The organism is Mesorhizobium sp. WSM4313, from assembly GCF_002294725.1.
In the GTDB taxonomy this organism is placed as follows: domain Bacteria; phylum Pseudomonadota; class Alphaproteobacteria; order Rhizobiales; family Rhizobiaceae; genus Mesorhizobium.
Window position 1 is genome coordinate 335,385 of sequence record NZ_NSFT01000001.1, and the last position, 54,957, is coordinate 390,341.

The 54,957-nt window shown below is 62.8% G+C and carries 56 protein-coding genes, 2 tRNA genes and 1 pseudogene (1 of these 59 cut by a window edge); 29 read left to right on the forward strand and 30 right to left on the reverse strand.

Going from position 1 to position 54,957, the window contains the following annotated elements:
* Window positions 1-352: 352 nt before the first annotated feature.
* Complete coding sequence (locus CK219_RS01700; protein WP_071031998.1) at window positions 353-493, reverse strand: DUF1127 domain-containing protein; 141 nt, start codon at window positions 491-493, stop codon at window positions 353-355.
* 51 nt (window positions 494-544) lie between these two features.
* Complete coding sequence (locus CK219_RS01705) at window positions 545-685, reverse strand: DUF1127 domain-containing protein (protein WP_095765031.1); 141 nt, start codon at window positions 683-685, stop codon at window positions 545-547.
* A 234-nt stretch (window positions 686-919) separates the two neighbouring features.
* On the opposite strand from CK219_RS01705, the gene CK219_RS01710 reads away from it, so the two are divergent.
* Together CK219_RS01710 and CK219_RS01715 are read left to right on the forward strand one after the other, a co-directional pair.
* A complete protein-coding gene (locus CK219_RS01710; protein ID WP_095765032.1) occupies window positions 920-2,038 on the forward strand; it encodes a DUF2157 domain-containing protein in 1,119 nt (372 codons plus the stop codon).
* A complete protein-coding gene (locus tag CK219_RS01715; protein ID WP_095765033.1) occupies window positions 2,035-2,616 on the forward strand; it encodes a GDYXXLXY domain-containing protein in 582 nt (193 codons plus the stop codon). The genes CK219_RS01710 and CK219_RS01715 overlap by 4 nt, the downstream gene beginning before the upstream one ends.
* A gap of 46 nt (window positions 2,617-2,662) precedes the next feature.
* Here CK219_RS01715 and CK219_RS01720 read toward each other — a convergent pair whose 3' ends face one another.
* Entirely contained in the window at window positions 2,663-3,595 is a 933-nt protein-coding gene (locus CK219_RS01720) for a hypothetical protein (protein ID WP_095765034.1), read from the reverse strand.
* 327 nt (window positions 3,596-3,922) lie between these two features.
* A tRNA-Leu gene (locus CK219_RS01725) sits at window positions 3,923-4,007 on the reverse strand.
* 444 nt (window positions 4,008-4,451) lie between these two features.
* Between CK219_RS01725 and tig the strand changes: the two genes are divergently transcribed.
* From tig to CK219_RS01740, 3 genes are all read left to right on the forward strand, one after another.
* Complete coding sequence (gene tig / locus CK219_RS01730) at window positions 4,452-5,966, forward strand: trigger factor (RefSeq protein ID WP_095765035.1); 1,515 nt, start codon at window positions 4,452-4,454, stop codon at window positions 5,964-5,966.
* 177 nt (window positions 5,967-6,143) lie between these two features.
* A complete protein-coding gene (locus CK219_RS01735) occupies window positions 6,144-6,671 on the forward strand; it encodes a hypothetical protein (protein ID WP_348628325.1) in 528 nt (175 codons plus the stop codon).
* 214 nt (window positions 6,672-6,885) lie between these two features.
* A complete protein-coding gene (locus CK219_RS01740; protein ID WP_095765037.1) occupies window positions 6,886-7,266 on the forward strand; it encodes a cytochrome c family protein in 381 nt (126 codons plus the stop codon).
* 339 nt (window positions 7,267-7,605) lie between these two features.
* On the opposite strand, the gene CK219_RS01745 is transcribed toward CK219_RS01740, so the two are convergent.
* The 8 genes from CK219_RS01745 to map all read right to left on the reverse strand — a co-directional run bounded on the left by CK219_RS01745 (window position 7,606) and on the right by map (window position 14,507).
* A complete protein-coding gene (locus CK219_RS01745; protein WP_095765573.1) occupies window positions 7,606-8,079 on the reverse strand; it encodes an aminoacyl-tRNA deacylase in 474 nt (157 codons plus the stop codon).
* A gap of 129 nt (window positions 8,080-8,208) precedes the next feature.
* Complete coding sequence (locus CK219_RS01750; protein WP_095765038.1) at window positions 8,209-8,601, reverse strand: cytochrome C oxidase subunit IV family protein; 393 nt, start codon at window positions 8,599-8,601, stop codon at window positions 8,209-8,211.
* A 26-nt stretch (window positions 8,602-8,627) separates the two neighbouring features.
* On the reverse strand, window positions 8,628-9,347 hold the full coding sequence (locus CK219_RS01755; RefSeq protein ID WP_095765039.1) for a heme-copper oxidase subunit III family protein: 720 nt from the start codon (window positions 9,345-9,347) through the stop codon (window positions 8,628-8,630).
* Between the two features lie 10 nt (window positions 9,348-9,357).
* Window positions 9,358-10,062 carry a cytochrome c oxidase subunit 3 gene (locus tag CK219_RS01760; protein ID WP_095765040.1) on the reverse strand — a complete coding sequence of 235 codons (705 nt, stop codon included), beginning with the start codon at window positions 10,060-10,062 and terminating at the stop codon, window positions 9,358-9,360.
* The gene (gene ctaD / locus CK219_RS01765; RefSeq protein ID WP_095765041.1) at window positions 10,059-11,828 is read right to left on the reverse strand and encodes a cytochrome c oxidase subunit I; all 1,770 of its coding nucleotides are present in this window, start codon (window positions 11,826-11,828) and stop codon (window positions 10,059-10,061) included. Before ctaD ends, CK219_RS01760 begins: the two co-directional genes overlap by 4 nt.
* Before the next feature lie 21 nt (window positions 11,829-11,849).
* Entirely contained in the window at window positions 11,850-12,734 is an 885-nt protein-coding gene (locus tag CK219_RS01770) for a cytochrome c oxidase subunit II (protein WP_095765042.1), read from the reverse strand.
* 148 nt (window positions 12,735-12,882) lie between these two features.
* The gene (radC, locus tag CK219_RS01775; protein WP_095765043.1) at window positions 12,883-13,644 is read right to left on the reverse strand and encodes a DNA repair protein RadC; all 762 of its coding nucleotides are present in this window, start codon (window positions 13,642-13,644) and stop codon (window positions 12,883-12,885) included.
* A 35-nt stretch (window positions 13,645-13,679) separates the two neighbouring features.
* Entirely contained in the window at window positions 13,680-14,507 is an 828-nt protein-coding gene (map, locus tag CK219_RS01780) for a type I methionyl aminopeptidase (protein ID WP_095765044.1), read from the reverse strand.
* Window positions 14,508-14,704: 197 nt separating this feature from the next.
* On the opposite strand from map, the gene CK219_RS01785 reads away from it, so the two are divergent.
* The 3 genes from CK219_RS01785 to CK219_RS01795 all read left to right on the forward strand — a co-directional run bounded on the left by CK219_RS01785 (window position 14,705) and on the right by CK219_RS01795 (window position 15,952).
* Window positions 14,705-15,073, forward strand: coding sequence for a hypothetical protein (locus CK219_RS01785; protein ID WP_095765045.1), 369 nt, complete (start codon window positions 14,705-14,707; stop codon window positions 15,071-15,073).
* 111 nt (window positions 15,074-15,184) lie between these two features.
* The gene (locus CK219_RS01790) at window positions 15,185-15,421 is read left to right on the forward strand and encodes a hypothetical protein (RefSeq protein ID WP_095765046.1); all 237 of its coding nucleotides are present in this window, start codon (window positions 15,185-15,187) and stop codon (window positions 15,419-15,421) included.
* A gap of 225 nt (window positions 15,422-15,646) precedes the next feature.
* Window positions 15,647-15,952, forward strand: coding sequence for a DUF982 domain-containing protein (locus CK219_RS01795; protein ID WP_095765047.1), 306 nt, complete (start codon window positions 15,647-15,649; stop codon window positions 15,950-15,952).
* A gap of 12 nt (window positions 15,953-15,964) precedes the next feature.
* Here CK219_RS01795 and CK219_RS01800 read toward each other — a convergent pair whose 3' ends face one another.
* The 3 genes from CK219_RS01800 to CK219_RS01805 all read right to left on the reverse strand — a co-directional run bounded on the left by CK219_RS01800 (window position 15,965) and on the right by CK219_RS01805 (window position 18,354).
* Window positions 15,965-16,651 (reverse strand): aspartyl/asparaginyl beta-hydroxylase domain-containing protein, encoded by a 687-nt coding sequence (locus CK219_RS01800; RefSeq protein ID WP_095765048.1) that lies wholly within the window; start codon window positions 16,649-16,651, stop codon window positions 15,965-15,967.
* A gap of 326 nt (window positions 16,652-16,977) precedes the next feature.
* Window positions 16,978-17,241, reverse strand: coding sequence for a hypothetical protein (locus tag CK219_RS31020; RefSeq protein ID WP_141245281.1), 264 nt, complete (start codon window positions 17,239-17,241; stop codon window positions 16,978-16,980).
* Between the two features lie 141 nt (window positions 17,242-17,382).
* Complete coding sequence (locus CK219_RS01805; RefSeq protein ID WP_095765049.1) at window positions 17,383-18,354, reverse strand: LysR family transcriptional regulator; 972 nt, start codon at window positions 18,352-18,354, stop codon at window positions 17,383-17,385.
* 99 nt (window positions 18,355-18,453) lie between these two features.
* On the opposite strand from CK219_RS01805, the gene CK219_RS01810 reads away from it, so the two are divergent.
* Both CK219_RS01810 and CK219_RS01815 read left to right on the forward strand, forming a co-directional pair.
* The gene (locus tag CK219_RS01810) at window positions 18,454-18,900 is read left to right on the forward strand and encodes a cupin domain-containing protein (protein WP_245340367.1); all 447 of its coding nucleotides are present in this window, start codon (window positions 18,454-18,456) and stop codon (window positions 18,898-18,900) included.
* 37 nt (window positions 18,901-18,937) lie between these two features.
* Window positions 18,938-19,160 (forward strand): annotated as a pseudogene (locus CK219_RS01815) (two-component sensor histidine kinase); the annotation flags it as partial.
* Between the two features lie 363 nt (window positions 19,161-19,523).
* Here the strand turns inward: CK219_RS01815 and CK219_RS01820 are convergent.
* Together CK219_RS01820 and CK219_RS01825 are read right to left on the reverse strand one after the other, a co-directional pair.
* The gene (locus CK219_RS01820; protein WP_095765051.1) at window positions 19,524-19,952 is read right to left on the reverse strand and encodes a hypothetical protein; all 429 of its coding nucleotides are present in this window, start codon (window positions 19,950-19,952) and stop codon (window positions 19,524-19,526) included.
* A 2-nt stretch (window positions 19,953-19,954) separates the two neighbouring features.
* Window positions 19,955-20,272 carry a hypothetical protein gene (locus CK219_RS01825; RefSeq protein ID WP_141245282.1) on the reverse strand — a complete coding sequence of 106 codons (318 nt, stop codon included), beginning with the start codon at window positions 20,270-20,272 and terminating at the stop codon, window positions 19,955-19,957.
* Between the two features lie 485 nt (window positions 20,273-20,757).
* On the opposite strand from CK219_RS01825, the gene CK219_RS31025 reads away from it, so the two are divergent.
* A complete protein-coding gene (locus CK219_RS31025; RefSeq protein ID WP_141245283.1) occupies window positions 20,758-20,943 on the forward strand; it encodes a hypothetical protein in 186 nt (61 codons plus the stop codon).
* Window positions 20,944-21,407: 464 nt separating this feature from the next.
* Here the strand turns inward: CK219_RS31025 and CK219_RS01830 are convergent.
* From CK219_RS01830 to phaC, 3 genes are all read right to left on the reverse strand, one after another.
* Window positions 21,408-21,482: transfer RNA gene (locus CK219_RS01830), tRNA-Glu, on the reverse strand.
* Between the two features lie 196 nt (window positions 21,483-21,678).
* On the reverse strand, window positions 21,679-22,839 hold the full coding sequence (locus tag CK219_RS01835) for a YcbK family protein (protein WP_245340368.1): 1,161 nt from the start codon (window positions 22,837-22,839) through the stop codon (window positions 21,679-21,681).
* Between the two features lie 326 nt (window positions 22,840-23,165).
* Window positions 23,166-25,001, reverse strand: coding sequence for a class I poly(R)-hydroxyalkanoic acid synthase (gene phaC / locus CK219_RS01840; protein ID WP_095765054.1), 1,836 nt, complete (start codon window positions 24,999-25,001; stop codon window positions 23,166-23,168).
* A 97-nt stretch (window positions 25,002-25,098) separates the two neighbouring features.
* On the opposite strand from phaC, the gene CK219_RS01845 reads away from it, so the two are divergent.
* The 5 genes from CK219_RS01845 (at window position 25,099) to recJ (ending at window position 31,181) form a co-directional block, all read left to right on the forward strand.
* Window positions 25,099-25,503: a hypothetical protein gene (locus CK219_RS01845; protein WP_176476904.1), complete on the forward strand. Its 405-nt coding sequence runs from the start codon at window positions 25,099-25,101 to the stop codon at window positions 25,501-25,503.
* Between the two features lie 41 nt (window positions 25,504-25,544).
* Entirely contained in the window at window positions 25,545-26,762 is a 1,218-nt protein-coding gene (locus tag CK219_RS01850; RefSeq protein WP_095765055.1) for an LL-diaminopimelate aminotransferase, read from the forward strand.
* 57 nt (window positions 26,763-26,819) lie between these two features.
* On the forward strand, window positions 26,820-28,133 hold the full coding sequence (locus tag CK219_RS01855) for a homoserine dehydrogenase (RefSeq protein WP_095765056.1): 1,314 nt from the start codon (window positions 26,820-26,822) through the stop codon (window positions 28,131-28,133).
* A gap of 142 nt (window positions 28,134-28,275) precedes the next feature.
* Window positions 28,276-29,259 carry a class II fructose-bisphosphatase gene (glpX, locus tag CK219_RS01860; RefSeq protein WP_095765057.1) on the forward strand — a complete coding sequence of 328 codons (984 nt, stop codon included), beginning with the start codon at window positions 28,276-28,278 and terminating at the stop codon, window positions 29,257-29,259.
* 137 nt (window positions 29,260-29,396) lie between these two features.
* Window positions 29,397-31,181, forward strand: coding sequence for a single-stranded-DNA-specific exonuclease RecJ (gene recJ / locus CK219_RS01865; protein WP_095765058.1), 1,785 nt, complete (start codon window positions 29,397-29,399; stop codon window positions 31,179-31,181).
* Between the two features lie 404 nt (window positions 31,182-31,585).
* On the opposite strand, the gene CK219_RS01870 is transcribed toward recJ, so the two are convergent.
* The 3 genes from CK219_RS01870 to folE all read right to left on the reverse strand — a co-directional run bounded on the left by CK219_RS01870 (window position 31,586) and on the right by folE (window position 33,770).
* Complete coding sequence (locus tag CK219_RS01870; protein WP_095765574.1) at window positions 31,586-32,551, reverse strand: patatin family protein; 966 nt, start codon at window positions 32,549-32,551, stop codon at window positions 31,586-31,588.
* Between the two features lie 84 nt (window positions 32,552-32,635).
* Entirely contained in the window at window positions 32,636-33,094 is a 459-nt protein-coding gene (gene hisI / locus CK219_RS01875) for a phosphoribosyl-AMP cyclohydrolase (protein ID WP_095765059.1), read from the reverse strand.
* 43 nt (window positions 33,095-33,137) lie between these two features.
* Window positions 33,138-33,770, reverse strand: coding sequence for a GTP cyclohydrolase I FolE (gene folE / locus CK219_RS01880; protein WP_095765060.1), 633 nt, complete (start codon window positions 33,768-33,770; stop codon window positions 33,138-33,140).
* Window positions 33,771-34,007: 237 nt separating this feature from the next.
* Here folE and CK219_RS01885 point away from each other — a divergent pair, with 237 nt between their 5' ends.
* Window positions 34,008-34,454: an iron-sulfur cluster assembly scaffold protein gene (locus tag CK219_RS01885; RefSeq protein ID WP_095765061.1), complete on the forward strand. Its 447-nt coding sequence runs from the start codon at window positions 34,008-34,010 to the stop codon at window positions 34,452-34,454.
* Window positions 34,455-34,463: 9 nt separating this feature from the next.
* Here the strand turns inward: CK219_RS01885 and CK219_RS01890 are convergent, their stop codons facing one another.
* Complete coding sequence (locus CK219_RS01890) at window positions 34,464-35,369, reverse strand: LysR substrate-binding domain-containing protein (protein ID WP_095765062.1); 906 nt, start codon at window positions 35,367-35,369, stop codon at window positions 34,464-34,466.
* 321 nt (window positions 35,370-35,690) lie between these two features.
* On the opposite strand from CK219_RS01890, the gene yidD reads away from it, so the two are divergent.
* The 4 genes from yidD to CK219_RS01910 all read left to right on the forward strand — a co-directional run bounded on the left by yidD (window position 35,691) and on the right by CK219_RS01910 (window position 40,170).
* Window positions 35,691-36,065, forward strand: a complete 375-nt coding sequence (gene yidD / locus CK219_RS01895) for a membrane protein insertion efficiency factor YidD (protein WP_095765063.1) — start codon at window positions 35,691-35,693, stop codon at window positions 36,063-36,065.
* A gap of 145 nt (window positions 36,066-36,210) precedes the next feature.
* Complete coding sequence (gene blaOXA / locus CK219_RS01900) at window positions 36,211-37,023, forward strand: class D beta-lactamase (RefSeq protein WP_095765064.1); 813 nt, start codon at window positions 36,211-36,213, stop codon at window positions 37,021-37,023.
* Window positions 37,024-37,171: 148 nt separating this feature from the next.
* Window positions 37,172-39,145, forward strand: a complete 1,974-nt coding sequence (thrS, locus tag CK219_RS01905; protein WP_095765065.1) for a threonine--tRNA ligase — start codon at window positions 37,172-37,174, stop codon at window positions 39,143-39,145.
* Window positions 39,146-39,228: 83 nt separating this feature from the next.
* On the forward strand, window positions 39,229-40,170 hold the full coding sequence (locus CK219_RS01910; RefSeq protein ID WP_095765066.1) for a GNAT family N-acetyltransferase: 942 nt from the start codon (window positions 39,229-39,231) through the stop codon (window positions 40,168-40,170).
* Window positions 40,171-40,179: 9 nt separating this feature from the next.
* Here CK219_RS01910 and CK219_RS01915 read toward each other — a convergent pair whose 3' ends face one another.
* The gene (locus CK219_RS01915) at window positions 40,180-41,145 is read right to left on the reverse strand and encodes a hypothetical protein (protein WP_095765067.1); all 966 of its coding nucleotides are present in this window, start codon (window positions 41,143-41,145) and stop codon (window positions 40,180-40,182) included.
* A gap of 162 nt (window positions 41,146-41,307) precedes the next feature.
* Between CK219_RS01915 and CK219_RS01920 the strand changes: the two genes are divergently transcribed.
* Both CK219_RS01920 and CK219_RS01925 read left to right on the forward strand, forming a co-directional pair.
* Window positions 41,308-41,892 carry a nitroreductase gene (locus CK219_RS01920; RefSeq protein ID WP_095765068.1) on the forward strand — a complete coding sequence of 195 codons (585 nt, stop codon included), beginning with the start codon at window positions 41,308-41,310 and terminating at the stop codon, window positions 41,890-41,892.
* Window positions 41,893-41,968: 76 nt separating this feature from the next.
* Window positions 41,969-42,652 (forward strand): isoprenylcysteine carboxylmethyltransferase family protein, encoded by a 684-nt coding sequence (locus tag CK219_RS01925; protein ID WP_095765069.1) that lies wholly within the window; start codon window positions 41,969-41,971, stop codon window positions 42,650-42,652.
* Window positions 42,653-42,654: 2 nt separating this feature from the next.
* Here CK219_RS01925 and CK219_RS01930 read toward each other — a convergent pair whose 3' ends face one another.
* Window positions 42,655-43,536, reverse strand: coding sequence for a CoA ester lyase (locus tag CK219_RS01930; RefSeq protein WP_095765575.1), 882 nt, complete (start codon window positions 43,534-43,536; stop codon window positions 42,655-42,657).
* Entirely contained in the window at window positions 43,536-43,988 is a 453-nt protein-coding gene (locus CK219_RS01935; RefSeq protein ID WP_095765070.1) for a MaoC family dehydratase, read from the reverse strand. The genes CK219_RS01930 and CK219_RS01935 overlap by 1 nt, the downstream gene beginning before the upstream one ends.
* Window positions 43,989-44,140: 152 nt before the next feature.
* Between CK219_RS01935 and CK219_RS01940 the strand changes: the two genes are divergently transcribed.
* Window positions 44,141-45,262: a DUF2336 domain-containing protein gene (locus CK219_RS01940; RefSeq protein ID WP_095765071.1), complete on the forward strand. Its 1,122-nt coding sequence runs from the start codon at window positions 44,141-44,143 to the stop codon at window positions 45,260-45,262.
* Between the two features lie 18 nt (window positions 45,263-45,280).
* Here the strand turns inward: CK219_RS01940 and CK219_RS01945 are convergent, their stop codons facing one another.
* The 3 genes from CK219_RS01945 to parE all read right to left on the reverse strand — a co-directional run bounded on the left by CK219_RS01945 (window position 45,281) and on the right by parE (window position 49,977).
* Entirely contained in the window at window positions 45,281-45,718 is a 438-nt protein-coding gene (locus tag CK219_RS01945) for a VOC family protein (RefSeq protein WP_095765072.1), read from the reverse strand.
* Between the two features lie 80 nt (window positions 45,719-45,798).
* On the reverse strand, window positions 45,799-47,880 hold the full coding sequence (locus tag CK219_RS01950) for an FUSC family protein (RefSeq protein ID WP_095765073.1): 2,082 nt from the start codon (window positions 47,878-47,880) through the stop codon (window positions 45,799-45,801).
* 42 nt (window positions 47,881-47,922) lie between these two features.
* Window positions 47,923-49,977 carry a DNA topoisomerase IV subunit B gene (parE, locus tag CK219_RS01955; RefSeq protein ID WP_095765074.1) on the reverse strand — a complete coding sequence of 685 codons (2,055 nt, stop codon included), beginning with the start codon at window positions 49,975-49,977 and terminating at the stop codon, window positions 47,923-47,925.
* Window positions 49,978-50,210: 233 nt separating this feature from the next.
* Between parE and cpaB the strand changes: the two genes are divergently transcribed.
* The 5 genes in view from cpaB to CK219_RS01980 are tightly spaced (at most 29 nt apart) and all read left to right on the forward strand, a layout consistent with a single transcriptional unit that may run on beyond the window.
* A complete protein-coding gene (gene cpaB, locus CK219_RS01960) occupies window positions 50,211-51,146 on the forward strand; it encodes a Flp pilus assembly protein CpaB (protein WP_245340369.1) in 936 nt (311 codons plus the stop codon).
* Between the two features lie 29 nt (window positions 51,147-51,175).
* Complete coding sequence (locus tag CK219_RS01965; RefSeq protein WP_095765076.1) at window positions 51,176-52,615, forward strand: type II and III secretion system protein family protein; 1,440 nt, start codon at window positions 51,176-51,178, stop codon at window positions 52,613-52,615.
* 3 nt (window positions 52,616-52,618) lie between these two features.
* Window positions 52,619-52,891 (forward strand): hypothetical protein, encoded by a 273-nt coding sequence (locus CK219_RS01970; protein WP_095765077.1) that lies wholly within the window; start codon window positions 52,619-52,621, stop codon window positions 52,889-52,891.
* Window positions 52,892-52,904: 13 nt separating this feature from the next.
* Window positions 52,905-54,119: a response regulator/pilus assembly protein gene (locus CK219_RS01975; RefSeq protein WP_095765078.1), complete on the forward strand. Its 1,215-nt coding sequence runs from the start codon at window positions 52,905-52,907 to the stop codon at window positions 54,117-54,119.
* Window positions 54,116-54,957 carry the 5' portion of a CpaF family protein gene (locus CK219_RS01980; RefSeq protein ID WP_095765079.1) on the forward strand. It continues 580 nt past the right edge of the window, so only the first 842 of its 1,422 coding nucleotides appear in the window; it begins with the start codon at window positions 54,116-54,118; its stop codon lies off the right edge, out of view. Before CK219_RS01975 ends, CK219_RS01980 begins: the two co-directional genes overlap by 4 nt.

Below are 54,957 nucleotides of genomic sequence, written 5' to 3' on the forward strand. Positions count from 1 at the left end.
CGAGGCCGGTGCCTGCGCCAGAAACAACAACACCCGCCGGGGGAGGAGGTCCGGCGGGTGTCGTTTTTGGGGTCGATCCTCGGGAGGAGGTGAAGATCGACCTTCATTCGTCATTGCCGGGGAGGAGGTCGGCTTTGACGAAATTCCTTATCGCCCTTGAGGACGAAAATTCTTTTCGCCTTTGAGAAGGGGCGAAGCCTTCGAAGACGAACTGCGTTCGCTTCGGGAACAACGCCCGCCGGGGGAGGAGGTCCGGCGGGCGCCGTTTTGGTGGTCAACCCTCGGGAGGAGGTGAGGGTTGGCCGTATCCGTCAGGGTCGGGGAGGAGGTCGACCCTGGCGAAATGCCTTGCTTAGATCGCCTTGCGGGCGACCATCTTGATCTCGTCGCGAACGATGCCGAGATCGTGGAGCTGGCGGTTCGAAAGCCGACCCAGCTCAGCAACGGTGTCGCGATAGACGCGCCAGTTACGATAGCTGCGGATCAGGTTCATTGTCTTAACTCTCTTCAAAACTGGTTCGGACCATTTGCGGTCCGAAGCGGATTAGACCGCCTTGCGGGCGACGTAGTGGATGTCGCTGCGGCTGATGCCGAGGTCGGTCAGTTCACGGTTCGACAGGCGGTTCAGCTCGGAGACGGTGTCCCGGTAGCGGCGCCAGTTGCGGTAGTTGCGGATCAGGTTCATGGTAGTTCTCGTTTCGTCTTTACTTCGGATCATTCCGTTTGTGTACGAACAGAAAGTAGGTGGGATCATATCGGTTTAAAAGTGCCGTTGGCGCATGGCAGCAATGCAAATTGTGCAATGCAACATTAACGGCCGTTCACGCCTGCGTCGCAAAGAAGGCCGAATCGGAAAGTGCCGCCGCGTCAACGGTTTGGCTGCCCCGGTTGAGGAAATGACCAGGCTTTGGGGGAAAGCATGGCGAGCTATACGACACGGCTAAGGGCGGATATCGCCCGCTGGCGGGAGAGAGGGCTGATCGATCCCGCCACGGCGGAGGCATTGACGCGCGACGTCGCTGCCAACGAGCGCGCGTCGCTGAGTTTCGGCTCGATCCTGGCGATGATGGCGGCGCTTCTGCTCGGCGCAGCGATCCTGATTTTCGTCGCCGCCAACTGGGAGGCCATTCCGCGTGTCGTTCGTGTGGCGGCGCTTTTCGCCGTCATCCTGGCCGGCTATGTCGGCGGCGCGGTGCTGAAGACGCGCGACCATGCCGCGATCGGCGAGGCGCTGTGGATCGTTGCAGCCGCCGCCTTCGGCGGATCGATCGCGCTGATCGGCCAGATGTACCATCTTTCGGGCGACGAGGCCTCGGCGCTGGTGACATGGTGTGCCGGCACGGCGCTGGCGGCAGTAGCGCTGCGTTCGAACCCGCTGACGGTGGCTGCAGTCGGCATTGCCGATGCCTGGCTGGTCCTCAAGGGGTTCGGCTTCTACTGGCGCGCGGAAATTCCTCATCTCTTCATCGTCATGGCGATGGTCCTGTTCGCCATTTCGTCCTGGACGCGCAGCCGGGCAGCGCGCCACCTCATCGTCCTGTCTGTCATTCTGTATCTGATCTTGCTGGCGACGGATCACGACGCGCTGCCGGTGGCGATGTCGCTGGCCATCGCGTCAGTGCTGCTCTTTGCCGCCTCGGTCTTTGCCGGCGATCCGATCGACAGGATCCTGCAGCTGGGCGGCCGGCTGTCCTTGCACGCCTTGCTCGGCTTCCTGACCGGCATGGCGATGATCCAGTTCGAGCTGGCGGATGAAAGCACCTATAACAGCGGTTTCGCCCTCGCCTCGATCATAGCGCTTGCCGGCATCGTGGTGGCGATCATGTTGGCCGGCCGCGAGAGCAGGGGCCTGCGCTGGCTGGCCTATGCCGGCTTCGCCTTCGAACTCGCAATTATCTATAGCGTCACCTTGCTTTCGATGCTGGATACGGCCGGCTTCTTCCTGGCGGCTGCCGTGCTGCTCGGCGTACTGGCGCTGATCATCATCCGTATCGAGAAGCGCATGAGAGCGCCCGCCGAGACAGGAGCAGCAGCATGACCGGCAAGAAGCTCATCATCTCGGCGTTGGTGCTGGCGCTCGTCCAGATCGGCTTTCTCAGCTGGATCATAGCCGGCCGGGCCGCGATCCTGCGCAACGGCAAGGAAGTCCTCTTGAAAGTCCAACCCGTCGATCCGCGCGACCTCCTGCGAGGTGACTATATCTCGCTCAACAACAACATTTCGCGCATCCCGGTGAAGCTGATCGTCAACCTTCCGCAAGGCAAGTTCTCCAGCGACGACACAGCGATCGTGGTGCGGCTGAAGAAGGGCTCCGACGGCTATTGGCAGCCGACCGCGGCGTGGTTCGGCAAAGCGCCGGTCCCGGCCGGCGCGGACGAAGCAGACATTGCCGGCCATGTCGGGGGAGGCTGGGGCCTCAGCGATCCGGAAGCGACGATCGCGCCCGACTACGGGATCGACCGCTTCTATCTGCCGGAAGGCGAAGGAATGGCGATCCAGGACGACATGCGCGTGCGGCCGTTCGGCATCAAGCTCGCGCTCGCCTCCGACGGCACGGCACAGATCAAGGCGCTGATGGACGGCGACAAGACGCTGTTCGAGGAGCCGCTTTATTGAGCGTATAGGTGCTTGACGTCTGTGTCCGCGCTAACGGTGGTCCCGCTTATCGCTGGACACTCCCTGTCTCTGCGATAATTTTGGGATAGGGACCGATCGAAATCGTGTAGCTAAAGTTTGCCACGCCTTTTTCCTGCTTGTGTATCGAGGGACTGCGCACAACCCAGTCGTAGACGCCCGAGACCATGCAGCGATCGTTGGTGCAGTTGACCACGATGCTGTCATTGCGGACGCTATATCCGCGTTCAGGCCATCGCCGGTAATAGTTTCTCTTGTCCTGAATGATCGACCTCAACTTCGTCAGCTTGCCATAATAATCGACCTTGGGAGCGTAGGATGCCTGAACTTGGGCAAGAGCGAAATCGTCGTTGTCGCCATGATGCTCGATGAGATCCCTGACGAAGGCGACCGCAATGCTTTCCGGCAGTTGCCTGGCGTCGAGTGCAGGAGCGGACACGGGCGCAGGATTTGGCCTCGTTAACACCTGTGAAATATCTGCCGGCGATTGGTTCGCTGCGGCATTGGTCACATGCAAGTCAGCCATTTCGCTGGCCGATAGATATCTTATGTCATGCTTGCCATAGCTCGAAGCCAATTCTATCAGCTTGGGGTCCACTCCCATCTCGACCACATAAGACGTGATTGCAGCCGTTCCGAGCTGGACGCGGGCCTTCGCTTCTTCGGTGGACATCCCGTCAGCCGGTTTGAGAAACGCCCGGTGAATGCCGATGGAACTTGGTTCGGCAACACGGTGGATGCCACCCAGGAAGGCCAGTGAGCAGGCTGAAGCGCACTGCAATTGGCCAACCTGAAGCGTATCCAACCCTGCTGCGCGGATCATACGCCCCAACCGAATAGCACCGCCGACATTGCCACCAGGGGAGTTGAATACAATCACCTTGGCCCCGCTGCTCGCAACCGCGCGGCTGAAGCCGTTCAAGGACTCATTGGCGCTAAACTCACCGGAGACAATGAGCATTGGCAGCTGACCCGGAAGAGAAGCCGGAGTGTACTCCAAAGCCTCAACCTGAGACGCCGCCGCGAGAGCTGACCCAAGCCCCAGAACTAGAGAAGTTACACGCACAATCTGACAGAGCCCCGACCCGCCTGTTGCAAGTAAGAACCTGTTAAAGGGCTATTTCAAGTGCATCGGATGCGCAAAGCGGGATGGTCTCCGAGAGCGTGAGGGCCTTGCTTGCGCCGCCAGGAGATAGCTGCGGTCCTCCTTCGCCAAGACTTCGGAGACACCTTCGGCTCTTCGAGCCTCAGGTGGTGGTCCTGCCGTCCGAAGCTCAAAGAGCGAAGATGGTGCGGATGAAGGGACTCGAACCCCCACGCCTTTCGGCACTGGAACCTAAATCCAGGGCGTCTACCAATTCCGCCACATCCGCTTTCCCCGGCAATCCCATGTAGCCATCATTCTGTCAATGTCGAGGCTCAAGTCATGCTTATCCGGCTAAAGCGCGTCATGTCGAAACGGCTCGGGTGACGCGCTTCAGGCCTAGTCTTGATGCATGCCGTTCTCCCAAAACCGCTGCGCACTTTTGGGCGGCATGCATTGGAGCGAAGATAGTTGAAAATTAGCCTAGCCTGTGACAAAAGGCGTGTCGAATGTGACGGAAAGTGAGTTTCCGCTTCTGCAAGATGTCAAAAGTCGTAGGAAAAACAAAGACTTATTCGCATCCGGCAAGGCGCAGTTCAGGAGAATTTGAGCCGCATTCGCGGTCAAATCGCCAGGTTCCGTCCCAAAAGCCATTTCCGGCAAGATCATACCGGCAGGCTGTAAACGGCTAAAACCGTTCGGCAGTCTCATTGTTGAAAACAAAGGTTCTAGGATGCAGGTCACCGAAACGCTCAACTCCGGTCTCAAGCGCGAGATCAAGATCACCGTGCCGGCCGGTGACATGGAAGCCAAGCTGATGGCGCGGCTGACCGATGCCCGCGGCAAGGTGCGCATCAACGGCTTCCGCCCGGGCAAAGTGCCGGTGCAGCACCTGCGCAAGGTGTACGGCAAGTCGTTCATGGCCGAGGTCGTCAACGAGATCCTTAATGACTCGACCCGTTCGATCATCTCGGGGCGCGGCGAAAAAGCCGCCATGCAGCCCGAAGTGATCATGACCGAGGACGAGAAGGAGGCCGAGAAGATCCTGGCCGGCGGCGCCGATTTCGAATTCAGCCTCAATTACGAAGTCATCCCGCCGATCGAGATCAAGGATTTCTCCGACATCAAGGTGACGCGCCAGGTCTATGACGTGCCGGACGCGGAAGTCGAGGATCAGGTCAAACGCGTCGCTGAATCGGCGCGCAGCTACGAGCCGAAGACCGGCGAGGCCGCCGAGGGCGACCGTGTGACCATCGACTATGTCGGCAAGATCGGCGGCGAGGCCTTCGCCGGCGGCGCCGGCACCGACCAGCCGCTGGTGCTCGGCTCCAAAGAGTTCATCCCGGGCTTCGAGGAGCAGCTGATCGGAACGAAGGCCGGCGACGAGAAGCAGGTCACCGTCACTTTCCCCGAAAACTACCAGGCGGCGCATCTGGCCGGCAAGGAAGCCACCTTCGACGTCACCGTCAAGGAAGTGTCGGCGCCCGGCGCGCTCGAGATCAATGACGAGACGGCCAAGAATCTCGGCCTGGAGTCGCTCGAGCGCCTGCGCGAGATCGTGCGCGGCCAGATCGAGAACCAGTTCGGCTCCATGACCCGCCAGAAGGTGAAGCGCCAGTTGCTCGACCAGCTCGACGCATCCTACTCCTTCGAGGCGCCGTCGAAGCTCGTCGAGGCCGAGTTCAACAACATCTGGGGCCAGGTCAACCGCGACCTGGAAGCCGCCGGCCGCACTTTCGCCGACGAAGAGACGACGGAAGAAGAAGCGCGTGCCGAATATATGCGCCTTGCCGAGCGCCGCGTGCGCCTCGGTCTGGTCCTGGCCGAGATCGGCGAGAAGGCCGGCGTCACCGTGTCGGACGAGGAACTGCAGCGCGGCCTGTTCGAGCAGGTGCGCCGCTTCCCGGCCAACCAGCAGCAGGAAGCCTTCGAGTATTATCGCAGCAACCCGGAAGCCATCAACGCGCTGCGCGCGCCGATGTTCGAGGAGAAGGTGGTCGACTATCTGCTTGGCCAGATCTCGGTCAACGACGTCAAGGTCGGCAAGGACGAGCTGATGGCCGACGACGAAGAGGCCGAAACCGCGACTAAGGCGAAGCCGGCCAAGAAGGCTTCCTCGAAGAAGGCCGAAGCCAAGGCAAGCGACGCAAAGGCTGGCGAAGCAAAGGCAGGCGAAGCCACCGACGAGGCGGAAGAGCCGAAGAAGAAGGCCGCGCCAAAGAAAAAAGCCGCCAAGGAAGCCGAGTAATAGGTTTCAACACCGCGATTTGGAAAGGCCGCCTCCGGGCGGCCTTTTTCATTAGGAGCTACTTTATTGTGGCGGCGCGGCAACACAGACAACTTGTCTTGAAGGCCTGCCGCTGGCGATACCAACGGTTGAACATTATCTGCGCTTCATCGCATTCGCGGGTGTTTGGAGGCATTGGTGAGGCTGGGATTCACGATGAGAGACGTGGTCGTCGCCGCGGCGCTCATGTTTGCTGCAGCCGCCGGTGTCGCCCGGGCCGAGCCGGCTCTCGGCAACTGGAGCGTTGGCGCCGGCAATGATGGTCAGATCACGGCGTCGCTCCACGCCAGCAACAAGCTGATCACCGGCGGCGGAGCGTTGGGCTACAGCCCTGTGCTGATATTGGCTTGCCGGCGCGACGGCGAACCACGCTGGAGCGAGTGGCTCCAGCTCAACGATGCTGTCTCCGCCAGCCGCAAGATCACCATCTCCGTCGCGGTCGACGGCGGCGGCAAAACCGATGAAAGCTGGTCGGTCGGCCCGCGCGGCAGAACACTGGTCAGGGATGGAGACGACGGCATCAAGCGTCTGGCTTCAGCGAACCGGCTGACGCTGTCGTGGCGCTTCGGCCTTTTGTCGGGACGCGGCGAGGCCGATTTCGAGCTTGCGGGCCTTTCGGACGTGATCGGGCAGATCGCGGCAAGCTGCAAGACCGACCCGCCCTGATCGTCGCCGTTCAGAAGGCTTGGACCGCTTTTTGGGCAGTTAGTCCTCGGCGCATGGCCTAAGCCTTCGCAGGCCGGCAATTTTTGCCCATTGGTTCGATTCTGTGGTATGTAGGTGCCGCAATTCCACTGAAGAGACGCGGTCGCCCGCCATGCGGGATACGCCAGCGTGGCGCAGGCCGTCCGACGTAAATGACGATCAGGGAGGAAGTGCCATGCGCGTAACCGCGCTTTTCATCGTCTTGTCAGCTACGACCTTCTTTGCAAGTCCGTCGCAGGCGCAAGACGCCGCCGCAGGCGAGAAGGTGTTCACCAAGTGCAAGGTCTGCCACATTGTCGACCAGGACCAGAATAAGGTCGGCCCGTCTCTGCACGGCGTCATCGGGCGCACCGCGGGCACGCATCCCGGTTTCACCTATTCCACGGCCATGATCGAGGCCGGAAAATCCGGCATCAAATGGGACGAGCCTACGCTGACAAAATATCTTCACGACCCCAAGGCGATGGTCAAAGGGACGAAGATGGCGTTTCCCGGCCTCAAGAACGATCAGGACATAGCCAACGTCATCGCCTACCTGAAGCAGTTTTCCAAATAAACACCGCCGTCCAGACTCTTTTGATGGTCGCCTGCTTATCCGGAAGGAAGACGCCGGCAGTTGCGCAGATGAATATCGCGCCCAGCACCGTCACGCCGGGAGCGCAAAAAAACCCAATAGCAGCAGAATAGCTATGCCAAGGCCGAGTATGAGAAGCGTCCGCGTGTCCATGACGTTCACCTTCGCATCTTGAGAATCCCGAAAAAGCAGCCCTGGACGACTGGCGGTCGTGCTCCTCGACCCTGGCATGTTTGCCGCAAGGTCGTAGAGCCGCCGGCTGCCCCAGACCGTCGAAGCAATCAGGCCCTGCCGTGACGCAGCGGCGGGAGCCTCGGTGCGTCAGAAGGCCGGATAGCTGAACCGCGCCTGGCGCGCGTCCGTCGTCAGGTTGCGGAAATCCTTGCCGCTGACATGCACAAGCGTCTTGTGGTCGCCGCCCTCGAAATAGATATCGGCGGCATCACGCAGGCTTTCGTCCAGAATGACCGGCACATCATAAGCCGCACCGATCGGCGGTATGGCGCCGACGTCGCAATCGTCAAAGAGCGATACCACTTCGTCTTCGGAAGCGAGGCCGAGGCGTTTGTCCATGACGTCCTGCAGCTTGCCGAGTTCGATTCTGTGGGTGCTTGGCACCACGGCTAGCGCATAACCGAGTTCGTGGTGAACGACCACGGACTTCGCCATGATGCTGCCGGGCACGTGCGCGGCAATGGCGGCCTGCCTGCTGGTGGCAGTTCGATGATGCCCCACGGTATCGTAGGAGATGCCCTTGCGGTCGATAAAGTTTCTCAGTCTGTTCGCTATCGTCATTGTCCGCGTCCTTTGCTTGAGTTCACGGCGCATACGCCAAACCAAAATGGGCCGGCGGCCTGTTGTTTCAAGGCATCGGAACCGGCCGTCCCCGGCCCGTCATGCTGCGGCTGGACCCCGCATCGGGTGTCAGGGGCCAGGCCCGAAAAACGCGATACGAGTCAGCAGCGTATAGTCGGCCTCGAAGACCATCATCGCCACGAAAACCAGCACCAGTATCGGGGGCAGGATGATTGCATACATCATCGCCAGCCGCTCCCAGGCCATGTGCATGAAGACGGCGACGATCAGTCCTGCCTTGAGCATCATGAAGATCAGGATCAGCGACCACCTGAGATAGCCGTGGAGGCCGAAATAGTCGACCAGATAGGAGCAGGTGCTGAGAATGAACAACCACGCCCAGACGACCAGATAGAGCTTGATCGGGTGCTCCTGATGCGTCTCCGCCTTGGCGACGATCGCCGCATCATGGGCGGGATGCAGTGCGTGTTGTCCGAGACCGTTTGCGGTTGCTTCAGCCATGTCTTCCTCTCAACAGAACCTGCCTCTCACCACAGATAGAAGAAGGCGAAAATGAACACCCAGACCAGGTCGACGAAGTGCCAATAGAGCCCCATGATCTCGACGTTCTCGTAGCGGCCCCTGCGGCTGGTGAAAAAGCCGGGCCGGCCGGTGTCGAAGTCACCACGCCAGACTTTTCTCGCCACGATGATCAGGAAGATCACCCCGATCGTGACGTGCGTGCCGTGGAAGCCGGTGATCATGAAAAAGCACGAGCCGAATTGCGCGGCTCCCCAGGGATTGCCCCACGGCCGGACCCCTTCGGTGATCAGCTTGGTCCATTCGAAGGCCTGCATGCCGACGAAGGTCGCGCCGAGCGCGGCGGTCAAAAGCATCAGGATCGCGGTTTTGCGCCGATCGCGGCGATAGCCGAAATTGACCGCCATGGCCATGGTTCCGCTGCTCGAGATGAGAACGAATGTCATGATGGCGATCAGGATCAGCGGGATCTCCGAGCCGCCGATGCGCAAGGCGAAGACCTCGCTTGGATTCGGCCACGGCACGCGCGTGGAGATCCGCGCCGTCATATAGGAAAGCAGGAAGCAACCGAAAATGAAGGTGTCGCTGAGCAGGAAGATCCACATCATGGCCTTGCCCCAAGACACGTTCTTGAACGCGCGCTGATCCGAGGCCCAGTCGGCGGCGATCCCGCGCAAGCCCTGGGGGCGATCCATCTGGCTGGTATGCGTCAGTGTGGTCTCGGCCATCGCCAGTCTCCTAGGTCAGCAGCCGTTGGCAAATGCTCACGAACGTCGCCGCCCAACCGGCCAGGACGGCGAAGATGCACAGCCAGACGAAAAGCAGGAAATGCCAATACATGGCGCACAGCTCGACGCTGAGGCGCAGCCGCTCCCGCCGCGTTCCGTTCCAGGCGCCGGCGCTCGTCCTGCCAAGGCCGACCAGCCCGCCCAGTATGTGCAGGCCATGCATCGCCGTGATCAGATAGAAGAAGCTGTTGGCCGGGTTGGAGGCCAACAGGTAGCCGTCCTCGGTCAGCTGCCGCCATGCAATCAACTGGCCGGCGAGGAAGGCGAGGGCGGTCAACCCCGCCGTTGCAAGACCGAGCCTTACCATGTCCACCTGGCCTCTGCGCGCGGCGACCACCGCACATTGCAGCGCGACGCTGCTCAGCGCCAGCACGCCGGTGTTGAGCCAAAGCAGGCGCGGCAGCGGCAGCGGCCGCCAGTCCGACAGGCCCATGCGCATGAAATAGGCGCTGGTGAACAGCGAAAACAGGCAGCCGACGACGGCGAGGAAGACGCCGAGGCCGATCTTGGCGGTGGGCAGGGAAGACCGGTCGAAGCCGACGACGTCCCCGGCCACGCCTTGCTCCAGCCACGGCTTGGCTGTCAACCGCTGGTGCGAAAGCCACCAACCGGCAAAGCCGGCGATCACCAACATGAAGACCAGGATGACGCTCATGCCGGCTCCCTGGAGGGGCCGAAGGAGCCCGGCACGTTCTGCGGGATGAAGTCCTCCTTGGCGCCCGGCACGCTGTAGTCGTAGGCCCAACGATAGACGATCGGCAGTTCCTTGCCGAAATTGCCGTGCGCCGGCGGCGTCTCAGGCGTTTGCCATTCGAGCGTCGTTGCCCGCCACGGATTGCCGCCGGCCTCACGGCCATGGCGAATGCTCCAGATCAGGTTGAACAGGAACACCATCTGGGCGAAGCCGACGATGAAGGCCATGATACTGATGAACGAGTTCAGATGGTGGGCCGATTCCGTCATGATATTCATGTCGGTGAGTTCGGCGTAGCGCCGCGGAACCCCCATCAGGCCGAGATAGTGCATGGGGAAGAAGATCAGGTAGGCGCCGAGGAAGGTGATCCAGAAATGGAAGCGGCCGAGTGTCTCGTCCAGCATCCGTCCGGTGACCTTCGGATACCAGTGATAGATCGCGCCGAAGATCACCAGGATCGGCGCGACGCCCATGACCATGTGGAAATGTGCGACGACGAACATCGTGTCCGACAGCGGCACGTCGACGACGACGTTGCCGAGGAACAAGCCCGTCAGGCCGCCATTGACGAAGGTGACGATGAAGGCGAGCGCGAACAGCATCGGTATGGTGAGATGGATGTCGCCGCGCCACAACGTCAGCACCCAGTTATAGACCTTGATCGCGGTCGGCACCGCAATGATCAACGTCGTGGTGGCAAAGAAGAAGCCGAAATAAGGATTCATGCCGCTGACATACATGTGGTGCGCCCAGACCACGAAGCTCAGCGCGCCGATGGCGATGATGGCCCAGACCATCATGCGATAGCCGAAGATGTTCTTGCGCGCATGTGTGCTGATCAGGTCGGACACGATGCCGAAGGCCGGCAGCGCCACGATGTAGACTTCCGGGTGGCCGAAGAACCAGAACAGATGCTGGAACAGGATCGGGCTGCCGCCATTATGCTGAAGTTGCTCGCCCATCTCGACGATTGCCGGCATGAAGAAGGAAGTGCCGAGCAGACGGTCGAGCAGCATCATCACACAAGCAACGAACAGTGCCGGGAAGGCCAGAAGCGCCATGACCGTGGCGGTGAAGATGCCCCAGACGGTGAGCGGCAGGCGCATCAAGGTCATGCCGCGGGTGCGGCCTTGCAGCACCGTCACCACATAGTTCAGGCCACCCATGGTAAAGCCGATGATGAACAGGATGAGCGAAGAGAGCATCAGGATGATGCCCCAGTCCTGACCGCCCGGCGTGCCGGTCATGATCGCCTGCGGCGGGTAGAGCGTCCAGCCGGCGCCTGTCGGCCCGCCCGGCGCGAAGAAGCTCGACACCAGGACCAGCACGGCGAGCAGATAGACCCAATAGCTCAGCATGTTGACATAGGGAAAGACCATGTCGCGGGCGCCGACCATCAGCGGAATGAGGTAATTGCCGAAGCCGCCAAGGAAGAGCGCGGTGAGCAAATAGATCACCATGATCATGCCGTGCATGGTGATGAACTGATAGTAGGCCTCCGGAGTGATGAAATCGAACGTGCCGGGGAAGCCGAGCTGCAGGCGCATCAGCCAGGACAGCATCAGCGCGACGAGGCCTATAGCCATGGCCGTCGCCGAATACTGGACTGCTATGACCTTGGCGTCCTGTGAAAAGACGTATTTCGTCCACCAGCTGTGCGGATGGTAGAGTTCCATCTCCGCGACTTCGGCGGGTGGAACGGCATCTGCGGGTGTGACGTCGACCATGGGAGCACCTCCGCGCCCTGTTCAGCGGGCCTCGAGCGTTTCGAGTTTTGCCGCGACGTCCAAACTGGACGCCATCGTCTTTTCCGACGGTTGGGTCGCCGCGCCCGTTTGCTGGGGCGCGGACAATTGCGCAAAGGTCTGTTGCTGGCCGAGCCAGGCCAGATAGTCCTGCTCGGTATCGACCATGACCACGCCATGCATCAGCGGATGTCCCTGGCCGCACAGCTCGGCGCACAAGACCTGGAAGGTTCCGGTCCGCGTCGGCGTGAACCAGAAATACGTCACCGATCCCGGGATCATATCCATCTTGGCGCGGAATTCCGGGATGTAGAAATCGTGCAGCACGTCGATCGAGCGCAACAGCACCTTGACCGGCTTGCCGACCGGCAGGTGCAGGTCCGCCGCCTCGACCACGACGTCGTCCTGGCCGTTCGGGTCGCCGGGTACGATGCCGAGCGGGTTTTCAGCCGAGACGATGCGGGTGTCGGAGGTGCCGAGCTTGCCGTCCTTGCCGGGCAGACGGAAGCTCCATTGCCATTGCTGGGCGACAACCTCGATATCGGCGGCCTCGCCGGGAACGTTGACGAAGCGGCTCCAGACGAAGAGGCCGGGAACCAGCAAGGCGGTGACACCGGCCGCCGTTGCGATCATCAGCCACGATTCGAGCCGCCTGTTCTCCGGTTGATATGCCGCGCGATTGCCTTCCCGATGCCGGAAGCGGAAGACGCAATAAGCCATAAAGAGCACGACAGCGGCAAAGACGATGCCGGTGATCCAAAAGCTGATGGTGATGGTGTTGTCGATGTAGTCCCAGTTCGAGGCGATGGGCGTCCACCACCATGGGCTCAGGAGGTGGAACAGCACCGAGCCCACAACGATCAAAACGAGTACAAGCACAATGGCCATGTCCCGTCCTCCCGGTATTTCACGGGAGCGCGAAGCATCCCAGGAAGATACCAAGTGCCATCATGCTTGATTTCCTGCTGAAATTCCAGAGCCGACTATCTGATGAGGCGACGATGTCCCGGCAATCCCGAAATGCCGGGCAAACGCCTCAGATCAGCAGCAAACCCTTCATCGAGGCGTTGCCCTTGCGGCCGATGATGATGTGGTCGTGCACGGCGATGCCGAGCGGCTTGGCCGTATCGATGATCTGCTTGGTCATCTCGATGTCCGCGCGGGAAGGTGTAGGGTCGCCAGAAGGATGGTTGTGCACCAGGATGACGGCGCTGGCTGAGAGCTCGAGCGCGCGCTTGACCACCTCGCGCGGATAGACCGGCGTGTGGTCGACGGTGCCGGTCTGCTGTACCTCGTCGGCGATCAGCCCGTTCTTCTTGTCGAGGAACAGGATACGGAACTGCTCGCGGTTCTCGAAGGCCATGGCGGAGCGGCAATAGTCGAGCAATTGCGTCCAGTTGGACAGGACTTCGCGGCCGCGCACCTCGCCGCGCGCCATGCGCTGGGCCGTCGCGGCGATGACCTTGAGATCGGCCGCAACGACCGGTCCGATGCCTTTGACTTCTTCAAGCAGGGATGCCGGCGCGCCGAGCACCTCGGCCAGCGAGCCGAAGCGGGCGATGAGCGCCTTGGCGATGGGCTTGGTGTCGACGCGCGGGATCAGCCGGAAGAGTAGCAGCTCGAGCAGTTCATAGTCGGGCAGGGCGTCCGGTCCGCCGGCGACAAAGCGCTCGCGCAGGCGGTCGCGATGGCCGTGATAATGCGGTTTCTCGGTAGGTGCCGCCTTCTTTTGCACTGCCTTAGGCGGTTCAATCCAGCCTTCGGAAAAGAATGCCCGCTCGTCCTCGACTTTGCCCATGGTCCGCCCGCTCCCCTCGGGCTTAGGTCGAAGTGCTACGCCGGCAGGCCGGGGCGGTCGAGCTTTTTCGGCGACAGCGTGAAGATCTCGCAGCCTGTGTCGGTGACGCCGATCGTATGCTCATACTGCGCCGACAGCGAGCGGTCGCGCGTGACTGCCGTCCAGCCGTCCGACAGCACCTTCACATGCGGCCGGCCGAGATTGATCATCGGCTCGACGGTAAAGATCATGCCCGGCCGCATCTCGACGCCTTCATTGACGGTGCCGTAATGCAGGATGTTGGGCGCGTCGTGAAAAAGCTGGCCGACGCCGTGGCCGCAGAAGTCGCGCACCACCGAGCAGCGCTCGGCCTCGGCATAGGTCTGGATCGCGGCGCCAATGGCGCCGGTGCGGGCGCCGGGCTTGATCGCGGCTATGCCGCGCATCAGGCACTCATAGGTCACTTCGAGCAAGCGCTCGGCGGCGCGCTTGATCGTGCCCACCGGATACATGCGCGAGGAATCGCCATGCCAGCCATCGAGGATATAGGTGACGTCGATGTTGACGATGTCGCCTTCCTTGAGCGGCTTGTTATCGGGGATGCCGTGGCAGACGACATGGTTGATCGAGGTGCAGGACGATTTGGTGTAGCCGCGATAATTGAGCGTCGCCGGCAGCGCGCCGTGGTCCATGCCGAATTCGAAGACGAAGCGGTCGATCGTTTCCGTGGTCACGCCGGGCTTCACAAGCGGCACAAGCTCGTCGAGGCAGCGCGCGGTGAGGTCGCAGGCCTTGCGCATGCCGGCGAAGCCGTCCTCGCCATAGAGGCGGATCTGACCGGTATTTCGAGGGGGAGCCGTGGAGGCGTCGAGATAGGTAACCATTTTGTCCGTTTGCCGGCGTAGGCTTCAAAGGAGCCGAACGCGAAAAATCTGCTCCAGATTTGGCACCGGAAGCCGCAAGGTTCAAGGACGAAGTGCGATTGCGGCCTCCATTGCGGCTTTCCTTCGGCCATCCCATGAGCTAGGTCGGGCCTTGGAATCCGGAGACTGACTTGACGGCGCCTGAACGCGAAAGATCGATGCTGCTGCCGGCCAGGACCGCTTTTGCGGGCCTGATGGCGCTGCTGATGCTCGCGCTGCTGGGCTTCGCTCAGGCCGAAATCTCCGCGTCCGCGACCCCGTTCTCGGGCGGTTCCAGCATCAGCGCCGTTCGTCAGGGCGATACGATCGCGCTGCTCAGAACGACCGGCAAGGCGCAGGCGCTTGAGATCCGGGCCAGCCGGCCGCTCGCGACAAAGCTCGTCGGCGGCAATTCCGGCGCGCTCGCCCATGCATCCGATTTCCTGGTTATCGGCCGGGCGTTGCCGTCCGAGATTAGCGCCACGCCCGTATCGGCAAGCGCTACCGCTTCGCGCACCAACCAACCGCGCGCGCCGCCGGCCGCGTGAAGCCTTAGCCGCTAGGCGCGGCATTCAAACCAAAAATTCCTTAGCGCCGCGATCCGGTGACGGCCGCCGGTCGTCCGCCGGTCGCGTGCGCGTCAGTTCGGATTCCGTTCAATGCAACGCATCAAGACATTCAAGACACTCACCTGCGCGGTCGCGGCGGCCTGCTTTCTGGCGGTCCAGGCGGCAATCTGCATCGGCACCGTCTACTGGGCCATTGCCGCCACCCTTCGCATGGAAGGAACGGCGGCGATCGTGCTCGGCGCCATCTTCGCGCTGCCGTCCGCTTATGTGCTGATGGTAGTTACCCGCATGGCCTATGATGCGGAGACCGACCCGGCTAACCAATAGCGGCAAGGGCGTGGAAGAGGGACAAGGGGCTGCGATGGCCGGCAGTACGGTGGAAATCCGGCATTGGCAATGCAGCCGGCATCGATGCGGACTGACCCGGATCCGCCGCACCGGCGAACCGGTTCTTCACCGCACTGAGGTCACATTTGCGAGTCAGAAGGCCGCAAAAGCAACTTTTCAGAACGAACGGCGTTGCTCCGGCTACGCCAGTTCGGGAGACAGGGGATGGACAGATTGCAATTCGAGGTGCCGGTGCGCATCACGCCCGCGCCCGGCCTGCCGATCGAGGAAATCTACAGCGTCGAGCAGGCGCTCGATTTCCTGCAGGATTGGCCGAAGCGCCGCCAAGGCAAGGTCTACGAAGCCGCGTTCAATGCCTGCTTCGGGGCGACGGTCGATGTGACCAGCGCCGAGGAGGCCTGCCGCGCGTTCGCAGCCTTCTGCGGCGTCAGCGGATTGCTGGCGAGGGACGCGATGTTTCCCGGCAAGCGTCGCAGCGGGGCAGGGACGTATCGCGAGGCGAGAGCGTAGATTTCGATCGGTTCAGCCGCCGAACGACACGCCCCGATAGCGCATTCCCACCTGCACGCCGCGCACGATCACGCGCGACAGGATTTCCATATCCAGGGGCATTTGCGGACGCCACACGTCGAGCAGGAGAGCGACGCGGGGCTGATCCGAATTGTTCATCACTTCGTGCTCGAACGTGTCATCCCACAGCAAGCATTCGCCGTCGGCGATGCGCCTTTCCTCATGATTGATCATCATGATCGTTGCCGGACGGCCGTCCGGCTGCTTGGGGATGACCAGGCCGAGATGGAACCGCATGATGCCGCGAAAGGGTCCGCGATGCGGCGGGATGTGCTTGCGCGGGGCGAGGAACGAGACGGCGGCCGATTTGACCTCGGGGCACTCCGAAAGCAGCCGGCTCAGGACCGGCATGCGCGTGAGGTTCGCCGGGATCGTCATGTCATAGGCCTTGAGCACGAACATGCGCCAGTCGAGACCGTCATTGGCCGAGATATTGGCCTGTTCCGGCATGATGTCGTGGAAGCGCGGCGCCTTGTTCAGCTTCGCCGCCAGCGCCTCATCGCGGATATCGCGCCAGGCGGCGGTGAACTTCGCGGCATTGGGAAAATGCGTGCCGGCATCAAGAATGGCCGGTGCATCTATGCGCTTTTCATAGATACGGCGGACCAGATTGGTTCCGAGATCGTAGGCGCCTGACATCTCATTACCTCAACCACGCTGTAATATAGTGGGATATCGCTTACGGGCCATCACTCACGGAGATTTGCTCGAGCCGTCAACACGGAGATGGACATCGCAAAGATGCGAATTTGGCGATACGATGTTTTTGCCAGGACGCCACCATGCCCGGACGCAAGCCTATGCTTTGCGCGGCAGCCATGCTCATTGCTGCTGCAAATTTCGCCAACGCCCGGTCCGACACTGCTTTACCGGTGCGAAGAGCCGGCTCCAATGGTTCCGGATTGACCGAAGGCCTGTGAGTTCTCCCGGCTTTCACGGAAGCCTCAGACACTGGCCGATACGGCTTACTTGACCTTTTGAATCTCCGGTTGAATTTCCGGGCTCGGCGTCTGATCAGTTGCCGGGGCCGGCGTGCAATCCGGGCCCTTGCAGTCCAGCACGGGATCGTCGGCCGGAGGAAGACAATTTTGCCCCTGGCAATGGACTGCTGGCGGCTGCGGCGTTGCTTGGCTATTCGGCTGGGCAGGCTGATCGTCTGCGTGAACGAGCGGCACGCCTGCCAGGCCGGTCATTGCCGCGCATAAGAGCGCTGTCCGAAGCATCTTCATTCCCGCCTCCACGGCTGAGAGCGGAGGGAATTTTACACTTTCGGGTCGAGGACGGCTCCTGTCGTCCGCGAACGGCGTTAACAGCGCGTTTCCGCTTGCGTCCTGTCTTGTTACCGACAAGGCACGACGCTGGCCCGCCATTCAGACCGGGCGTGGTTTATGGGCGCTGCTGCCGGCTTCGCCGGCGCTCAGTTGCGAGAGCAGCTTCAACACGATTTCCCGCAGCCATCGGTGCGTAGGATCGGTTGTATTGCGTTTGTGCCAGACGATGCAGATGAGGGCAGGATCGATCGGCATGGGCGGACTGTAGATCGCCAGCCCCAAGCGAGATGCTACCTTGCGCGCGAGCTGTTCCGGAACGAGAGCGACCAGATCGCCTCCCGCCACTGCGCTACAGACGCCGCCGAACACCGGCATCGTCATGGCCACCCGCCGTTCGCGCCCCATCCGGGCCAGCGCCGCGTCGCCCATGGCCTTGAGCTTGCCCTCGGGCGAGAAGACGACGTGGCCGAGGTCGCAGAAAAGGTCGATCGGAATGACGTCTCCGGGGCTCACCTTCGCCCGCTCGAGTCTTGGGTGCCCAGCGCGGGCGATCGTCACGAATGTCGACCGGAAGGCAGGAAGATAGTCGATCCAACTGGGGAAATCGACCTTGGGAACGAGGGCAAGGTCGATACCGTGGTTTTCGAGCGTGCCGACATAGTCGTCGGGCACAAGATCCACCAGTTGGATCAGTATTTTGGGAGCAAGCCCGGAGATTGCATTGGCCAGGGCAGGCATCAGCATCTCGGCAAAGAAATCCGAACCTGCGATCTTGAAGCTTTGCTCGGCTTCGGCCGGATTGAAGCTGCCAGGCCCGGCAAGCAGCGCCGACAGTTCATCGAGGATGCGGCGAAGCGGAAGCTCGAGGTTCCGGGCGTATTGTGTCGGCACGATGTGCTGTCCCTGGCGCACGAACAGCGGATCGCCGAGAAAATTCCGAAGTCGTCCCAAGCTGGCCGATATCGCCGGTTGCGACAGGCCGATGCGTTCTCCGGCCTTTACGGTCGATTGCTCGCGCAGCAGCGCGTCGAGCACCCGCAGGAGATTGAGGTCGAAGCTCGATAAATTCATTCGCCGAATATATTTTATAGTAGCTATCGATTTCAATTATGAAATCGGTTCTGGCAACTTCGCAGCATCGAAAATGGCGTCGGATCGCGGGAGGTTTCGGTGGCTGCGTCGGTACCCTACAGCGTCCAGTGGCTTGGCACGTCCTACCGGATTTGCCTCACGGCGGAGCAAACGGCCTCGCGGCTCGGAATGTTCGAAAGCCTCGATCAGCCCGGTTACGGTCCTCCGCGCCACATCCACAATAACGAGGACGAGACCTTCCAGATCCAGTCCGGCGAAGTAGAGTTCTGGATGAACGGTCAAACGCGCATGGTCGGCCCGGGCTGTGTCGTGCACGTTGCGCGCGGAATCGAGCATGCATTTCGGGTGATCGGCGATCGACCCGCCAGAATGCTCACCATCATGACGCCCGGCGGCTTCGAAGGCTTCTTCGTGGAGATGGCCAAACACAAGTGCCGAATCCCGAATGACATGGATCAGATCGCGGCAATCGGGGCGCGTTTCGGTCTGACCTTCACAGGCCCGCCTCTGGGCGCGGCTAGATAACTAACTGCGCGATAGCTAACTGCGCGTCCTTGGCGGCTCAGAGACGAGTTTCTTGAGGGAGTGCGAAAAATGGCTGAGCGATCTTCACGAGCTCGACCGCATCGCCGACAGCGCCATCCGCCTGGTGCGCGAGGAGGTGAACCAGGACGCGGTGGAACTGGACCGGCTGATCCGCGACATCGAGACCGAGATAACGGCGCTCCGGCGCGCTCGGCCTGCGCCGCCGCGCGCTGCGCAACCTGATTGTCAACGCTGCCACAACCCTGGAAGCTCTCGACGGCCATTGGTGCTGGCGACGAACTTACAGTCACGCTGAACGCAAAGAATGATCAGCTATTGCGTGAGTTCGTGAGCGGCGGATTTGCTGAAAAAGAGGTTTTGCTGTAGTCGGGCAGGTAATTTACTGCACGATATTTAATCACGATCACATGTCGGATTTCGCTTTTTATGTCGAGCCGAACTCTAACAGATTCCGGCGGCCGATATCAAATATGAGGGCCTTTTATCGAGTGCCCATCGAGCCGCGGATCGCAAAGTTCTTGTCGAGATGCAAAACAGCGAAGGCTTGAGCTTGATGCCTAGTCTAGTGAGAACCCGACATGTGTCGCAATTGACCCGGCTGCTTAGGTGGCCAGGCGTGCTGGCTTGCTGAGGGTGACTCCGCCCACATCCAACACACGCAGCGCGCCTTCCGCGACCGGGTCATTATACAGCAACGCGCGGAATCCCGTTTTCACCGGGGTTTCTTCGATCGGCACTTGATCAGGGTCGAAGATTGCCCGATTTGGCAAAGTCACGGGCATTGGCAGCGAGGTGATAGGGTCGAATGTCCGCTGACGGACGACGATAGAGAACGTTCCAGCATCCCCAAGGTCCGCGGACCAGACTGGCGTGCCAACCTTCGCCAGAATTCCCTCAAGTTTATCTGTGAAGCATTCAGACATGAAGATGCCGGCATTGCCGGGTTCGACTTGAAAGAGGGTGGTCGCTTTAGTGAAGTCCGATTGTTTGAAGTCGATATTGAAATAGATTGCAGGAAGCAGGATCGACACGGCTAACTGTGCAGCCTGCCATTCCCATCAGGCCGATCCCAGACGGTAATAGCCCGATTTGCAGCGGGATCGACGATTCCTAGCTCGACTAGACCCCGGTGAAATCCGTCTTCGAAAGCGTCCCTAAAGCGGCCACTCGCGTGCAAACTGATCTTGAGTGAACGGCCAGTTGCCGCTTGGGCGATGTAGAGGTCACGCTTATGGCTGGCAACAGTCCAGATGTACGAGCGCTTGCTGTCGATACAGCCGCCGACACGGCATTTCTCGGCCATTTTCTCAAGGAACTGAGCTATGGGCTCCTGACGTTTTTCTTCGTTCATTGCGGGCTCGCTTGCCTCTGCGTCCACTTACGTGGTCGCGGCCAGAGCAGCGTAAGGGGTGGACGCCTTAGCCATAGAGCGGCCCGACAGTTCCGCGTTGGGGTTTGCGTTGGGTGAACCGCCGGGCCTTAGCCGACTCGGTAGGGGTGGGTAGAGTCGGCTAAAGCGAGGCTAAATTAGCATCTATGCATTGATATAGGTTTCTATACCTTTTCCACCGATTTCCAGGCGCCGGAATGCGGTCATTGCGTAAAGGTTTGGTCAACTATCGCACATTAGAATTCGCTAATGCGCTTTACTTTGGTGCTCTTTTGTTGGGCTGCGTTCTTCGGCTGGGATTTGGCCGCCAACCATGGTGAATTCATGCTCGCGATCGGCCATGGGGTTTTTCGGCTCGTCCACATGACGGGGCTGGCTTGAACTAAGCTCATAAGTGCGGAGAGCGTTACTGACGGGCGGCGGTGGTGGTGGCAGCGAGGGTCTCGATGGCAGCCAATCTGTTCCGGGTGTCTTACTTCGTTAACCAGCGCGCCTGTGATGGGAGCCAGGAACGCGTTTGCGTGGCGAAATTCATTGTGACTGCGGAGACGATGAAAACCATGGCGGCAGAGACGTTCGGCCGTCAGGAGGCGCGGCGCCTGACCGGCGAGACGCATTCGGCAATCAACTAAACCACAATCTGCACCACCGATCTTTGAGCGGCCCGACGCCTCACGGTGGCGGGCACGCCAGTAACTAAAGTCCGAAAGAGAACACTTCGGGACGGCTCGTCTCGTAGCCAAGGCGGGGCTTGGAACTGCCAACCTCGGTCTGTGGTGAATTGGCGGTTCCGGTCGCAGTACAGTCAAGTTTGGCCGCTGCAGTCGCCTTGATCGACAGCCCTGCACATGTCTTTTGGGCAGTGAGCGTTGGCTTCTTGTCGTGGGCCACAGCGGCACTTGACGCCGCGAGAACGAGAGCCGCACAAACGATTGCCGTTTTCATAGCGTTACCCCTTCTTTAGCAACAGCTGATGAGAGGGTAACGTAACGTTAACGAACCGTCAACGCGACACCGGACCAAGCCGGATTTCGAGCCCGATATGGCCAAAGATTGGACAGAGTCGGCATAAGCGTCGCGAAGTACTTGAAACGACTGGTACGCCCAAGGGGAATCGAACCCCTGTTACCGCCGTGAAAGGGCGGTGTCCTAACCGCTAGACGATGGGCGCGCTCAGACGAAGCGGCTTATAATTGCGTTGTTGCCAACCGGCAACCCATCTGCCGCCACATGCGACAACTTTTTTCAAGGCGGCACAAAGGGGCGCTTGGCCGAAGCGCCAAATGGTTTCCCACTCCACCTGACAATGCACCTTGGAGATTGGCCGCAACGCCCCTCGCGATCCCCTCCAGACCAGGCCGAACGTATCAGTCGTCCTCGCCACCGCCGCTGCGGCGACGGCAGCGCCAGTTCCAGTCGCGCTCGGGGCCGACGTCGATATGGACGGATTCGGTGTGGCAATAAGTGCCGACGCCGCCGCGGCCGGGCATCGAGCGGACGTAGCTCGCCAGTTCCCATTTCGACACGCCGGGCAACTGGATGTCGGCGGCGGCGCAATACATGTGCAGCGAGTTCTTGGCACCGTTGGCGCGGCGGTTACGCGAGGGATCGCGATAGCCGGAGGTGACGATCATCTTGCGGCCGAAATGACCCTCGATCGTCTTCAGCACCCGTACCAGCGACGGCTTGAGGCAGGCGACGTCGACGCTTTCGTTCTGCTTCAAAAGACCGTTGGGCGCGAGCCTGGCCAAGCCGGCGGCCGACGCCACCTGGTAGGAACCGCCGCCGCCTTCGTCCTCGTTGAGGTCGACGTCGCTCTCGTCGTCGATGCCGGATTTGCGCTTGATCTCGAACAGCGCCGTCTGGCGCACGCCGGGAAGAGCGTCAGCGCCCGTGATGTGATTGCTCGGGTTGTCGAGCGAGGCCAGTTGCACCGGCTTTTCGGCCGGGGTCGCCGAGGCCAGCGTCACGATCGGCTTGGCCGGCGGCGGCGTGGTCTTGGCCTGCGCGGCGGGCTGGTCGCCGGAGCGCGCATTGTTGATTAGGGGGGCGGGGGCGGCCGAAGCCGGCGTGGTGCTGAACAGTGAGGCGAACAGGCTCTTCTTCGGCGCGGCGATCTGCGGCTGCGCCGGCTCGGCCGCGGTCACATAGACGCCGTTGCTCATGGCCTGCGTGGTCGCCTGCGCCTTCGACGCGACGGTGGCGGCATCGCCGGCGGCGACCTGCTTGGCGACGGCTAGCGTCTGTTCCGCCGTTTGCGCCTGCTGAACCAGCGGTTGCGGCGTGCTCCCGGCAATGGCCTGGGCGCCGGCAGGAATGGCGATGGGGAAGGTGCCGTCCGGCCGCGTCTCCGGCACATAGGCGACCTTCTCGGGCAAAGGCGCATCGCCCTCGCTCATCACGGTCGACGTCGCTTCGGCCGGCGCCGATGCCTGCAAGGACGAATCGGCCGAGGTCGCAGTCTTGGCGCTGGATGTCGCGCTCATTTCGCCGGCGGTTGAATTGTAGGCGGGCGAAACGACCGACATCGTCGGGTCGCCGGTCGATGTGCAGGAGGCCAGGAGCACGGAGAAAAGCGCTGCCGCAATGCTGCAGCTTCCCCTTCGTGCAAGACGCCAACCTGCTGATTTCAAAACAAATTCTCCCTCGATATCCGGTCGGTTCGTCATCGCCGCGCCACTCCAGTACCGCGCCGCGATAACCCTCCTGTTCCCAACCGGAAACGGGACGTGTGTCGAATCTGCAAGCCTCGGAATTATTCTGCGTCGGAAGGTGATTTGAGGCCGCCGAACGATTGACGCCACCATTTCGCCCTGTTTTGGCGGCCCGTCAACTCACCACACATTACAGCCCGTTACACACGCACCTTGACATAAGTGCCCGGCGCATCTCCCAAGGTTTTCATACGCTTGCCGGGTTTGCGGGCGGGGACGCGAATGTCGTCCTGGGCCTCGATCCAGTGTTGCCAGTGCGTCCACCATGAACCAGGATGCTCGTGCGCCGCGGCAAGCCACGCGCTGAAGTCGCCCACCGGCTTGCCGCCGGTCCAGTACTGATATTTCCTGGCGGTAGGCGGGTTGACGACGCCCGCGATGTGACCGGAACCCGCCATTACATACTCGACGTCGCCGCCGAAAAACTGCGATCCGAGGAACACCGAAAGCGCCGGCGCGATGTGGTCTTCCTTCGTGGCCAGGTTGTAGACGGGGATGGTGATGTCGGCCAGAGAGACCGTGCGCCCGGCAAGCTCCATTGTGCCGCGCGAGAGATTGTTCTCGAGATAGCAATTGCGCAGGTAGAATGAGTGATTGGCCGCCGCCATGCGCGTGGAATCGGAATTCCAGTAGAGCAGGTCGAAGGGCAGGGGCTCCTTGCCGCGCATGTAGTTGTTGACGACATAGGGCCAGATCAGGTCGCCCGAGCGCAGCATGTTGAAGGCGGTGGCCATCTTGGTGCCGTCGAGATAGCCCTTTTCGTTCATCGAGCGCTCGACCGCGGCGACCTGGTCCTCGTCGACGAACACCTTGAGGTCGCCGGCATAGGTGAAGTCCACCTGGGTGGCGAAGAAGGTGGCCGATCTGATGCGGTGGTCGCCTTCCTGCGCCAACAGCGCCAGCGCGGCAGCCAGGAGCGTGCCGCCGACGCAGTAACCGATGGCGTTGACTTCCTTTTCGCCGGTCGCCTTCTCCACCATGTCGAGGCCGAATTGCAGGCCTTCGCGGATATAGGCCTCCCAGCCCTTGGCCCCGTGACGCTCGTCGGGATTGATCCAGGAGATGACGAAGACGGTGTGGCCCTGCTCGATCGCCCAGCGGATGAAGGACTTTTGCGGGTTGAGGTCGAGAATATAGAATTTGTTGATCCATGGCGGGCAGATCAGCAGCGGCCGTCTCAGCACCGTCTCGGTTACCGGGTCGTATTGGATAATCTCGGCGACATCGCTGCGGCCAATGACCTTGCCGGGCGTGGTGGCGATGTTCTTGCCGATCTCGAAGGGCGTGTAATCGGCCTGGCGCAGCTTCAGGTCGCCCCGGCCCGCGGCGATGTCCTCGGCCAGCATCTTCATGCCGCGCACCAGGTTCTCGCCGTTCGAGGCCATGGTCTCGCGGAACAGCTCGGGATTGGTCAGGATGAAGTTCGACGGGGCGACCGCGTTCGACACCTGCTTGACGTAGAAGCTCGCCTTGTGGCGGGTGTGCTCATCCAGGCCCTCGGCATGCTCGACAAGCTCGTTCGCCCAGCGCGAGGTGACGAGATAGGCCTGCTTGAGGAAGTCGAAGAAGGCGTTGCGGCCCCATTCGGGGTCCTGGAAGCGCTTGTCGCCGCGCTCGGGCTGAACCGCGTCCTGTGGCGCTTCGGCGTTGGGATTGACCTTCTGGATGGCGTTCGCCCAAACGGTCATGTAGCCGGCAAACAGCCGCGTCTGCGCTTCGAGCGCGCGTTGCGGGTCGCCCAGCCAGTATTCCGAAAGCTTTGAGAAGGTCTTGACCATGTCGACGACGGGTTCGGCGACACGGTCGCGCACTTCGCCTTTCTCGCGCGGTTCCGCCCAGGCGGAAGCCGCCTTGCCAGCCTGCTCGACCATGCGCGCCATGTTCAGGGCGAAGCGCTCGGGATCCTTCACCAGATATTGCTCGATGGCCGAAGGTCCGCCATTTTCCGCTTTGTCCGAATCGTCAGGTTTGGACATGGTTCGCGGGGTTCCTCCCGGAGCGTTTTCTTGACATATTACCATGGGACATCTGACCGGGTCCAATTCGCTCTAACCCGGCTGCCAGGAAAACAATATGACGATTAATGTTGGCGGGACTTTTTTTCTCAAGCCGGGTTCGATTTGCCGCATGGCGCTGATGGCGGGGCTGGTCGGCATGCTGCTGCCCGCTGCCGGCTGCACGAGCACCAGCACGAACAATGCGCCGACGGCGCTGACCGAAGGTCCTAAGGACACCGGTTCCTATCCGAACCTCAACATCCCGCCGCAGGTGGCCGCCAAGCAGCTCACCAAGGAAGAGACCGCGGCGAACCTCGCCCAGCTCAAGGCCGAGGAGCAGATGCAGATTGCCAAGGGCAGCGGCGTCAAGGCGCCGGCGAATTCGGCCGCGCTCAATACTTTGGCCAAGACGCATGGCGCCGACACGCTGAAGCAGATCGAGGGCAAATGCGACCCCGCCCTCGACCCTAGCTGCAATTAGGTCTATATCGCGCGCCGAAACTCTGATGGTCTGGAACTGAAATGGAAGAATTTCACAAGGTCCGCCGGCTTCCGCCTTACGTGTTCGAGCAGGTCAACCGGCTGAAGGCCAGCGCCCGTTCGCGCGGCGCCGACATCATCGACCTTGGCATGGGCAATCCGGACCTGCCGACGCCGAAAGCCATCGTCGACAAATTGTGCGAAGTAGTGCGCGATCCGCGCACGCATCGCTACTCCGCTTCGCGCGGCATTCCGGGCCTGCGCCGCGCCCAGGCCAATTATTATCAGCGCCGCTTCGGCGTGAAGCTCAATCCCGATACGCAAGTGGTGGCGACGCTGGGCTCGAAGGAGGGCTTCGCCAACATGGCGCAGGCGATCACCGCGCCCGGCGACGTCATCCTGTGCCCCAACCCGACCTATCCGATCCACGCCTTCGGCTTCATCATGTCGGGCGGGGTGATCCGCTCGCTGCAGGTGGAGCCCGATGACGGCTTCATCCCGGCGGTCGAGCGCGGCATCCGCCATTCGATCCCCAAGCCGCTGGCGCTGATCCTCAATTATCCGTCTAACCCGACGGCGCTTGTCGCCTCGCTCGATTTCTACAAGGACGTGGTGGCCTTCGCGAAGAAGAACGACATCATCATCCTGTCGGATCTCGCCTATTCGGAAATCTATTTCGACGGCAATCCGCCGCCATCGGTGCTGCAGGTGCCGGGCGCGATGGATGTCTGCGTCGAGTTCACCTCGATGTCGAAGACCTTTTCCATGCCCGGGTGGCGCATGGGCTTCGCGGTCGGCAACGAGCGGCTGATTTCGGCGCTGACGCGGGTGAAATCCTACCTCGACTACGGCGCCTTCACGCCGATCCAGGTCGCGGCGGCGCATGCGCTCAACGGCGACGGCGCCGATATCGAGGAGGTGCGCGAGGTCTACCACAAGCGGCGCGACGTAATGGTCGACTCCTTCGGCCGCGCCGGCTGGACCATTCCCGCGCCGGCGGCCTCGATGTTCGCCTGGGCGCCGATCCCGGAGCCGTTCCGCCATCTCGGCTCGCTGGAATTCTCCAAGCTGCTCATCGAGCATGCGGATGTCGCGGTGGCGCCGGGCGTCGGCTTCGGCGAGCATGGCGACGACTATGTGCGCCTGGCGCTGGTCGAGAACGAGCACCGGATCCGCCAGGCCGCGCGCAACATCAAGAAGTTCCTCGCGACCACCGCGAAGCAGCCCAACAATGTGGTGCCTTTAGCCGCTCACCGTTGAGTTGCCTGACATTTTTTGCACCTGACATTTTTTGCAAATTGAGGGGCCTCGCCGGACATGGCTGAAGCATTGCGTGTTGGAATTGCCGGCCTTGGCACGGTGGGCGCCTCGGTGGCGCGCGTGCTGCGCGACAAGGCGGCCGAGCTTACCCGGCAGTGCGGTCGCGACATCGTCGTGACCGCCGTTTCGGCCCGCGATCCGAAACGCGACCGAGGTATCGATCTTGGCGTCGCCAAATGGTTCGATGATCCGGTCAAGCTGGCCGAAAAGGCCGATATCGACGTCTTCGTCGAGCTGATCGGCGGTGACGAGGGGCCGGCGCGGCTCTCGGTGAAAGCGGCGCTCGAGGCTGGGCGCCATGTCGTGACCGCCAACAAGGCGCTGCTTGCCAAGCATGGCGTGGCGCTTGCCGAGATCGCCGAGAAGAAGGGTGTGCTGCTCAACTACGAGGCGGCGGTGGCCGGCGGCATCCCGGTCATCAAGACGATGCGAGAGGCAATGGCGGGCAACGCGGTGACCCGCGTCTTCGGCATTCTCAACGGCACGTGCAACTACATCCTGACGCGCATGGAAGCCGAAGGCATCTCCTTCGACGTCTGCCTGAAGGACGCGCAGCGGCTGGGCTACGCCGAAGCCGATCCGACCTTCGACATCGAAGGCCATGACACGGCGCACAAATTGTCGATCCTGACCAGCCTTGCGTTTGGGACGAAGATCGCCGCCGGCGACATCTATATGGAAGGCATCGCCAACATCACCCAAGCCGACATCCGCGCGGCGGGCGATCTCGGCTACCGCATCAAGCTGCTCGGCGTCGCGCAGCGCACCGATAGCGGCATAGAGCAGCGTGTCCATCCGACCATGGTGCCGACGGCGTCGGTCATCGCGCAGGTGCATGGCGTCACAAACGCGGTGGCGATCGAGACCGATATTCTGGGCGAGCTCTTGCTCTCGGGTCCTGGCGCGGGCGGCAATGCCACCGCCTCGGCGGTCGTCGGCGACATCGCCGACATCGCCAAGAGCCGACCGGGCTTCCAGCATGGCCCGGTCTTCGGCTGGCCGGCGAAGGAATTGAAGCCTTACAAGAAAGCGCAGATGCGCAGCCATGCCGGCGGCTATTTCATCCGGTTGACCGTGCATGACCGCACGGGCGTCTTCGCGGCCATCGCCAAACGCATGGCCGACAACGACATCTCGCTGGAATCGATCGTCCAGCAGGCGGCCGGCGCGGAAACGCAGGCGCAGAAGACGGTCATCCTCGTTACCCACGAGACGACGGAAGCGGCGGTGCGCAAGGCCGTCGAAGGCATCACCAAGGACGGTCATCTGACCGACAAGCCGCAGGTGATCCGCATCGAGCGGGCAGAATAAGCCAAGTCCGGTTCCTTCTTCAATCGATTGATTTTGCTGTCATTTCGAAAAATGACCCGGCAAGTCTTGCCGTTGTCATGGAGCTTTGTCAGAAGAAGCCCACCTCTGGCGGGAGGTTGAGTTTCACGAGGAATTTCTGTCCATGAACATAGCCCAGGACATCGCCGCCGGTCTCGACCGGATCCTTACGATGGAAGTCGTGCGTGTGACCGAGCGGGCGGCGGTCGCGGCGGCAAGGCTGCGCGGGCGCGGCGATGAGAAGGCTGCCGATCAGGTGGCGGTCGACGCCATGCGCCAGGAGCTCAACCGGCTGGCCATCAAAGGCACGGTGGTGATCGGCGAGGGCGAGCGCGACGAGGCGCCGATGCTCTATATCGGCGAGGAGGTCGGCACCGGCAAGGGTCCGGCCGTCGACATCGCGCTCGATCCGCTCGAGGGCACGACGATCTGCGCCAAGAACCTGCCCAACGCGCTTGCCGTAATCGCGATTGCGGAAAAGGGCAGCCTGCTGTTCGCGCCCGATGTCTATATGGACAAGATCGCCATCGGCCCCGGCTATCCCGAAGGTCTGATCGACATCGACGCCTCGCCGGCCGAAAACCTCGCCAATCTGGCCAAAGCCAAGGGCGTGGGCGTCTCCGATATCACCGCCTGCATCCTCGACCGGCCGCGTCACGCCAAGCTGATCGACGCCGTGCGCGCCACGGGTGCGGCGATCCGGCTGATCGGCGACGGCGATGTCGCGGGCGTCATCCACACCACTGATCCGGACGAGACCGGCATCGACATCTATCTCGGCACCGGCGGCGCGCCGGAGGGCGTGCTGGCGGCGGCCGCACTTCGCTGCACCGGCGGACAGATGCAGGGCCGGCTGATCCTCGACACGCCGGAGAAGGTGGCGCGCGCGCACCAAATGGGCATTTCCGACCCGAAGCGGATCTATCGCGCCCAGGACATGGCGCGGGGCGACGTGCTGTTCGCGGCGACCGGCGTCACCGACGGCAATTTGCTCGACGGGGTGAAGTTCGGCCGCACTTTCATCACCACGCACACCATCGTGCTGCGGTCGTCCTCGCGCACGGTGCGCGAGATCAAGGCGCGTCACCAGGATCTGGATAAGTTCTGATTTCGCTTCGTCCGGGCGTTTTGCCGCAATTCGAGGAAAACGTTCCACACCTTTCCCGGTTTGCCCGCTTCCCCGCAATTGCTCCGGCCGTCGCATATTGATATCTGCGCAATGATGATGTGCAGACGGCGCGTCGCATGACGGGCGAGAAACGGTTCTTCCTCGATGTCAGGCAGTCGGCGACCGGTGTTTCGTGGGAACACCGGCTGACCGAGCGCCAGGACATGGCCGCCTTGGCCATGGCGCAGGGCCATGGCGTGCCCGACATCGTGGCGCGAGTGCTTGCCGGGCGCGGCGTCAGCGTGGAGCAGACCGCGCGCTTCCTCGATCCGACCATTCGCGAGCTTCTGCCGAATCCAGCATCGCTGACCGATATGGAGAAAGCGGCGGCGAGGCTGGCCGATGCGGTCGTCGCCCACGAAAAAGTGGCGATCTTCGGCGATTATGATGTCGACGGCGCGGCCTCGTCTGCGCTGTTAAAACGCTTTCTCACGCATTTTTCCGTACCGTCCGAAATCTACATCCCGGACCGCATCTTCGAAGGCTACGGGCCCAATCCGGAAGCGATGCGGGACTTGATCTCGCGCGGCGCGAAGCTGATCGTCACCGTCGACTGCGGCACCAACAGCGCGACGTCGATCGACGCGGCCAGGCAAGCCGGCGCCGATGTCGTGGTGCTCGATCATCACCAGGTCGGCGGTCCGTTGCCGGCGGCGGACGCCGTGGTCAATCCCAATCGCGAGGACGACCTGTCGGGGCAGGGACATCTGTGCGCGGCCGGCGTCGTCTTCCTGTGCCTGGTGCAGACGGCCAAAGTGCTGCGCGCGAGGCTGCCGGACGCCGCGCCGGTCGATTTGCTTTCGATGCTCGATCTGGTGGCGCTGGCGACGGTCTGTGACGTGGTCCCGCTCACCGGCGTCAACCGCGCCTTCGTCATCAAGGGGCTGCAGGTGTTGCGCCAGCAGAAGAATGAGGGGCTGGCGGCGCTGGCGCGGGTCTCGCGCATCGGCGAGCCGATCAACACCTTCCATCTGTCATTCCTGATCGGCCCGCGCATCAATGCCGGCGGCCGCATCGGCGATGCCGCGCTCGGCAGCCGGCTTCTGGCCACCGACGATCCCGTCGAGGCGGCAGGCATTGCCGAGACGCTGGACCGGCTGAACCAGGAACGGCAGCAGATGGAACAGGAGATGCTGGCGCAGGCGCGCGCCGAGGCCGATGCGGAACTTGCGGGCGGCAACGGCCCGGCAGTCATCGTCACCGCCAGCAACAGCTGGCATCCGGGCATCGTCGGGCTGATCGCCTCGCGGCTCAAGGATCATGCGCGCCGGCCGGCCTTCGCCATCGCCTTCAACTCGACCGGCATCGGCACGGGCTCCGGCCGCTCGGTGACCGGCTTCGATCTCGGCCGGCTGGTGCGCGAGGCTGCCGAGGCCGGGCTGATCGTCAAGGGCGGTGGCCACGCGATGGCTGCAGGCGTCACCGTCGAGCGCTCCAAGCTCGGCGAACTGCGCGCCTTTTTTGAGCAGCGCGCCGCAGCCGACGTGTTTCGCCTGCAGAACGAGGAGAGCCTGGCGATCGACGGCGCCTTGGCCGCCGAGGGCGCCACGATCGCGCTGCTCGACGCGCTGGAGAAAGCCGGGCCGTTCGGGGCCGGGCACATCGCGCCGGTGTTCGTGCTGCCGCGCCACCGGCTGACCGATGCGCGCGCGATCGGCACCAATCACATTCGGGTGGACCTGCAGTCGCAAAGCGGCGGCAACATCCAAGCCATTGCGTTCCGTGCCGTCGACACGGCGCTCGGCGAATTCCTGTTTAAAAACAGGGGCAGGACCGTGCATATCGCCGGTTCGTTGTCGGGCAATTACTGGAACGGCAACCGCACGGTGCAGTTTCGCATCAGCGATGCGGCACTCGCTTAACGACGCAGTACAGTAGTACCTTGACACAGAGGTTTTGACCGGCTGGTTAGTGTGCGTTGGCAGATCCCATGCCTTGGCGATTAGCCGAGACGCCTATCGCGGTCGTCATCCACGGGCGGAGCAAGGAGCGAAGCGACGCGCGCAGACCCGAGGATCCATGCCGTGGCCTCGAAGCGCCGCGGCGGTCCAGAATTCTGCACCGTTGCACACCTCGGTCCAGATAACGGCATGGATTCCAGGGTCTGCGCGCGTCGCTTCGCTCCTTGCTCCGCCCTGGAATGACGAGGTTCAGGAGCCTTCAGCTCATGGCCAGCGTTTGCGCTGACTATGGCAACGGACATTGATAGACTTGCCCGACAAGCCCGGAATCTTTCCAAATCACTGTGTAGAGGAAGTAGCGGAATTCACACCAGGACGGACTGCAGCCGGGTCAGTTCGTTGATCTGGGACTTCGTCGCCTGATAGCCGAGGCTGATCGCCTCGTCGGCGCGATGGAATTCCGTCAGGCCGATATGGCTGAGTTTGGGCTGCAGCGACATATCCGGCGGATCGCCGGCGAGCCTGGCCCGCGAAATCCGGTCCTGAATGATGTTGAAAGCCTCAACCATGACGCCGGTGATGCCAAGGCGCGTCTGGTGTGACTGGGGATTAACCTGGCCGAGTCTCGGCGCGTCATTCTCCACGACCAGTTCGCCGGCGCTGTGCTTTATCACGGCGGCGCGGCCGAACAGGTCGTAGTGCAGGTTGACGGCGACCACGAGCGGCTGCTCATAGGCGCGGCAGACCGACACAGGCACCGGATTGACCAGCGCGCCGTCGACCAGGATGCGGCCGTTGCAGTTCACCGGCTCGAAAACGCCGGGCAGCGCGTAGGAGGCGCGCATGGCGGTGATCAGCGAGCCATTCGACAGCCAGATCTCATGGCCGGTGCGAATTTCCGAAGTGACGGCGACAAAGGGCTTCGACAAGTTCTCGAAGCGGACGCCGGCCAGATGCTCGCGCAGCCGCGCGTCGAGCTTCATGCCGCCGAACAGGCCGCTGCCGCGCAGATTGAGATCAAGAAGGCCGAAGATGCGCCGCTTGGTCAGGCTTCGGGCAAACTCCTCCAGCTCGTCCAGCTTGCCGGCAAGGTAGCAGCCGCCGACCAGCGCGCCGATCGAGGTGCCGGCAATCATCGATACTTCGATGCCGGCCTCGTCGAGCGCGCGCAGCACACCGATATGGGCCCAGCCCCTGGCGCAACCGCCGCCGAGCGCCAGCGAAATGCCGATTTTCTTCTGAGAGGTCGGGTCAGACGCGCCGCCGGACGATGCCGGGCCATTGGCCTCCCGAACGTCAGGTCTGCTGCGCAATGACGCCCATTCGAGCATCATGATCTCCCTTGTCCCATATCCCTTCTACCAAAAGGATATTTGAGAATAGTGAATCTGAATGGTTTGTGAATATCGAATGGTTCACACCGGCTTCCGATACGTCTGGTTCGCATCGAACAGCGGCTTGCTGCCATCGCCGACAAGCACCGCCTTGCCGTCGCTGAGCCCCACCGTCCGATAAAAACAAGAACGCCGTCCGGTGTGGCAGGTTGCGTCGTGGCCCAACACTTTGACGCGCAACCATATCGCGTCTTGGTCACAATCCGTGCGCATCTCGACGACCTGCTGGAAATTCCCCGAGGTCGCGCCCTTCTTCCACAGCGCTTTGCGCGAGCGCGACCAGTAATGAGCAATGCCGGTCTCAAGCGTAAGCGCCAGCGCCTCGGCGTTCATATGTGCGACCATCAAGAGCATGCCGTCGCCGGCATCGGTGACGACGACCGTGACGAGGCCGGCCGCATCGAAGCGCGGAGAAAGGACGGAGCCTTCCTCCAAGGCTTTCTTGTCGGATGGGGCTTTGAGGAATTGCAGTGCCGACATCGCCGGTCGCTCTTTCTTTCTAGAGGCCGGCGACGGCCGGCGATCAGCCGCCGGCGCGCACCATGGTGACGAAGCGGACCTGCTCCTCCGGCGTGTCCTTGAAGACACCGGTGAATGTGGAGGTCAGCGTGGTCGAGTCCTGCTTGCGGATACCGCGCATGGCCATGCACATATGCTCGGCCTCGAGCATAACGGCGACGCCGCGCGGGTTGAGCACGTCCTGGATGACGCCTGCGATCTGCGCGGTCATGGCCTCCTGCGTCTGCAGGCGGTGCGCGAAGATGTCGACGACGCGCGCGATCTTCGACAGGCCGACGACCTTGCCGTCAGGCAGATAGCCGACATGCGCCTTGCCGATGATCGGCACCATGTGATGCTCGCAATGCGAATGGAATTTTATGTTCCTGACGATGACGAGATCGTCATAGCCGGCGACTTCCTCGAAGGTGCGGCCAAGCTCGTCGGCCGGGCACATGTCATAGCCGTTGAACATTTCGCGGAAGGCTTTGGTGACGCGCTTGGGCGTGTCGATCAGGCCTTCGCGGTCCGGATTGTCGCCGGTCCAGCGCAAAAGCGTGCGCACGGCGGCTTCGACCTCGGCTTCGCTCGGCCGGTCGGTGACGGGCTTTTCCAAATATTCGGACGGGGGCATGATTTTCTTGATGACGGCATCCATAAAGGCGTCTCCCGTAGTCCCACTCAAAGGTGGAACGAGTTGAACGGACCACGACCTTTTGGGTGAAAATCGCCCATTTCCATCCCGCAAGCGGCGTGAACAGATGAGCAGGGACAACGGCTTTTTCGTCGCCTTGTCGATGCCCGACTGCGACCATTATATATGGTTCGAGCGGCGCGAAAGGAAGACGCGAGAGCGGCAAAGCCTGTTCGCTTGGCGCCGACGGATTGGAAAAATATGATCGACGACGTCTACAATGCGAAAATTCTCGGTTTCGCCGGGAATATAGGGCGGATCGGCCGGCTCGACGATGCCGACGCGACGGCCAGGGCGCATTCCAAATTGTGCGGCTCGACCGTCACCGTCGACCTCAAAATGGACGGCGACGTGGTGACCGATTTCGCCCATGACGTGAAGGCCTGCGCGCTCGGCCAGGCCTCGTCCTCGATCATGGCCCAGCATGTGGTCGGCGCCAGCGCCGACGAATTGCGCACCGTGCGCGAAACCATGCTGAAGATGCTGAAGGAGAACGGCGCGCCGCCGGAAGGCCGTTTCGCCGACCTCAAATATCTGGAGCCGGTGCGCGACTACAAGGCGCGCCATGCCTCGACCATGCTGACCTTCGACGCGGTGGTCGACGCGATCGGCCAGATCGAGAAGAAGCGCGCCGAACAGGCGGCTTGAGCGCAGCGGTCAGGCCGCTCCCCTGTTCGCGGCGAACTCGCCTCGTATCCAGTCCGCAAATGCCTTGGCGGGTTCCGGCAGATTCCGTAGGCTCCTGGCCACCAGCCAATAGGCACCGGAAGCGACATCGATATCGAACGGCTTGATCAAAGCGCCTGACGCAAGGTCCTCGCCGATCTGCAAAAGATCGCCGAGCGCCACGCCATGGCCAAGCAGGGCAGCCTGTTTCGAAAGCGAGACATCGGCCAGCATCGGGCCACGCGCGGGCACTGCGTCGGCGGGCACGCCGGCGGCCTGGAACCAGCGCGCCCAACCTTGGCGGTTTTCCTCATGCAGCAGCGTGTAATGGCGAAGGTCGATCGGCTTTTCCAGCGGAGGGCCGGAGGCGAGCAGCGCCGGCGACAGGACCGGTGAATCGACAGTCGAGGCCAGGCGCTCGGCCTCGCTACGCGGCCATGACGTGGCGTGGGCGCTAAAACGCAAGGCGAGCTCGGGCTGATCGCTGCGGAACTCGATCGGCCGTGGATCGACTTCGAGGGACACATCGATATCGGGCCGCAACTGGCGAAAGCGATTGAGCCGAGGCAGCAGCCATATGGCGGCAAGGGAGGGTTCGACGCTGACGCGGACAATCGCCTGCGCCGGCGAGGCCGTGAGCTCCGAAAGCACGCGGTCGATGTCGTCGAAGCTTCTGACCAATCGCTCGAGTAGCCTTTGCCCCGCATCCGTCAGTTCGACGCGGCGATGAAGGCGCAGAAACAGCGGTCTGCCCAAAAAGGTCTCGAGCTCGCGTATCTGCCGGCTGATCGCGGCCTGCGAGACGTAAAGCTCCTCGGCCGCCCGGCTGAAGCTCAAATGCCGGCCGGCCGTCTCGAAGCTCCTGAGCGCCGTCAGCGGCAGCCGGCCACGCTTCATGTCCCATAACCTCAAGTTATCCGACGCGGAAATTATACTCGTTTGAGAGGCAAGGCCAGCGGCAGTCTAATCCGTTTCAAAGGAGACCTGCCATGAACGAGTTCCTGGCCATTTTCAGCGACGTGATACGGATAGCGACCTTCCAATGGCATGCCGAAGTCGCGCGCGGGGGACATCACCATAATTGTCGGGATCTTCCCCACCACCATCGCCCATGGGACAACGGCCATCCCGTCCGGCGCTCCAGACCCTGACGGCAAAAGCATTGCGTTTCAGCACCGAAGCCCACATCTATCGCGCAGTGAAACAGGCTGCGGAGCGATGGGCGACCATTCCGGACATACGCACGGCACCCGGCCGATCCAACATGGACGCAATTGGCCGGGACCTTGGCGCAAGACGCCCGGGCGCGTCCTGGGCACGTCGCTCGTGCGCCTCTATCAACTGACGCTCTCAGGCTTCGTCGGCAACAGCTGCCGGCACCTGCCGACCTGCTCCGAATATGCCCATGAGGCGATTGCCCGCCATGGCCTGTGGGCGGGCGGCTGGATGGGACTGTTCCGGGTGCTGCGCTGCGGGCCGTTTGGGACGCATGGCATCGACCGCGTGCCGGAGGTGCTTGCCCAGCGCTATGTCTGGTTCATGCCCTGGCGCTATTGGCGGATCGGCAAAAGGCACAGCGAGCCCGAAATCTGATCGCTTCGCCGTCCCGCGCGACGCGGATTTTAACGATCCGGTAGGGTTAACGCGAAGCTGCACGAACACTGCGAATTTGAGACAAAATCGAGACAAGTCGTCTCGCTAAGCCGCTCCTGTAATCTCATACCGGAGTGACTTCGCCATGCGCCAGATGGACCGCTATCCTTTCATTTTCGCCATCGTCCTTTTCCTGCTGGCCTGGATGCTGGGCTTGCCGGTGCGGGCGCAATCGGCGCCGCTCGGCGACATCCACTGCACGCTGATCCAGGACCAGCAAAGCGGCGCAACACTTTACCAGGACGGCGTCTGCGAGCAGCGCGTCAGCCCGGCTTCTACCTTCAAGGTGCCCCTGGCGCTGATCGGCTACGATGCCGGCATCCTGAGCGACGAGCATACGCCGAGCTGGGAGTACAAGCCGGAGTTCAAGGCGGCGAAGCGCGACCAGAAGACCGTCGATCCGACGATCTGGGAGCGCGATTCCATCGTCTGGTATTCGCGCGAGATCACGCGGCATCTCGGCGCCGAGAAGTTCGCCGGTTATGTGGCGAAATTCGGCTATGGCAACAAGGATGTCTCGGGCGATGCCGGCAAGGACAACGGGCTGACGCAATGCTGGATCAATTCCTCGCTCGAAATATCGCCGGTCGAGCAGACGGCGTTTCTGCGCCAGCTGCTCGCCGGCAAGATGCCGGTGTCAGCGAAGGCGCATGAGATGACCAGGGCGATCCTGCCGACCTTCGCGGCAGGGGACTGGACGGTACAAGGCAAGACGGGCAGCACCAGGCTCGGCCAGGACGGCAAGCGCTCGCTCGGCTGGTTCGTCGGCTGGGCCGAGAAGGGGAGCCGGCGCATCGTCTTTGCAAGGCTGGTCGTCGATGCCAAGCGTACCGGAGAGCCGAAGGGTCTCGCGACGCGGGCGGCGTTCCTGAAGGATTTGCCCGACCTCATCAAATAGAACGGGTTGCGGCTTTACGTCGGCGGAAACTCCTCATAAAAGACTGCCGCGCCGGACGCCTCCGGCTAACCCTCTGCAAGCCGCACGCATCCTGCGACATGCATTTCACCACCCGCGCTCGTTTGCGGGACTGGATAGGAGAATCCTGATGCCGAATTCCGTTTCCCTGACATTTCCCGATGGTTCGGTCCGCGACTACGACGCAGCGCTGACCGGCGCCGGCCTTGCCGAGTCAATCTCCAAGTCGCTGGCCAAGAAGGCTGTCGCCTATAGCCTCGACGGCATCGTTCGCGATCTTTCCGATCCGCTCGGCACGTCCGGCAAGGTCGAGATCATCACCCGCGAGGATCCGCGCGCGCTGGAGCTCATCCGCCACGATGCGGCGCATGTGCTGGCAGAGGCCGTGCAGGAGCTGTGGCCGGGAACGCAGGTGACGATCGGGCCGGTTATCGAGAACGGGTTCTATTATGACTTTGCCAGGAACGAGCCGTTCACGCCGGACGATTTTCCGGTGATCGAAAAGAAGATGCGCGAGATCATCCAGCGCAACAAGCCGTTCACCAAGGAAGTGTGGTCGCGCGAGAAGGCGAAGAAGGTCTTCGCCGAAAAGGGCGAGCGCTACAAGCTTGAGCTGATCGACGCGATTCCGGAGGACCAGGACCTCAAAATCTACGCACAGGGCGACTGGTTCGACCTGTGCCGCGGTCCGCATATGGCCTCGACCGGGCAGATCGGCAATGCCTTCAAGCTCATGAAGGTGGCGGGCGCCTATTGGCGCGGCGACTCGAACAATCCGATGCTGACGCGCATCTACGGCACAGCCTTTGCCGACCAGGCGCAGCTCGATGCCTACCAGACCCTGCTGGAAGAGGCCGAGAAGCGCGACCACCGCAAGCTCGGCCGCGAGATGGACCTGTTCCATTTCCAGGAAGAGGGACCGGGCGTCGTCTTCTGGCACGCCAAGGGCTGGAAGATGGTGCAGAACCTGATCAACTACATGCGCCGCCGCCTCGACGAGCACGGCTATCAGGAAGTCAACGCGCCGCAGGTGCTGGACAAGAGCCTGTGGGAGACGTCGGGACACTGGGGCTGGTACCGTGATGCGATGTTCAAGGTCACGGTCGCCGGCGACGACACCGACGATGACCGCGTCTTCGCGCTGAAGCCGATGAATTGTCCGGGCCATGTGCAGATCTTCAAGCATGGGTTGAAGTCATACCGCGAACTGCCCGTAAAGCTTGCGGAGTTCGGCAATGTGCATCGCTACGAGCCGTCGGGCGCGCTGCACGGGCTGATGCGCGTGCGCGGCTTCACGCAAGATGACGCCCATATCTTCTGCACCGAGGAGCAACTGGCGGCCGAGTGCCTGCGCATCAACGACCTGATCCTGTCCACCTATGCCGATTTCGGCTTCGAGGAGGTCAGCGTGAAGCTGTCGACGCGGCCGGACAAGCGCGTCGGCACCGACGAGGCCTGGGACCATGCCGAGGCGATCATGAGCAATGTGCTGGAGACGATCCGCACGCGCTCCGGCAACCGCATCAAGACCTCGATCAATCCGGGCGAGGGCGCCTTCTACGGGCCGAAATTCGAATATGTGCTGAAGGACGCCATCGGCCGCGAATGGCAATGCGGCACCACGCAGGTCGACTTCAACCTGCCGGAGCGCTTCGGTGCCTTCTATATCGGCTCGGATTCGGAGAAGAAGCAGCCGGTGATGGTGCATCGCGCCGTCTGCGGCTCGATGGAGCGCTTCCTCGGCATCCTGATCGAGAACTATTCCGGCCATTTCCCGCTGTGGTTCGCACCGCTGCAGGTGGTGGTGGCGACGATCACCTCGGATGCGGACGAGTACGCCTTGAATGTGGTCGAGCGGCTGAAGGCCGCGGGGCTGCTCGCCGAAGCCGACCTGCGCAACGAGAAGATCAACTATAAGGTGCGCGAGCATTCGCTCGCCAAGGTGCCGGTTATCCTCGTCTGCGGCAGGCGCGAGGCGGAAGAGGAAACCGTCAATGTCCGCCGGCTTGGCTCCCGCGACCAGGAATCGCTGAAGCTCGAGGATGCCGTGAAGTCTCTCACCGACGAGGCGGTCTCGCCCGACCGCAAGCGTCGCGCAGCCTGACTTACCAGCGCTTCCTTGAATGGCGGTGGCGTGTCCACCGCCATTTTCATATGCCTGTCACGCCAGCCTTGTAACGAGCCGCCATGCTCAAGTTGAAACTGCGGGAAAGACGGTTTCCCGAGCTTTCCTACGCCAACCCGCATCAACCGGTGCTGACGCGCTGGTTCATCCATTCGGTCGAGGGCCTGTCGGGGCGCGACCGCTTCGCCGTGCTCTACGATTTCTGGCGTCGCCAGGTTGTGCCGACAGGCGACCGCGTATTCAGCCGCATGCTGGAATTGATCGACGTCAAGGTCCGCAACGCTGTGCAATGGCCGCCGCCAGCGCTGCCGGACACGCCGCTGGTCATCGTCGCAAACCATCCCTTCGGCATCGGCGACGGCATTGCGGTGCTGTCGCTGGCCGAGCAGCTCGGCCGGCCGTTCCGGGTCATGATCCACAAGGATCTGCTCAGGATCCGCGAGATGGAGCCCTATTCGCTGCCGATCGATTTTTCCGAGACCAAGGAAGCGTTGAAGAACAACATGGCGGTGCGCCATGAAGCGGTGCGGCTGTTGAAGGAAGGCGTCACCATCGTCGTGTTCCCGGCCGGCGGCGTAGCCACGGCGCCGAAGGGTTTCGGCCGCGCCATCGACCTGCCGTGGAAGATGTTCCCGGCCAAGCTCGTCCAGGACGCCAAGGCCTCGGTCATTCCGATGCATTTCTCCGGCCAGAACGGCCGCCTGTTCCATCTCGTCAGCGGCCCGATGAACATGGCCGAGCGCGACAACCGCGTGGCGAAGTTCATCGGCAAGGCGTCGCTGACGCTGCGCACCTCCTTGCTTATCCGCGAATTCGCCCGACTGTCGGGCAAGGCGATCGAGGTGCGCATCGGCGACGTGCTGAGATGGAGCGAACTCGAGCCGCTGCGCGACCGCAAGGCGCTGCTCGATCGCCTCTATCGCGCGGTCTTCGATCTGGCGACGCCTTCCGCGCAGCGTGGCCGCGTGCCGTTCCTGCCGAAGCGGATGCGCAAGGCGGCCTGATCAGCCCGATCAGTCCGCGCCTTCCTCGGGGTCGATGGCTGAGGATTCGTTGGCCACGACCTCGATTTCCTGGTTCTGGCCGGCAACGACCGTGAAATCCTTCTGGTAGATACGGTCGCGGTTCTTGGCGATGATGGTGTATTGGCCTTCGGCCAGCACCATCGAGGCGAAGGCGCCGACCGCTTCCTTGATCGGATCGCCGCTCTCGTTGAGCAGCGACCAGGACGTGTCGGCGATGGCCTCGCCGCCGGGCTCGCGCACCAGCTTCATCGTCATCTCGGCGGCGCGGTGCTCGACGGTCGCCTCCGTCAGCTTGCCGGCCTCGACGCGGATGTCGGAGCGGATCACGGCGTTGACCGCGCCGTAGGTGGAGACGACGTGGTAGGTGCCGGCGTTCAGCCGCACAACGGTGTTCGGCGCGACGTCGGGGGCGATCAGCGCCCGGTCGCCATTGGCCGCGGCTTGGCCTTCATAGATCGAGAAGCGCAATTTCTTCGGCGGGATGGGCGCGCCGCCCGACGTCACCGCGTCGAGCTTCAGGCCGCCGGCGTCGAGCACAAGGCTTTCGCGCTTTGCCTCCTTGCCGACCGTGATGCGTTTGGTGGCGCCGGCGCGTCCGTAGGAGGCATGGACAAGATAGCTGCCGGGGTCGAGCTGGAACACGGCTGTGCCGCCATGGGCGGATGCTACCATCGGCAGTTTGCCATCACTGGCGGGCTGCGGCCTGAAAACCCGCCAGACGATGCCGCGGGTGATGTCGGCGCCCTTGTCGGTCAACTGCGCCGACAGCGTGATGGCGCCGCCGTTGCCGAGCGCCAGCGGCGTCCCGGCCTTCGGCGTTGCGTAGCTCGAAATGCCTGGAAGCTTGATGTCGCCGATGTCGTTGGCGTTCTGGGCCAGCGCGAAGGAAACCGGCACCGCGAACAACGCAGCGACGAGTGCGATCACGAAAAGGCGCAAGATCCCCTCAAACATGCCTTGCGTTGAAGCCCAAGGCGGTGGCAATTTCAAGGCCTAGAAGCGCGCCGCCCGGCGCGGCGGCTTCTTATCAGGCGCAAAACGCCACCGCCCGAGCCGCCCGACCTCCCGATGGCGTGCTTCAGCTCAAAATCGAATGCCTTCAGGAGACTTGCGCCCATGGCGTCGCCGATCATCGACTTTCTGCTCACCCGCAATTCTGCGCCGATCCCCGACCTCAAGGAGCCGGCGCCGAGCGATGCCGAGATCGCGACGATGATCGCAGCCGCCTCGCGCGTTCCCGACCACGGCCGGCTCGAGCCATGGCGGTTCATCCTTTATCGCGGCGAGGCGCGCATCGAGATCGGCAAGAAGCTGGCGGCGCTTGCCGAACAGCGCGAGGGACCGCTGCCGGAAGGCCGGCGCAACCAGGAACTGGCACGCTTCTCGCGCGCGCCACTGGTGATCGGCGTCGTGTCGGTGCCGAAGGAGAACCCGAAGATCCCGCAATGGGAGATGTTCCTGTCGGGCGGCATGGCGGCGATGAACCTGATGATCGCGGCGAACGCGCTGGGCTATGGCACCAACATGATCAGCAACTGGTATTCCGACGTTCCGGAGGGCAGGGCGATCCTCGGGCTGTCGCCGCAGGAGCGTGTCATCGGCTTCGTCCATATCGGCTCCTATCAGGGACCGGCGCCGGAGCGGCCGCGGCCCGATCCGGCAAAGCTCTATGGCGATTACGCCGGTCCCTGGGCCGGTTAGGTGCTTTTGCGGGTTTTCGGAGGAACGGCGGCAGCGGGCGGCCAATAGTGGTGGGGGACGTCACGGAAGGTTGATCATGATCTCGAGATTGGTTTTCCAGACATTCGTATGGTTCGGCATCATGGGCGTGCTGCTGTTTCTGTCGGCCGGCACGCTGCACTGGACCGGAGCTTGGGTGTACATAGTCGTGATGGTCGGGCTGAGCCTTACGATGGGCGTGGCGCTCGCCCGGCGCGATCCAGGCCTGATGAATGAGCGTCTCCGCCCGCCGATCCAGAAGACCCAGACCACGGCCGACAAGATCTTGCTGAGCATATTGCTGCTCGGCATCTTCGCCTGGCTGGCCCTGATGGGGCTCGACTTCCGTTTCGGCTGGTCGGCAGCTCCCGTCTGGGTGCGGGTGGTCGGCGTGCTGGTCCTGCTCGTAGGTATCTGGATCTGCTATCTCACTATGCTGGAAAACAGCTTCGCTGCACCTGTCGTGAAGATCCAGGACGAGCGCGGGCAGAAGGTGATCACGACCGGCCCATACAGTTATGTCCGCTATGTCCGCCATCCGATGTATGCCGGCGCCATACTTTATTTCGCCGGCACGGCGCTGCTGCTTGGTTCCTGGTGGGGACTGGCGTCGGTGCTTGTCTTCATCGTCCTGCTCGGCATCCGCACCTTCATCGAGGAAAAGACGTTGCGAACCGGCCTGCAGGGCTATGACGTTTATGCTGCCCGCGTGCGCTACAAGCTGATCCCGATGGTCTGGTAACCTCAGGCAAGGCTGCCCGCCGCCCTGGCGCGGGCCAATAAACGCTCGGCCAGACGCAAATGCGGCCTGTCGTACATCTTGCCGTCGATGCCGACGACGCCCGGATTTCCCGCCGCCGCGAAGGCATCGACGATCGCCCGCGATCGCGCGACCGCTTCGGCGGACGGCGTGAAGGCGGCATTGATGACTGGCACCTGCGCCGGATGGATCGCCATCTTGCCGGTGAAGCCGTCGCGCTCGGCCTCGCGGCATTCCTTCCCAAGGGCGGCCATATCGCGGAAATCGGGAAAGACGGTGTCGATGGCGGCGACTTCGGCCGCGCCGGCCGCCAGAATGGTCATGGTCCGCGCCAGACGAAACACGTCGGTGTAGCGGCCGCTCTCGTCGCGGGTCGCGCGCGCGCCGATCGCCGCGGACAAATCCTCCGCGCCCCAGGTCAGGCCGGCAAGCCGCGCGCTTGCGCCGGCATAGCTCGCCGCCGCCAGCACGCCCGCCGCGGTCTCGGTGATGATCGGCAGGATTCTTATGGCGCCGTCCGGAAGCCCGTTCTCGGCCTCGTGCACTCGCAGCTTTGCCGCCAGCTGCTGGACGTCTTGCCCGCTGTTCGACTTCGGCAGCATGATGCCGTCGGGCTTCGCCACGACGAGCGCCGCAAGATCGTCGTCGGTCAGGCCGGTGGAAAGATCGTTGACCCGCACATAGATGGCCGAACCCGTCCGGTCTCTTTGGCTCGAGATGAAACCGGCCGAGGTCGCGCGCGCCGCCGCCTTGCTGGCGGCGGCAACGGAATCCTCGAGATCGACGATAACCACGTCGGCGCCGGCCTCGAATCCCTTTTCCAGCTTGCGCTCGGAATCGCCGGGCACGAACAGCAGCGAGCGCATCAGGCCGCCTTCCTCAGCATCATCGCCTGCCTGGTGCATTTGGCGACAAGAATGTCGTTCTGATTGTAGGCGCGGTGCTCGAACTCAACGATGCCGCGATCGGGTTTCGACTTGGAGTCGCGCACGGAGACAACCGTCGTCTCGACCCGGATGGTGTCGCCGTGGAAGACGGGGTGCGGGAACACCGTTTCCTTCATGCCGAGATTGGCGACCGTGGTGCCGACGGTGATGTCGTTCACCGAGATGCCGATCATCAGACCGAGCGTGAACAGCGAATTCACCAGCGGCTTGCCCCATTCGGTTTTCGCGGCAAAGTCGAAATCGATGTGCAAGGGCTGCGGGTTGAGCGTCATCGCCGAAAACAGCATGTTGTCGCTCTCGGTCACAGTCTTGCGCAGCGTGTGGCGGAAGACATGGCCGACGACAAACTCTTCCAGATAAAGCCCGGCCATGGTTCGATTTCCTCCAATGTCCTTGCTTGATAGGCGTTGGCTGCGCCCCCATCAAGCCGGTTAAGAAACATGGTGAACCGTTCGTAAACCATTTGCAGCCTACCGTTCACAACGGGGCCGGGACCTTTCCGGCAAGGGCGCAGCTGGTCGGTATGGTTGTTTCGCATTTTCTAAAATGGATTGATACGGCAAGGGTTTCCGAGCGTGCCGCCGCCGCGAGCGCGCTGGCGCGCGCCTATATCAACTCCGATCTGCCGTTCGAGGATCGCTGTGCCGCCGAGGCGGCGCTGACGCTGCTTCTGGACGACGCTTCGTCCAAGGTGCGCCTGGCGCTTGCCGAGGCGCTGTCGATGAGCCATCACGCGCCGCCGCAGGTGATCAGCGCCTTGGCCGCCGACCAGCCGGAAGTGGCGGCGCTGGTGCTCGCGCGTTCGCCGCTGCTTACCGATGCCGATCTGGTCGAGCGCGTCGCCTGCGGCCAGAAGGTGACGCAGAAGCTGATCGCCAACCGTCCGGTCGTCTCGATGTCGCTGGCGGCGGCGATCGCCGAGATCGGCGAACCGGAAGCCTGCGCCGCGCTGATCGGCAACAGCGGCGCCGAGATCGCTTCGCTGAGCTTCCGCCGCATGGCCGAGCGGCACGGCCACCTGCCACTGGTGCGCGAGGCGCTGATTGCCGATCGGCGCCTGCCGGCCGACTGCCGGCACATGTTGCTGGTCAAGCTCGGCGAGACCTTGAAAGGTTCGCCGCTGGTGCTGGCGATGATGGGGGCGGCGCGAGCCGATCGCGTCATGCGTGATGCCTGCGTGAAAGCCTCGGTGACGCTGATCGAGGGAACGCGCATGGAGGAGCATGCGGCGCTGATCGAGCATTTGCGGCTGCGCGGCGACCTCACCGCCGGTTTCATCATCCGCACCATCGCGCATGGCAAGGTGGACTTCTTCGGCTCGACGCTGGTGGCCTTAGCCCGACAATCCGAGCAACGGGTGACGGCACTTCTCGCCGGCGGGCACGACGTTGCGCTGCAGGCGCTGTTCCGCAGCGCCGGGCTTGCGCCGGCCACGCATGGCATCATCCTGAGGGCGCTGAAAGTCTGGCGCGAGGTCGCCAATGGCCGGCGTGTCGCCGGCGTGCAGGAAGTGAGCTGGCTGATGCTGAAGGAACTCGGCGGCCAATCGGCCGAGGGCGATCTTGCCGGGCTGGTGAAGTCGATCCATCTCGACGCGCTGCGCGAAAACGCGCGTGGACACGCGCTGGCCATCGCCGCCGCCTGAGCGGATCACAATCAGGTCTCAGCTGAGTTCCTGGGCGAGGCCGATGAGAAGCCCTTCAGGCCCGCGGATGTAGCAAAGCCGATACGCGTCCTTATACCGGACGACTTCGCCGACGAGCTCAGCGCCGCGCTTGCGGAGCCTCTCCAGCGTGTCGTCGATGTCGTCCACGGCGAACATGATCCGGAGATAGCCCAATGCGTTCACCGGGGCATTGCGGTGATCCGCGATGACGGGCGGCTTGATGAAGCGGGACAGCTCGAGTCGGCTGTGGCCGTCGGGCGTGCGCATCATGGCGATCTCGACGTGCTGGTCGCGGAGCCCGGTGACACGCCCGGCCCATTCTCCTTCGATCGTGGCACGCCCTTCGAGTTCAAGGCCGAGCTCGCGAAAGAAATCAACCGTGCTGTCGAGGTCATCGACGACGATTCCGACGTTGTCCATCCGTTTGAGCGCCATGTGTCCAACCTAAAAGGTGTCGACCAGTCCAGCAAGGACCCATTCTCGGGAAGGCCCAAACCAGACACGTCCCGAGGCGGTTAAGCGCGACCCTTCGCAAAGAAATCCGGGTAATCTTCCATCGCCGCGGCAATGATGCGCAGCGAGGCGGCGATCTGCAGTATTTCGAGCCGATCGCTGCGTTGGGCGATGCTGGCCGCGTATTGCCTCGCCACCGCGATGGTCGCGGTCTGCGGCTCGCCCGGTTGCCGAAACAGCAATTCGCGCGCCAGGGCGCGCAGGAAATTGCCGATGGACTCGACTGTTTCATGCGGAACGGCGGAGTTCAGTTGCGCGTGGCGCAGCCGCAGCACTTCCAGTCCGACGGTGACGGCCGCGATGCTTCCGCCGAGAATGGGATCGCCCTTGCGGCCCGTCCGCTGGACCTGCGGCATCAACTGATTGATCCGGTCATAGGCGAGGCTTTCGAAGGCCGAACGGCGGGGAATGCGCTCATGCAGGCAAAGCCGGGCCAGGTCCTCGCGCATCGCCTGCGAGATGCGCTCCACGGTGACCCAGGGATCGGCGGGCAGCACGACAATGAAGACGCCGATGGCAATCAGGATGCCGACCAGGATCGAGGCCGAGCCGGCGAAGAACGGCCCGGGGTCGTAGATCATCTGCTGATGCGGGCTGAGGAAGGCGAGGAAGTTGATGGCGAAGGCGGTGGCGACGCCGACATGGCGCGGATTGGCCATGCCGAGCGCCGCGGGCACCAGGATCGGCACGACGAAGAGGGTGAACCAGCCGAAGCCCGGCAGCGCCGGCAGCGCGACCTGGCCGACAAGGAAGGCAAAAGGCAGCGCGATCAGCGTGCCGGTGAAAAAACCCCAGGCGGACTGCACGGGATCTGGGCGCGATGCGAACAGGCTGGAGACGACGGCGACCAGGATGACGGTGCCGGCGGCTTCCGACCATCTGGTCGTCAGCCAAAAAATCGCCACGAGCAACGTCGCCAGCGCCGCGCGCACGGCATTGCGCCATGCGGCCTGGTAATCGCGATGGACGACCAACGCCGGCTGGCCCCGCTCACTCGATGTCCGGGAGACGGGCGACCGAAGCGCGTCAAGGCCGCGCATCACCTGTTTCAGCGCCTCGGCGAAATCGCCGGCGATGGTCAGGCGGGTGATGGTCCCAACTTTGTCTTCGCCGTTATCGTTGGGACCGATATCGTTGGGCAGTTCGGGCATCTCCCTGGCCCTGCTCGCGATCGCGCCGAGCCTTGCCACCCATGGCCCTGTGTCATCGAGCGCGCCGGGCGTCGCCGCCAGTTCAGCGACGAAGGCTTTCAATTCGCTGCGCATGGGAATGAGCGCTGCGTTCTTCGGCCTGCGGTGGCTGTGCAATGCGCGCGCCGCCGAAAGCGCCCACAGAAGCTGACCGATCGTGCGCCGCACCGGATGGGCGCGGGTGGCGAAGCTCGGCGCTTCCAGCCGCGCATAGGTGCGCATCTCGGCGAGCGTCTGGGCATCGGCGATCAGCTTGCGCTGGAGCGCGGCGAGGCTCGCCGGGTCGCCGCCGGAAAAGGCGCCGCCGGCATATTCGGCAAGGTCGAGGATGCTGCGCTTCAACCTGGAAATGATAGCGTCGGCCGCGAGCTTTGGCAGGATCAACCGGCTGGTGACGCCGGCGCAGACGATGCCGAGCACGATCTCCGCGCAACGCGCGACGGCGAGGTCGACGACAATATGCGGTTGTCCGAGGGCCGGCAGGCTGATGATCATCGCCGTGTAGCCGGCAAGCGCGGCGCCATAGGCTTCCGGATTGCGCAACAGCGACGAGACCAGCGTGCAGACGCCGATCCAGAGCGCCAGCACGGTGACAAGCAGCCACGGGTCGGCGCCGAACAGTGAAGTGATGCCGACTGCGGCGAGACCGCCGGCCAGCGTGCCGAGCAGCCGGTAGAAGCCCTTTGCCAGCACCATGCCGGCGACCGGCTGCGCGACGATGAACACCGTCATCATCGCCCATTGCGGATGATCGAGCTTCAGCGCATAGGCGGCAAGCAGCGCGACCAGTCCGGCCGAAACCGTGCGCAGGGCAAAAATCCAGTCCGAACGGGTCGGCTGCGTCAGACCGCTTAAGGGCCTCTCGACAAGCTCTTTAAACCGCGTCCAGGTCACACCGGTTCTCCGTGCCGGAGCCTGTTATGGACCGGCAGGCGATCAGATATCCAGCACGTCCGCCTCTGCGAATTCGGCGCGCTCCTGGATGAAGCGGAAGCGCGCCTCGGGCTTGGTGCCCATCAGCGCGTCGACGGCATCCTTGGTGGCCTGCTCGGCGTCGATCACGTCGACCCTCAAAAGCGTGCGCTTCCTCGGATCCATCGTGGTCTCCTTGAGCTGCGAGGCCATCATCTCGCCCAGGCCCTTGAAGCGGCCGATCTCGACCTTGCCGCGCCCGGTGAACTCGGTGCGCAGCAGTTCGTCCTTGTGCGCATCGTCGCGGGCGTAGCCGACCTTGCCGCCTTGCCGGATCGAATAGAGCGGCGGCACGGCCATGTAGAGGTGGCCGCCGCGGATCAGGTTCGGCATCTCCTGATAGAAGAAGGTGATCAGCAACGAAGCGATGTGCGCGCCGTCGACGTCGGCGTCGGTCATGATGATCACGCGGTCGTAGCGCAGATCCTCGTCGCGATATTTCGAACGCGTGCCGCAGCCGAGCGCCTGGATGAGATCGGAAATCTGCTGGTTGGCGGCAAGCTTGTCGTTGCCGGCGGAGGCGACGTTGAGGATCTTGCCGCGCAGCGGCAACACTGCCTGGCTGGCGCGGTCGCGCGCCTGCTTGGCCGAGCCGCCGGCCGAGTCGCCCTCGACGATGAAGATCTCGGCGCCCGCGGCGGCGTTCTGCGTGCAGTCGGCAAGCTTGCCCGGAAGGCGCAGCTTGCGCACCGCGCTCTTGCGGGAGACTTCCTTTTCCTGGCGGCGCCGCACGCGTTCGTCGGCGCGCGCGATGACCCAGTCCAGAAGCTTGGAGGCTTCCTGCGGATTGTCTGCCAGCCAGTGGTCGAACGGGTCGCGAAGGGCGTTTTCGACGATGCGCATTGCCTCGATCGTCGCCAGCCTGTCTTTGGTCTGGCCGACGAATTCCGGCTCGCGGATGAACACCGACAGCATGCCGGCGGCCGAGATCATCACGTCATCGGTGGTGATGATCGAAGCGCGCTTGTTGCCGATGAGGTCGGCGTAAGCGCGCAGTCCGCGCGTCAGCACGTTGCGGAAGCCTGCCTCATGCGTGCCGCCCTCGGGGGTCGGAATGGTGTTGCAGTAAGAGTTGAGGAAACCATCGCCGCCGAACCAGGTGACGGCCCATTCGAGCGAACCGTGGCCGCCCTGCTTGTCGCTCTTCCCGGCGAAAACCTCGCGCGTGACCTGGAATTCGTCGCCCAGCGTCGCCTTGAGATAGTCCTTGAGGCCGCCGGGGAAATGGAACTCGGCCTTTGCCGGCGTCTGATCCTTGTCCTTGATCAGCGACGGATCGCAGGTCCAGCGGATCTCGACGCCGCCGAACAGATAGGCCTTCGAGCGCGTCATGCGGTAAAGGCGCGCCGGTTCGAAGGCGGCGCCCTTGCCGAAAATCTGCTCGTCAGGATGGAAACGGGTCTTCGTGCCGCGGCGGTTGTGGACCTCGCCGAGATGCTCCAATCCACTGACCGGGACGCCGCGCGAAAAACGCTGCCGGTAGAGCTGACGACCCCGCGCGACCTCGACCTCGAGGTGGTCGGACAGCGCATTGACGACCGAGACGCCGACGCCGTGCAAGCCGCCGGAGGTCTCGTAAACCTTGGAGTCGAACTTGCCGCCCGAATGCAGCGTGGTCATGATGACTTCGAGCGCCGGCTTCTTGAATTTCGGATGCGGATCGACCGGGATGCCGCGGCCGTTGTCGGTGACGGTCAGGAAGCCGTCGGCGGAAAGCTCGACGTCAATGAAGGTGGCGTGGCCGGCCACCGCTTCGTCCATCGAATTGTCGATGACCTCGGCGAACAAGTGATGCATGGCCTTGTCGTCGGTGCCGCCGATATACATGCCCGGACGGCGCCGCACCGGCTCGAGCCCTTCCAGCACCTCGATATCGGCGGCGCTGTAGCCCTCGCTGCCGTCGCGGGCGGCGGTCGAACGCTTCGCGGCCTGCACCAGCGGATCGGCGGGCCGCGAGGGCGCGCGCACCGGCTGTGCCGGCTTTTCCATCTTGCCGAAGAGGTCGTTGCTGTCGTCCATGCTGGGCCTAGCGTCCGGTAATGCGAATCATTCCTCGATACTGCCACGCTTTTGGCGGGCGAACGAGTTCCTGTTCCGTTCAGGGATAAAACTGTCTCTTATTCCAAAACCATTCGATAACCAAGCCGGCCGAAATAGGGCGATCGGCGGGTCGCGGGATTCCTGATTCTTTAACATTAACGCCTAGCGTGAGACCCAACTAACAAAAGACCACGGGCGTCAGGGGTTCCACTGTGAGGGGCAAGGCCATAACCATGATCGGCATCGCCGCCGTTTTCGGCGCGATCTCGATCTTTGCGGCGGATTTCTGGGTCAAGAGCCAGGCGAAGGCTCAGGCCGAGGTCAAGGTCGTCGTGGCGCCGCAGCAGCCCAAGGTCGAGTTCAAGACCATCGTGGTGGCGCAAGCGCCGCTGCGCTACGGCATGGAGCTTGGACGGCCGCAACTCGCCGAGATTCCGTGGCCGCAGGATTCGCTGCCGCAGGGCGCTTTCCCGACGATCGACAAGCTGCTTGCGGACGGCAGCCGGGTCGTGCTGTCGCCGATCGAGGTCAACGAACCGGTGCTGCTCACCAAGCTGTCGGGACCGAACGGCCGCGCCACGCTTTCCAACATGCTGTCGGCGGGAATGCGGGCCGTCACCATCCGCACCGACGAGATCGCCGGTGTCGGCGGCTTCATCACGCCGGGAGACCGCGTCGACGTCGTGCTGACGCGCGACGCTGGGGATATCCAGGAAGTGTCCAAGAATGCTCAAGGGGCCGCCGGCTCGACCGTCACGTCCGAGGTCGTCGTTGCCGACGTCAAGGTGCTTTCGGTCGGGCAGGGCGCCGACGAACGCAAGACCGAGCCGCAAGTCGCCAATTCGGTGACCATCGAGGTGACCAACGAAGGGGCGCAGAAAGTGGCGCTTGCCCGCACCGTCGGCACGCTGTCGTTGTCGCTGCGGTCGGCCGCCGACGCAACTGCCAGCAATGGCGGGCTTACGACCATCTCGTCCTTCGGCGGCTCGGTTGCCGCAAATGCGCAGGCGAGCGCCGCCTCGCTCGTCAATGCGGTGACGAAGGACCAGGACGAGCCGAAATTCAAGACGGTGATCGTGACGCGCGGCGACAAGGTCGAGGAATACAAGGTTCCTTCGCGGCAACCGCCGCAGGAACTGCAGCAATAGCCGGTGGGGACCGGCGGGGACGGGGCAAGATGTTCGGGTTTGATACATTTCGGACGACCGGGGGATGGCGTCTTCTCGGCGTGATTGCGCTGGCGGCGACAGTGCTTGCCGTCGCCGCGCCGGCAAGGGCGGGCAATGACGTCGTCTATGTCTCGGCGAACAAGAACGCCTCGATCAAGGTCGCCAAGGGCAAGCCGAAGACGATCATGACGAGCGCCGCCTTCTACCAGATCGTCATCGGCGATCCGGAGATCGCCAACGTCAACCCGCTGACCGACAAATCCTTCTATGTGCTCGGCAACAACCTGGGTACCACCGGCATTGCCCTGTTCGACCAGAACAAGCAGCTTGTCGGCACCATCGACATCGAGGTGACGCTGGACACCGACCAGCTTGCCAGCACCATCCGCGCCAGCGTTCCCGACGCCAAGATCAAGGTCGGCTCGGCGAACGGGCGCGTCGTGCTGTCGGGCGAAGCCGACGATGCGGTCGCCGCCGACAAAGCCAGCAAGATTGCGTCACGCTTTTCCGGCAATGAGGAAGTCATCAACTCGGTCAACATCTCGTCCTCGCAGCAGGTTCAGCTCAATGTCCGATTCGTCGAGATCAACCGCCAGGCCGGCCAGGACCTCGGCGCCAAATACGCCGCCAATTTCGCCTACGGCATTGGCAACCGCAAAGTCGTGCTGAACCCGGATGGGGGAAACCTGACGGGGGCCGGAACAGGCGAGATCATCGGCAGCCTGCTGTCGAACGGCGTTTCCATCGATATCGCCATCAAAGCGCTGGAGGAACGCGGCCTGGCGCGACGGCTGGCGGAGCCGAACCTAATCGCGCGTTCGGGCCAGACGGCGAGCTTCCTTGCCGGCGGCGAATTCCCGATCCCGGTTTCCGAAGACAATGGCAAGATCAGCGTCACCTACAAGAAGTACGGCGTAGGCCTCGATTTCACGCCGACGGTGCTGAAGGACGGGCTGGTCAGCCTCGACATCGCGCCGGAAGTGTCCTCGATCGACCCGTCCGCTTCCATCCAGGTCAGCAGCGGCATTTCCATTCCGGCTTTCATCGTGCGCCGCGCCAGGACATCGGTCGACCTCAAGAACGGCCAGAGCTTCATGATCGCCGGCCTCCTGCAGTCGCAGAACGACATCACGACATCGCGGGTGCCGGGGATCGGCAAGCTGCCGGTGCTCGGCCCGCTGTTTTCCTCGAAGTCCTATCAGCGGCGCGAGACCGATCTGGTGATCATCGTCACGCCCTACCTGGTCAAGCCGGTCGATCCCTCGAAGAAGATGGTCGAGCCGACCGACGGCACCCAGCCGGCAAGTCCCGCCGACTATTTCCTGAACAACACCGAAGAAGTGAACGCCTCGGCGTCAAAGCGTCCGGTGGCGCTGGCTGACGGCAGCGCCGCCCGCCCGGTGGCTGCCGCCACGTCCGGCCACTTTCTCGATCTGCCAAAGGATTAAGGCATGCGCATCCCCGTTTGCATCGCTCTGCTGCTCGCCGGTTTCGCCGGCGGTTGCACCAGCGACGACTATGTACGCGCCGAAGGGGTGACCTTGGCGGCCGGCAACGCGCAGGCATCCAACACTGCCATGCAGATGGTCGATCCCTGGAAGTACGGCGTGCAGAACACAAGGCTTCTGGTGCCGGCCCAGCGTCCGGGTTCCGAGAGCGCTGGCGTCGGTGCGAAGGCCAGCTCCGTGTCGTCACCGACGACATCATCAACAACATCGAATTGATGGGCTGGCGAGGATGGCATCTGGCAGCAAGACCAAGAAGATCCTGCTCGTTTCGACGGACAGGACGTTCTTGCAGGACACGCGGACGGCTTTTGCGGCCTCCGAGGTCATCGAGCTTCTGACGCTGGAAAAGAGCGTCAACGAACTGCGCGGCGAGATCCTCGAGGCGGACTTCGGCACGGTCATCGTCGACATGGATGCAGCCAAGCTCGAGGAAATCGAGTCGCTGCAGCGTGTCATGCGGCGGCTGGAAGGCAGCGTTCCGGTGGTCGTCGTCACCCAGGAATTCAACGCGGCGGCGGTACGCATCCTGGTGCAGCTCAAGGTCGCCGATTTCCTGGTCAAGCCGATCACCACGGCCGACCTCGTGCGTTCCGTCATCCGTGCGCTGCAAGGACCGGGGCGAGAAGAGAATACCGAATCGCATATCTATACGTTCATGCCGGCAGCCGGCGGCGTCGGCACCACCACGCTCGCCTTGCAGACGGCCTTCCAGCTGCATCATTCGGTGATGCGGGGCGCCTCGACCTGCGTCGTCGACCTCAATTTCCAGCAGGGCGCCTGCGCCGAATATCTCGACCTCGAACCGCGCTTCGACATCACCGAAATCGAGAACCAGCCGGAGCGCCTCGACCGGCAACTGCTCGACGTGATGCTGTCCAAGCATGCGAGCGGGCTGTGCGTGCTTGCCGCGCCGACGCGACCCTCGGACATGCGCTCGTTCAAGACCGATGTCGTGGTGCGCATGCTCGACCTCGTGGCGGCCTATTTCGACAATGTCGTCATCGACATGCCGCGCACCTGGTTCCCCTGGACCGAGACGGTGCTGCTGGGTTCCAACAAGCTCTATATCGTCGCCGAGATGACGGTGCCCTGCCTGCGCCATACGCAGCGTCTCATCCAGGCCGTGTATGAGACCGCCGGCAAGGAAGTGAAGCCCAACGTCATCGTCAACCGCTTCGAGCAGAAGATGTTCGACAACGGCATCAAGCAGGCCGACGTTCAGGAGATACTCGGCGAGCATTTCGTCGGCGGCATCTCCAACAATTACCGGCTGGTGCGCGAGGCGGTCGACCGCGGCGTACCGCTGCACGCCATCGACCCCAACGCCAATGTCGTCAACGACCTGAAGAAGATCATCCTGCCCGAGGAGGCCGTCCAGACGATCGCCAAGTCGAGGTCGCTGTTCGGCCTGGGCAAGGGCTTGCTGAAGAGGAAGGCAGGATGACCAGCCGCTTCTCCAACCTGCAGAGCCGCGACGTCCGCCCGCAGCGGGCGCCCGAACCCGCGCCGGTCACGCACAATGCAGTGACCATCCCGACGACCCGCAAACCGGCGCCGCCCAGGCCTGAGGCAGCCCCCGCAAAGAGCGCCAACAAGGTGCTGGACGCACGCGTGCGCATCCATCGCATGCTGCTCGAGGAGATCAACCTCGTGGCGCTGGAGCGGCTGCCCCGGGATGAAATGCGCCGGCAGGTGCATGATTTCGTCTCGGAAAAGACGCGCCAGGAGCGGATGGCAATCAACAATGCCGAGCTCGACGCCCTGGTCGACGACATCGTCGACGAGATGGTTGGCCTCGGCCCGCTGGAGCCGCTGCTCAAGGATCCCGAGATCAACGATATCCTGATCAATGGCCACCAGAACTGCTTCGTCGAAAAGCGCGGCAAGCTGCAGCAGGTCCACATCCCGTTCAAGGACGAGGCGCATCTGCTTAGAATCATTAATAAAATCGTCGCGGCGGTCGGCCGCCGCGTCGATGAATCTCAGCCCATGGTCGACGCCCGGATGCTCGACGGCTCGCGCTTCAACGCGGCGATCCGCCCCGTCGGCGTCGACGGCCCGCTGGTGTCGATCCGCAAGTTCTCCAAGAACAAGCTCGGCCTGCACAAGCTCGTCGAATTCGGCGCCATCACCCAGAACATGGCCGAGGTGCTGGCGGCGGCGGTGCATGCCCGCAAGACCACGATCATCTCCGGCGGCACCGGCACGGGCAAGACGACGATGCTCAATGCTTTGTCGGCCTTCATTCCGGAAGACGAGCGCCTGATCACCATCGAGGACGC

What these genes read in the sequence shown, in the direction of transcription:
- CK219_RS01700 (WP_071031998.1), bottom strand. Translation starts at nt 493, where the DNA reads ATGAACCTGATCCGCAGCTATCGTAACTGGCGCGTCTATCGCGACACC.
- CK219_RS01705 (WP_095765031.1), bottom strand. Translation starts at nt 685, where the DNA reads ATGAACCTGATCCGCAACTACCGCAACTGGCGCCGCTACCGGGACACC.
- CK219_RS01710 (WP_095765032.1), top strand. Translation starts at nt 920, where the DNA reads ATGGCGAGCTATACGACACGGCTAAGGGCGGATATCGCCCGCTGGCGG.
- CK219_RS01715 (WP_095765033.1), top strand. Translation starts at nt 2,035, where the DNA reads ATGACCGGCAAGAAGCTCATCATCTCGGCGTTGGTGCTGGCGCTCGTC.
- CK219_RS01720 (WP_095765034.1), bottom strand. Translation starts at nt 3,595, where the DNA reads ATGCTCATTGTCTCCGGTGAGTTTAGCGCCAATGAGTCCTTGAACGGC.
- tig (WP_095765035.1), top strand. Translation starts at nt 4,452, where the DNA reads ATGCAGGTCACCGAAACGCTCAACTCCGGTCTCAAGCGCGAGATCAAG.
- CK219_RS01740 (WP_095765037.1), top strand. Translation starts at nt 6,886, where the DNA reads ATGCGCGTAACCGCGCTTTTCATCGTCTTGTCAGCTACGACCTTCTTT.
- CK219_RS01745 (WP_095765573.1), bottom strand. Translation starts at nt 8,079, where the DNA reads ATGACGATAGCGAACAGACTGAGAAACTTTATCGACCGCAAGGGCATC.
- CK219_RS01750 (WP_095765038.1), bottom strand. Translation starts at nt 8,601, where the DNA reads ATGGCTGAAGCAACCGCAAACGGTCTCGGACAACACGCACTGCATCCC.
- CK219_RS01755 (WP_095765039.1), bottom strand. Translation starts at nt 9,347, where the DNA reads ATGGCCGAGACCACACTGACGCATACCAGCCAGATGGATCGCCCCCAG.
- CK219_RS01760 (WP_095765040.1), bottom strand. Translation starts at nt 10,062, where the DNA reads ATGAGCGTCATCCTGGTCTTCATGTTGGTGATCGCCGGCTTTGCCGGT.
- ctaD (WP_095765041.1), bottom strand. Translation starts at nt 11,828, where the DNA reads ATGGTCGACGTCACACCCGCAGATGCCGTTCCACCCGCCGAAGTCGCG.
- CK219_RS01770 (WP_095765042.1), bottom strand. Translation starts at nt 12,734, where the DNA reads ATGGCCATTGTGCTTGTACTCGTTTTGATCGTTGTGGGCTCGGTGCTG.
- radC (WP_095765043.1), bottom strand. Translation starts at nt 13,644, where the DNA reads ATGGGCAAAGTCGAGGACGAGCGGGCATTCTTTTCCGAAGGCTGGATT.
- map (WP_095765044.1), bottom strand. Translation starts at nt 14,507, where the DNA reads ATGGTTACCTATCTCGACGCCTCCACGGCTCCCCCTCGAAATACCGGT.
- CK219_RS01785 (WP_095765045.1), top strand. Translation starts at nt 14,705, where the DNA reads ATGCTGCTGCCGGCCAGGACCGCTTTTGCGGGCCTGATGGCGCTGCTG.
- CK219_RS01790 (WP_095765046.1), top strand. Translation starts at nt 15,185, where the DNA reads ATGCAACGCATCAAGACATTCAAGACACTCACCTGCGCGGTCGCGGCG.
- CK219_RS01795 (WP_095765047.1), top strand. Translation starts at nt 15,647, where the DNA reads ATGGACAGATTGCAATTCGAGGTGCCGGTGCGCATCACGCCCGCGCCC.
- CK219_RS01800 (WP_095765048.1), bottom strand. Translation starts at nt 16,651, where the DNA reads ATGTCAGGCGCCTACGATCTCGGAACCAATCTGGTCCGCCGTATCTAT.
- CK219_RS31020 (WP_141245281.1), bottom strand. Translation starts at nt 17,241, where the DNA reads ATGAAGATGCTTCGGACAGCGCTCTTATGCGCGGCAATGACCGGCCTG.
- CK219_RS01805 (WP_095765049.1), bottom strand. Translation starts at nt 18,354, where the DNA reads ATGAATTTATCGAGCTTCGACCTCAATCTCCTGCGGGTGCTCGACGCG.
- CK219_RS01825 (WP_141245282.1), bottom strand. Translation starts at nt 20,272, where the DNA reads ATGAACGAAGAAAAACGTCAGGAGCCCATAGCTCAGTTCCTTGAGAAA.
- CK219_RS31025 (WP_141245283.1), top strand. Translation starts at nt 20,758, where the DNA reads ATGGCAGCCAATCTGTTCCGGGTGTCTTACTTCGTTAACCAGCGCGCC.
- CK219_RS01835 (WP_245340368.1), bottom strand. Translation starts at nt 22,839, where the DNA reads ATGTCGGTCGTTTCGCCCGCCTACAATTCAACCGCCGGCGAAATGAGC.
- phaC (WP_095765054.1), bottom strand. Translation starts at nt 25,001, where the DNA reads ATGTCCAAACCTGACGATTCGGACAAAGCGGAAAATGGCGGACCTTCG.
- CK219_RS01845 (WP_176476904.1), top strand. Translation starts at nt 25,099, where the DNA reads ATGACGATTAATGTTGGCGGGACTTTTTTTCTCAAGCCGGGTTCGATT.
- CK219_RS01850 (WP_095765055.1), top strand. Translation starts at nt 25,545, where the DNA reads ATGGAAGAATTTCACAAGGTCCGCCGGCTTCCGCCTTACGTGTTCGAG.
- CK219_RS01855 (WP_095765056.1), top strand. Translation starts at nt 26,820, where the DNA reads ATGGCTGAAGCATTGCGTGTTGGAATTGCCGGCCTTGGCACGGTGGGC.
- glpX (WP_095765057.1), top strand. Translation starts at nt 28,276, where the DNA reads ATGAACATAGCCCAGGACATCGCCGCCGGTCTCGACCGGATCCTTACG.
- recJ (WP_095765058.1), top strand. Translation starts at nt 29,397, where the DNA reads ATGACGGGCGAGAAACGGTTCTTCCTCGATGTCAGGCAGTCGGCGACC.
- CK219_RS01870 (WP_095765574.1), bottom strand. Translation starts at nt 32,551, where the DNA reads ATGCTCGAATGGGCGTCATTGCGCAGCAGACCTGACGTTCGGGAGGCC.
- hisI (WP_095765059.1), bottom strand. Translation starts at nt 33,094, where the DNA reads ATGTCGGCACTGCAATTCCTCAAAGCCCCATCCGACAAGAAAGCCTTG.
- folE (WP_095765060.1), bottom strand. Translation starts at nt 33,770, where the DNA reads ATGGATGCCGTCATCAAGAAAATCATGCCCCCGTCCGAATATTTGGAA.
- CK219_RS01885 (WP_095765061.1), top strand. Translation starts at nt 34,008, where the DNA reads ATGATCGACGACGTCTACAATGCGAAAATTCTCGGTTTCGCCGGGAAT.
- CK219_RS01890 (WP_095765062.1), bottom strand. Translation starts at nt 35,369, where the DNA reads ATGAAGCGTGGCCGGCTGCCGCTGACGGCGCTCAGGAGCTTCGAGACG.
- yidD (WP_095765063.1), top strand. Translation starts at nt 35,691, where the DNA reads ATGGGCGACCATTCCGGACATACGCACGGCACCCGGCCGATCCAACAT.
- blaOXA (WP_095765064.1), top strand. Translation starts at nt 36,211, where the DNA reads ATGCGCCAGATGGACCGCTATCCTTTCATTTTCGCCATCGTCCTTTTC.
- thrS (WP_095765065.1), top strand. Translation starts at nt 37,172, where the DNA reads ATGCCGAATTCCGTTTCCCTGACATTTCCCGATGGTTCGGTCCGCGAC.
- CK219_RS01910 (WP_095765066.1), top strand. Translation starts at nt 39,229, where the DNA reads ATGCTCAAGTTGAAACTGCGGGAAAGACGGTTTCCCGAGCTTTCCTAC.
- CK219_RS01915 (WP_095765067.1), bottom strand. Translation starts at nt 41,145, where the DNA reads ATGTTTGAGGGGATCTTGCGCCTTTTCGTGATCGCACTCGTCGCTGCG.
- CK219_RS01920 (WP_095765068.1), top strand. Translation starts at nt 41,308, where the DNA reads ATGGCGTCGCCGATCATCGACTTTCTGCTCACCCGCAATTCTGCGCCG.
- CK219_RS01925 (WP_095765069.1), top strand. Translation starts at nt 41,969, where the DNA reads ATGATCTCGAGATTGGTTTTCCAGACATTCGTATGGTTCGGCATCATG.
- CK219_RS01930 (WP_095765575.1), bottom strand. Translation starts at nt 43,536, where the DNA reads ATGCGCTCGCTGCTGTTCGTGCCCGGCGATTCCGAGCGCAAGCTGGAA.
- CK219_RS01935 (WP_095765070.1), bottom strand. Translation starts at nt 43,988, where the DNA reads ATGGCCGGGCTTTATCTGGAAGAGTTTGTCGTCGGCCATGTCTTCCGC.
- CK219_RS01940 (WP_095765071.1), top strand. Translation starts at nt 44,141, where the DNA reads ATGGTTGTTTCGCATTTTCTAAAATGGATTGATACGGCAAGGGTTTCC.
- CK219_RS01945 (WP_095765072.1), bottom strand. Translation starts at nt 45,718, where the DNA reads ATGGCGCTCAAACGGATGGACAACGTCGGAATCGTCGTCGATGACCTC.
- parE (WP_095765074.1), bottom strand. Translation starts at nt 49,977, where the DNA reads ATGGACGACAGCAACGACCTCTTCGGCAAGATGGAAAAGCCGGCACAG.
- CK219_RS01965 (WP_095765076.1), top strand. Translation starts at nt 51,176, where the DNA reads ATGTTCGGGTTTGATACATTTCGGACGACCGGGGGATGGCGTCTTCTC.
- CK219_RS01970 (WP_095765077.1), top strand. Translation starts at nt 52,619, where the DNA reads ATGCGCATCCCCGTTTGCATCGCTCTGCTGCTCGCCGGTTTCGCCGGC.
- CK219_RS01975 (WP_095765078.1), top strand. Translation starts at nt 52,905, where the DNA reads ATGGCATCTGGCAGCAAGACCAAGAAGATCCTGCTCGTTTCGACGGAC.